This is a genomic window from Allomuricauda sp. ARW1Y1 (assembly GCF_013407935.1).
GTDB lineage: Bacteria > Bacteroidota > Bacteroidia > Flavobacteriales > Flavobacteriaceae > Flagellimonas.
In genome coordinates, this window is record NZ_JACBZU010000002.1 from 807,086 (window position 1) to 861,866 (window position 54,781).

A 54,781-nucleotide genomic window follows, 5' to 3' on the forward strand; every position below is an offset into this window, starting at 1 on the left:
ACCACGGTCGTGCAATACTTTTTTGAGGTTATGGAAGATTTCGGTCCCCATTTGCATGGCATGGCTAAAATCTTTTGCCTTTACCGGCATCACCATAAATTCTTGGAACGCGATGGGTGCATCCGAGTGGGAGCCTCCGTTGATAATGTTCATCATGGGAACGGGAAGTGTATTGGCACTTACGCCACCTACGTATCGGTACAAAGGCATACCCAACTCATTGGCGGCGGCTTTGGCCACGGCTAAGGAAACGCCCAAAATGGCATTGGCCCCCAATTTTGATTTGTTAGACGTACCATCCAACTCGATCATGGTCTGATCGATATAGTTTTGCTCAAATACCGATGTTCCGATCAATTCTTCGGCTATGATTGTATTGACGTTATTGACTGCTTTGCCAACACCTTTACCCATAAAGGAAGCGCCACCATCACGTAACTCAACGGCTTCATGCTCTCCGGTAGAGGCTCCAGAAGGTACCGCAGCCCTTCCCACTATTCCATTTTCGGTTGTTACATCTACTTCTACGGTTGGATTTCCCCTGGAATCCAATATCTGTCTTGCATGAATGTTGATAATGATGCTCATTTTAAATCAATGTTTTAGTTGTGATTATTGGGCTAAGATACAAAAGGTCGCGTTTTTTACTTCAAGATATGGCTCACAAAACGCACTTAATTGCTTAAAAACAAAACTATAACGTTTTAGAGCTACATTTTTGAACCGTAACCACGGCTATGCTTAAAAATTGTGCCTCAAACTGCATCAAAAAATGGCCTGTAACAATTCCAATCACAAATTACTGAACAAACTCTTAGTTTTTCCTAGCCTTGATCAAATCAAAGAACTGGTCGAACAAATAGTCTGCATCGTGTGGACCCGGACTTGCTTCTGGGTGATATTGCACTGAAAACACATCCTTGTTCTTCATTTTGATTCCCGCCACGGTTTGATCGTTCAAATGGGTGTGGGTGATTTCCAGTTCGGCATGTGCCTCGGTCTCTTCCCTATTTACGGCAAATCCGTGGTTTTGGGAGGTGATTTCTCCTTTTCCCGTAATCAAATTGAGGATGGGGTGATTGATTCCCCTGTGCCCGTTGTGCATTTTGTAGGTGGAAACTCCGTTGGCCAAGGCCAAAACTTGGTGTCCCAAACAAATTCCGAACAACGGTTTGTCCGATGCTATCATTTCCTTGGTTGCAGCAACTGCATCGGTTAACGGTTCCGGGTCACCGGGTCCGTTGGATATAAAGTAACCGTCTGGGTCAAACTCCTTCATTTCACTATAGGAAGTATTGTATGGGAACACTTTAATATATGCTCCGCGTTTGGCCAGATTTCTCAGGATATTTTTTTTGATTCCGATATCCAATGCGGATATCTTGATATCCGCGTTTTCGTCACCATAGAAATAGGGCTCTTTGGTGGATACTTTGGATGAGAGCTCCAAACCTTCCATACTGGGCACCTGCTTCAACTCTTCCTTCAAGGCATCGATTTCATCCACTCTGGTGGAGATCAAGGCGTTCATGGCCCCATTATCCCTGATGTAGCTTACCAAAGCACGGGTATCCACATCGGAGATGGCCAATAGGTTGTTTTTGTCCAAAAATTCGAGCAGACTCATATCGGCACTGGGCCTTGAGTATTCATAGCTGAAATTTTTACAGATAAGGCCGGCAATCTTAACGGAATCGGATTCCACTTCATCCAAATGGGCGCCATAATTACCGATATGCGCATTGGTGGTCACCATCAACTGACCATAATAGGATGGGTCAGTAAAAATCTCTTGGTAACCTGTCATTCCGGTATTGAAACATACTTCCCCTACTGCGGTTCCTTCTCTTCCTCCTACGGCTTTCCCATAAAATATGGTTCCGTCCGCCAACAAAATCAACGCTTTTTTCTTTGTGTGATACTTCATGTCGTGCTCTAGTTTCTGTTATGGCAAAAAAACATAAAAAAAGGATAAGTTCTCACTTATCCTTTTTCCTAAAATACAATAGTTAATAACATTCTTCTTATTCTTCAGAATCGTCAGTTTTGGTTTCAGCCGCTGGTGCCGGAGTTTCCGCTTTTTTGGCTCCTCCGCCTCTTCTGCTTCTTCTGGTGGATTTTTTCTTGGGCTTACCTGCGTTGTATAGCTCGTTGAAATCTACCAACTCGATCATGGCCATATCAGCGTTATCTCCCAAACGGTTACCCAATTTAATGATTCTTGTGTAACCTCCTGGTCTGTCACCTACTTTTTCGGCAACAGTGCTGAACAATTCCGTTACGGCTTCTTTGCTCCTCAAGTTACTAAAAACAACCCTTCTGTTGTGCGTACCTTTTTCGGTAGTCTGGTTGTTCTCGGTCTTTGCCTTGGTGATCAAGGGCTCGATGAACTGTTTTAACGCCTTGGCTTTTGCAACCGTGGTGTTGATTCTTTTATGCTCAATTAGGGAACATCCCATATTGGCCAACATTGCCTTTCTGTGGGCAGCTGTTCTTCCTAAGTGATTAAACTTCTTTCCGTGTCTCATCTTTCTAAGTTATCATCTTGCTACCAAATCCTGTTGTGCAGGAGAGCAAAATATGATTATTAATCTTTATCTAATTTGTATTTGGAAAGGTCCATACCAAATTGTAGGCCTTTGTTGATGACCAATTCTTCCAATTCGGTCAATGATTTTTTACCGAAGTTCCTGAACTTCATCAAATCGTTTTTGTTGAAGGAAACCAAATCTCCCAAAGTATCCACTTCAGCGGCTTTCAAACAGTTCAGTGCCCTTACGGACAAGTCCATATCCACCAATTTGGTCTTCAACAACTGACGCATGTGCAAGGATTCCTCATCGTAGGTCTCTGTTTGTGCGATTTCATCAGCCTCAAGGGTGATACGCTCATCGGAGAACAACATAAAGTGGTGAATCAAAACTTTGGCGGCCTCTGTCAAGGCATCCTTTGGATGAATGGAACCATCGGTGATGATTTCGAAAACCAACTTTTCATAGTCGGTCTTTTGCTCCACCCTGTAGTTTTCGATGCTGTACTTTACGTTCTTTACGGGAGTGTAAACAGAATCTACCGCAATGCTGCCCAAAGGTGCATTGGATTTTTTGTTTTCCTCAGCAGGAACATAACCACGACCTTTCTCGATAACGATTTCCATGTTGATGTTCACCTTGGGGTCCATGTTGCAGATTACCAAATCTGGGTTCAACACTTGGTATCCCGAAATGAACTTCTGGAAATCACCAGCGGTCATTTGTTCTTTTCCGCTAACGGAAATTGATACAGTCTCGCTTTCAACATCATCAATTTGTCTTTTGAACCTTACTTGTTTCAGGTTCAAAATGATTTCTGTAACGTCTTCTACAACGCCAGATATCACTGAAAATTCATGTTCAACTCCATCTATGCGCACAGAAGTGATGGCAAAACCTTCCAAGGAGGAAAGCAAAACCCTTCTCAGCGCATTCCCAACTGTTAATCCATAACCAGGTTCCAAAGGGCGGAATTCAAATTTCCCTTCGAAATCTGTTGAATCGATCATTATAACTTTATCGGGCTTCTGAAAATTAAGTAATGCCATAATTGGATTAATGTTGAATTCTTATTTAGAGTATAATTCGACGATCAGCTGCTCCTTGATATTCTCAGGGATCTGAAGTCTTTCTGGAACGGCAACAAAAGTACCTTCTTTCTTTTCAGAGTTCCATGTAATCCATTCGTAAACACTGCTGTTATTAGCTAAAGAATCTACAATGGCTTGTACGGATTTTGATTTTTCCCTAACGCCAACGACATCGCCGGCCCTAAGGGAGTAGGAAGGAATGTTCACTACCTCTCCGTTTACGGTAATGTGACGGTGCGATACCAATTGGCGCGCTCCTCTTCGGGATGGGGAAATTCCCATTCTAAATACCACGTTGTCCAAACGGGATTCGCACAATTGAAGCAGAACCTCACCGGTTACACCTTCTTTTCTCTTTGCTTCTGCGAAAAGGTTACGGAATTGCTTTTCCAAAATACCATAGGTATATTTTGCTTTTTGCTTCTCCATCAACTGGATAGCGTATTCCGATTTTTTACCACGGCGTCTGTTGTTACCGTGTTGTCCTGGAGGGTAATTTTTCTTTTCGAATGACTTGTCGTCTCCGAAAATCGCTTCTCCAAATTTTCTAGCGATTTTTGTTTTTGGTCCTGTGTATCTTGCCATCTTCTGTTAATTTGAAAGTGCGATTATGAATTAAGGCTTATCCTTCGATAATCTAACTGCACCTTCGGGTGAAGACCCTTTTGGGGCCATTAAAACTATTTGTGATAATTAAACTCTTCTTCGTTTAGGTGGTCTACAACCGTTGTGCGGAAGTGGGGTCACATCGATGATCTCTGTTACCTCGATTCCTGAGTTGTGGATGGAACGGATTGCGGATTCCCTACCGTTACCTGGTCCTTTAACGTACACCTTTACTTTTCTCAATCCAGCTTCGTGAGCAACTTTGGCACAATCCTCTGCGGCTACCTGGGCAGCGTAGGGAGTGTTCTTTTTAGAGCCTCGGAATCCCATCTTCCCAGCGGAAGACCATGAAATTACATCACCCTTTTTATTGGTAAGGGAGATAATGATGTTGTTGAAAGATGCAACTACATGCGCCTCTCCGGTAGCATCTACTACTACTTTGCGCTTCTTGGTTGTAGTTTTACTTGCTTTTGCCATATTTTTTAGTTTCTAGTGTTAGCTCTTAGTTATTGGAATCCTAGACTTTTACATTTCAAACAGATTCTTCTAACGTCTAAATACTAATGACTATGTTCTTATTATTTAGTTGCTTTTTTCTTGTTGGCAACTGTTTTTCTTTTTCCTTTTCTGGTCCTAGAGTTATTCTTGGTACGCTGACCTCTTAACGGCAATCCAGATCTGTGGCGAATTCCACGGTAACAACCGATGTCCATCAAACGTTTGATGTTCATTGAGGTTTCTGAGCGAAGCTCCCCTTCAATTGTGTAAGATCCAACGGCTTCCCTGATCTTTCCAATTTCATCATCGGTCCAGTCAGAAACCTTGGTATCTTCGCTTACTTGGGCTGCTGCCAAAATTTCTTGCGCCCTGCTTTTTCCTATTCCGAAGATGTAGGTCAGCGCAATAACGCCACGCTTTTGTTTAGGTATATCTACCCCTGCAATTCTTGCCATAATTACCCTTGTCTTTGTTTAAATCTAGGATTCTTTTTGTTGATTACATACAATCTGCCCTTTCTGCGAACAATCTTGCAGTCGGCACTTCTCTTCTTTATTGATGCTCTTACTTTCATGTAACTAGTATCTATACGTAATTCTTGCTTTTGTTAAATCGTATGGACTCATTTCCAACTTCACTTTGTCTCCTGGAAGCAACTTGATATAGTGCATTCTCATTTTTCCGGAGATGTGTGCCGTTACCACGTGTCCGTTTTCCAATTCTACCCTGAACATTGCATTGGACAATGCTTCAATAATAGTCCCGTCTTGTTCTATTGCTGGCTGCTTTGCCATAAATTATGCTACTTTTCTGTTCTTTCCGGTTTTCATCAATCCGTCATAATGCCTGTTCAACAAATACGAATTAACTTGCTGTACTGTATCTATAGCTACACCGACCATAATCAACAGTGATGTACCTCCATAAAACAATGCCCATCCGGCTTGTACGTCCATCAGTTTTACCACAACGGCCGGCAATACGGCCAACAGTGCCAAAAAGATGGAACCGGGCAAGGTGATGAGCGACATGATTTTGTCCAAGTAGTTGCCTGTTTCCTTTCCTGGGCGGATACCTGGAATAAATCCTCCACTTCTTTTCAAATCATCGGCCATTTTATTGGTAGGCACAGTGATCGCTGTGTAGAAGTAGGTGAATATGATGATCAATACCGCGAAAAGGATATTGTACGCCAGTCCGAAGATATCGGCAAACTGTACTTCCATCCATTGTCCTGCAGCGGTATCGTTAAATGTTCTACCAATTAAACTTGGCGCAAACATAATCGCTTGTGCAAAGATAATGGGCATTACTCCAGATGCATTCAGTTTTAGCGGAATGTACTGTCTTGCTCCCATTACGTTCTTTTCGTATCCGCCAGAGGCTGTTCTTCTAGCGTACTGCACTGGAATCTGTCTCACGGCCATTGTCAAATACACACTGGCCAAGATGACCAAGAACCAAATGATGACCTCGATCAACATGAACATGATTCCACCCGTATTATTGGTCGTTCTGGAAACAAATTCCTGAGCAAATGCCTGTGGCAATGTTGCGATGATACCCACCATAATCAAAAGGGAGATACCGTTACCGATTCCCTTATCGGTGATTTTTTCACCCAACCACATGGCAAACACACATCCTGTTACCAATATGATAACTGCTGGAACAATAAAATCCAAACCTTTGCCCAAAACAAATGCGCTATCCGGCACACCTAGGGCACCAAGACCGTACAAATAAGCGGGAGCTTGAACAATACAGATACCGATGGTCAACCAACGGGTAATCTGATTGATGGTTTTTCTTCCGCTTTCCCCTTCCTTTTGTAGTTTTTGAAGATAAGGAATCGCAATTCCCATCAACTGCACCACAATGGAGGCGGAGATGTAGGGCATAATACCCAAAGCGAATACCGAAGCATTTGCAAAGGCTCCCCCTGTAAAAGCATTCAGAATACCCAAGATACCATTTTCAGTGTTCGAGGATAATTCCGCCAACTGGGCGGTATCAATACCGGGAAGGACTACTTGGGCACCAAATCGGTATACCAACAACAGCCCCAAGGTTACGATGATACGTTGTCTCAGTTCATCAATCTTCCAGATATTTGATATGGTCTCAATAAATTTCTTCATGCTGCAATGTCTTATAAACTTATCGCCTCACCTCCTGCTGACTCGATGGCAGCTTTGGCGGAAGCGGTAAATTTATGTACGGATACTTTTAGGGAGGCCTTCAATTCGCCATCGCCCAATATCTTTACCAAATCGTTTTTGTGGGCCAAACCGTTGTCCATTAGTGTTTGCAAGGTAACCTCGTTTTTCACGGCTCCTTTGTCCACCAATTCCTGTAGTTTGCCCAAATTGACTCCTGTGTACTCTTTTCTGTTCCTGTTGTTGAAACCGAATTTGGGTACACGTCTTTGCAATGGCATCTGACCACCTTCGAAACCAATCTTTTTGGAATATCCAGATCTAGACTTGGCTCCTTTGTGCCCACGGGTAGCAGTTCCTCCTTTACCGGAACCTTCTCCTCGTCCTACACGTTTTCCTTCTTTGTGCACAGCGCCATCCGCTGGTTTAAGATTATTCAAATCCATGTGCCTTTATATTTTAAGCTTCCTCTGTGGAAACCAAGTGTTTTACCTTATTTACCATTCCAAGGATACTGGGAGTCGCTTCGTGCTCAACTACCTGTCCGATTTTTTTCAATCCAAGAGCTTCCAAGGTCCTTTTTTGGTCCTGTGGTTTTTTGATACCGCTCTTTACTTGCTTTACTTTTATCTTTGACATAATATCCTCTATTTATCCTTTAAAGACTTTTTCCAAAGAAACTCCTCTTTGTTTTGCCACAGTATCTGCACTTCTCAATTGCAACAAAGCGTCAAAAGTAGCTTTTACCACGTTGTGCGGGTTGGAAGAACCCTGAGACTTGGACAATACATCCTGAACACCCACTGCTTCCAATACGGCCCTTACGGCACCACCGGCGATAACCCCGGTACCATGGGATGCAGGCTTAATGTATACCCGTGCACCACCGAACTTTCCTTTTTGCTCGTGAGGTAATGTAGCCTTGTTCAATGGAATGCGAACCAAGTTCTTTTTGGCATCCTCGATAGCCTTGGCGATAGCCGTAGCAACTTCTTTGGATTTACCCAAACCATGTCCAACTACTCCGTTCTCGTCACCTACCACAACTATTGCTGAAAAACCAAAGGCTCTACCTCCTTTTGTTACCTTGGTAACCCTTTGCACTCCAACCAAACGGTCTTTCAACTCCAGTCCACCTGGCTTAACTATCTCTACGTTCTTGTAATTCTGGTACATAGTTTCTTAAAATTTTAGTCCGGCTTCCCTAGCTCCTTCAGCCAATGATTTTACTCTTCCGTGATATAGGTTCCCCCCCCTATCAAAAGCAACGGCGTCAACACCAAGCTTAAGGGCCTTTTCGGCTATGGCCTTTCCCACGTTTGTCGCGATTTCGGACTTGGTTCCTTTGGAATCGACATCTTTGTCCCTGGACGAAGCCGCCGCCAAAGTTACACCTTTATTGTCGTCAATCAACTGGGCGTATATTTCTTTATTGCTCCTGAAAACAGACAGCCTTGGTCTTGCTTCAGTTCCGAAGGATACTTTGCGTATTCTTCTTCGGATGCGTAATTTCCTTTCAGTCTTAGATAATCCCATAGTCTTAATTATTAAGCTGATTTACCTGCTTTTCTTCTTAATTGCTCGCCAACAAACTTCACACCTTTTCCTTTGTAAGGCTCTGGCTTACGGAAGGATCTGATCTTGGCAGCCACTTGGCCCACCAATTGTTTGTCGTGAGACGTTAGTTTTACGATAGGGTTTTTCCCTTTTTCGGAGATGGTCTCAATTTTCACTTCTGGAGCGATGTCCAAAATGATGTTATGAGAAAATCCTAGGGCCAAATCCAATTTCTGTCCTTGGTTGCTGGCTCTGTAACCAACTCCAACCAATTCCAATTCCTTGGTCCAACCATTGGTCACACCTTCTACCATATTATTGATAAGAGCGCGGTATAACCCATGCTTTGCTTTGTGATTGTTATCATCGGAAGGTCTTTCCAAAACAACACTTCCGTCCTCGACTTTTACGTCAATTCCTGAAAACTCTTGTGTAAGCTCTCCCAATTTACCTTTTACAGTAACCAAGGAATCCTTCACTTCTACAGTGACTCCCTCAGGAATTTTAACTGGACTGTTACCTATTCTAGACATTTTTCTTCTCTTTTCTCAATTAATATACGTAGCACAATACCTCGCCACCTACGTTCTCTTGCTGGGCTTGCTTGCTCGTCATAACTCCGTGGGAAGTGGAAACGATGGCGATGCCCAATCCGTTCAATACCCTAGGCAAATCGTTAGAGCTTGAATACTTTCGCAGACCGGGCTTACTTACCCGCTGCAATTTTTTAATGATAGGCTCCTTGGTAAATTTATCGTACTTCAAGGCGATTTTGATATTGCCCTGTACTTCGTTTTCCTCGAACTTGTAGCTCAAAATATAGCCTTGATCGAACAATATTTTGGTAATCTGTCTCTTAAGATTGGAACCTGGGATATTTACAACCCTATGACCTGCCTTGTTGGCATTTCTCAATCTGGTCAAATAATCTGAAATTGGATCTGTAAGCATTTCTTTTCTTTATCTAAATTACCAACTTGCCTTCTTAACACCGGGAATCAAGCCTTTGTTGGCCATTTCCCTGAACATTACCCTGGATATACCAAAAGTTCTCATGTATCCACGAGGTCTACCGGTCAATTTGCAACGGTTCCTCATGCGCACAGGAGAAGCATTCTTTGGCAACTTTTGCAAAGCCTCATAATCTCCCGCTTCCTTTAGCGCCTTTCTTTTCTCGGCGTATTTTTCTACCATTTTAGCCCTTTTTCTTTCGCGGGCTTTCATTGATTCCTTGGCCATACTAGTTCTTTTTAAAGGGTATTCCCAGTTCGGTTAACAATGATTTTGCTTCTTTATCAGTCTCAGCTGTGGTAACGAACGTAATGTCCATTCCGTTGATTCTGTTGATTCTGTCGATATTGATCTCAGGGAAGATGATTTGTTCGGTAACACCCAAATTGTAGTTACCTCTACCATCAAAACCAGTGGCTTTCACTCCGGAGAAATCACGTACCCTTGGAAGGGCAGTTGTGATCAATCTATCCAAAAACTCGTACATACGCTCTCCCCTAAGGGTCACTTTTGCACCAATTGGCATTCCTTTTCTCAATTTGAACGTGGCAACGTCTTTTTTGGAAAGGGTAGCTACCGCTTTCTGACCTGTAATGTTGGTCAACTCGTCCACCGCATGGTCGATAAGTTTTTTATCGGACACAGCAGCACCGACACCTCGGCTTACCACAATCTTTTGCAACTTAGGAACCTGCATTACGTTCTTGTAACCAAATTCTTCGGTCAGCGCCTTGATCACACGCTCTTTATATTCTTGCTTTAATCTTGGAATGTAACTCATGACTAAATTACTTCATTGGATTTTTTGGAAACACGCACTTTCTTTCCGTCCCTTACTTCGTACCCTACGCGAGTTGCCTCACCAGATTTTGGGTCGATCAAGGAAAGATTGGAAATGTGCATCGGAGCTTCCTTTTTTGTTATGCCTCCTTGAGGATTGTTCGCACTTGGCTTTTCGTGTTTGGACACCTCGTTGACGCCTTCCACGATAGCTTTGTTCTTTTCACGGTCTACACGAAGTACTTTACCTTCGCTGCCTTTGTGGTCTCCCGCAATGACTCTTACCGTATCCCCTGTTTTTATTTTCAACTTCATCTTTCTGATATTTCTGTTATAGCACTTCAGGCGCCAATGAAACAATCTTCATGAATTGTCTGTCCCTCAACTCTCTCGCAACAGGGCCAAACACACGGGTTCCCCTCATCTCCCCGGTTGGGTTCAACAACACGCATGCGTTGTCGTCGAAACGGATGTAAGAACCATCAGGTCTTCTTACTTCTTTCTTGGTCCTTACAACAACCGCCGTAGAAACAGAACCTTTTTTTACAGTACCGTTTGGAGTAGCCTCTTTTACGGTAACAACAATTTTGTCACCTACGGAAGCGTATCTTCTTTTCGTTCCTCCTAGTACGCGGATGGTCAAAACTTCTTTTGCACCGGTATTGTCCGCAACCCTTAATCTTGATTCTTGCTGTACCATAATTATTTAGCTCTTTCTAGGATTTCTACCAACCTCCAGCATTTTGTTTTGCTCAATGGTCGTGTTTCCATTATTTTGACGGTATCACCTTCGTTGCAATCGTTCTTTTCGTCGTGCGCAACATATTTTTTGGTCTTCAAAACGAACTTCCCGTACATAGGGTGCTTCATTCGTTTTACCTCAGAAACCACTATCGATTTCTCCATTTTGTTGCTGGTAACAACGCCTATTCTTTCTTTTCTTAAATTTCTGTTTTCCATAAGGCAGAACCGATTATTGTAATTCCCTTTTAGTTAATTCAGTTGCAAGTCTTGCTACCGTCCTTCTAGTCTTTCTGATCTGTAAAGGATTTTCCAAAGGTGTAACAGCGTGCGCCATTTTAAGATCGGCATGTTGTTTTTTGAACTCTGCCAATCGCTCCTTTAGCTCTTCAATTGAAAGTTCTTTTATTTCTGATTGTCTCATCTTTCTTCTCAATTAAAAATTAGGCGGAATAATCCCTTGCTACGACAAACTTGGTCTTTACCGGCAACTTTTGCGCTGCAAGCCTCAAGGCTTCTTGTGCAACGTCCATAGGCACACCGGCAATTTCGAACATGATACGACCAGGTTTAACCACGGCCACCCAATATTCCGGAGCTCCTTTACCCTTACCCATACGTACCTCTAGAGGCTTTTTAGTGATGGGCTTGTCCGGGAATATTTTGATCCACAACTGACCTTGTCTCTTCATGTATCTTGTCGCAGCGATACGTGCAGCCTCGATTTGACGGGAAGTAATGAAGTGAGAATCCAAGGACTTGATACCGAACATTCCATTGGAAAGTTGGTGGCCTCTTTGGGAAATTCCCTTCATACGCCCTTTCTGGGCCTTACGAAATTTTGTTCTTTTTGGCTGTAACATCTTACCTTACTTTATCTTAATTACTTTCTACGACGAGGTTTCTTATTCTCCTTGCCGCCTTTTCCTTGACTCTTGCTCAATCCTACCAATGGGGAAAGTTCTCTTTTTCCATAAACCTCTCCTTTCATGATCCACACCTTAACACCCAATCTTCCGTAGGTAGTGTGAGCCTCGTGCAATGCATAATCTACATCGGCACGGAAAGTGGACAATGGAATCCTTCCTTCCTTGTAAGATTCGGAACGTGCCATTTCAGCACCGTTCAAACGTCCGGAAATCTGAATCTTGATACCTTCGGCATTCATACGCATTGCAGCTGCAATGGCCATTTTAATGGCTCTTCTGTATGAAATCCTGCTCTCAATCTGTCTTGCTACACTCGCAGCAACCAAATTGGCATCAAGCTCAGGTCTCTTGATCTCGTGAATATTGATTTGGACCTCTTTGTTGGTGATTTTCTTAAGCTCTTCCTTAAGTTTATCAACCTCTTGTCCTCCCTTACCAATAATGATACCTGGCCTTGCGGTGGTAATGGTAATGGTAATCAATTTCAAGGTTCTTTCTATGATGACCCTAGATACACTGGCTTTGGCCAAACGTGCATAAAGGTACTTTCTGATTTTATCGTCTTCAGCCAGTTTATCGCCATAATCATTTCCTCCATACCAGTTGGATTCCCATCCTCTGATAATTCCTAAGCGATTTCCTATTGGATTGGTCTTCTGTCCCATATTATTCTTCTAGCTTTGAACGTTGTTATTGGCCTCCAAGATCATAGTAACATGATTGGAACGCTTTCTGATTCTATGTGCCCTACCTTGTGGAGCTGGTCTTAGTCTTTTCAACATGGTTCCTCCATCAACACGGATTTCCTTGATGTAAAGATCGGCAGCTTCGATATCAGCACCCTCATTTTTGGCTTCCCAATTGGCAATTGCAGAAAGCAAAAGTTTTTCCAATTTTCTAGAAGCTTCCTTTGGGTTAAATCTTAGGGTAGCCAAAGCCAACTCAACCTGCTTTCCTCTTACCAAGTCAGCGACCAAACGCATCTTTCTTGGAGAGGTTGGGCAATTGTTAAGCTTTGCAATAGCAAGTTGCTTTTTCTCTTCTTTTAACCTTTCGGCCATTTCTCTTTTACGAACTCCCATAGCTTACTTACTTTTTACCTTTGTTTTTAGCTCCTGCATGACCCCTGAAAGATCTTGTAGGTGAAAATTCCCCAAGTTTGTGACCTACCATATTTTCAGTAACAAAAACAGGGACAAATTGTCTACCGTTATGCACCGCGATGGTCTGCCCAACAAAGTCTGGCGTTATCATAGAGGCTCTAGACCACGTTTTGATAACTGATTTCTTACCTGATTCTATATTGGCCTGGACTTTTTTCTCCAAGCTATAATGAACGTATGGTCCTTTTTTTAACGAACGTGCCATTTACTTTTCTTTTATTTCTTTCTACGTTCTACGATATACTTATTGGTGTCCTTAGTTCTAGAACGGGTTCTGAATCCTTTTGCAGGAATACCGTTTCTAGATCTTGGGTGACCTCCGGAAGCTCTACCTTCACCACCTCCCATTGGGTGATCGACAGGGTTCATTGCTACTGGTCTGGTTCTTGGTCTTCTACCCAACCATCTGCTTCTACCGGCCTTACCGCTAACAAGCAACTGATGGTCTGAGTTGGATACCGCACCAATGGTCGCCAAGCATGTAGCCAACACCATTCTGGATTCACCAGAAGGCAATTTCATGGTCACAAACTTTCCGTCTTTCGCCATCAACTGGGCAAAAGTACCGGCACTACGAGCCATGATAGCTCCTTGACCCGGTCTCAATTCGATACAGGACACAATGGTACCCAAAGGAATTTCGCTCAACGGAAGCGCATTTCCAATTTCAGGAGCAGACCCAGTTCCAGACTGAATGGTCTGACCTACCTGCAATCCGTTTTGGGCAACCACATATCTTTTTTCACCATCCTTGTACTCTACCAAGGCGATAAATGCAGTTCTGTTGGGATCATACTGAATGGAAACCACAGTGGCCTCTACACCTTGCTTGTCCCTTTTGAAATCGATGATTCGATATCTTCTTTTGTGACCACCACCTTTATGGCGCATGGTCATTTTTCCTTGACTGTTCCTACCACCCGTCTTTTTTATCGGAGCAAGCAAGCTTTTCTCCGGCTTATCAGTAGTAATCGCGTCAAATCCGTTTACTACTCTAAAACGCTGACCAGGGGTTATCGGTTTTAATTTTCTAACTGACATTTCTCGTCTTTATAGATTACTGTAAAAATCAATAATATCACCTTCAGCTACATCAACAATCGCTTTTTTCAAAGCATTCGTTTTACCATGCTGAATACCGGTTTTTGTATAACGACTCTTACGGTTTGGCCCATAGTTCATGGTTCTTACCTTTTCCACAGAAACACCATAAGTAGCCTCTACCGCTTCTTTGATCTCAAGCTTGTTGGCACTAGGGTTTACATAGAAACCATAGCGATTGAAAAGCTCGCTGTCAGCGGTCATTTTTTCCGTAATTATCGGTTTTATCAACACACTCATGATTGTTCTATTTCTTTAGGTTCGATTCAATTCCTTCCAAAGCGCTTTCGGTCAACACCAAACTTGTTGCATTAACAATTTTGTAAGTGTTTAATTCTGAACCAGTTACGACTTCGGAGCGGTCCAAATTGCGCGACGACAAATATACGTTATTATTTGTACCGCCCAACACAATAAGAGACTTTTTATTTTCTATTCCCAAGGAAGACAAGAATTTAACGAAGTCCTTGGTTTTTGGCGCTTCAAAATTGAAGTCTTCCACAACCATCAAAGATTGCTCTTTGGACTTCAAGCTCAAGGCCGATTTTCTCGCCAATCGCTTCATGTTCTTGTTCAACTTTTGGGTGTAGTCTTTTGGTCTTGGACCAAAAATTCTACCTCCCCCTCTAAATACAGGGGATTTGATACTACCGGCCCTTGCGGTACCTGTACCTTTTTGTTTTTTAATCTTTCTGGTACTACCAGCGATCTCCGCTCTTTCTTTGGCCTTGTGCGTTCCTTGCCTTTGGTGGGCCAAGTATTGCTTCACATCCAAATAGATAGCGTGCTCATTAGGCTCTATCGCAAAAACATCGTCAGAAAGCTCTACTTTCCTACCTGTTTCTTTTCCTGTGATATCTAAAACTGCTACCTTCATTATTGCCACCTTTGAATTGTTACGTAAGCATTCTTGTGACCTGGAACACATCCTTTTACTACCAAAAGATTTTTCTCAGGAACCACTTTCAATACTTTCAAGTTTTGAACTGTCACTCTTTCACCACCCATTCTTCCGGCCATACGAAGACCTTTAACTACTTTGGATGGATAAGAAGCCGCACCGATGGAACCAGGGGCCCTCAATCTGTTGTGCTGACCGTGGGTTGCTTGTCCAACTCCACCGAAACCATGACGTTTTACAACACCTTGGAATCCTTTACCTTTTGATGTACCAACTACATCAACAAACTCTCCTTCTACAAACAGATCAACACCAACGGTATCTCCTAATTTGTATTCACCTTCAAACCCTTGGAACTCAACGACTTTCTTTTTAGGAGAAGTACCTGCTTTTTTGTAGTGACCTGTTTCGGCCTTGTTAGCACGTTTTTCTGCCTTGTCATCGAAACCTAGTTGAAGGGCTTTGTACCCGTCTACCTCTTCGGTTCTGACTTGGGTAACCACGCATGGTCCAGCTTCCAAAACGGTACATGGAACGTTCTTTCCATTCTCGTCGAAAATGCTGGTCATACCGATTTTCTTACCTATTAACCCAGACATATTTAATTAATTAACAATTATTTACTTTTTATAACTCTAGCCAATTTCTTGGCAAAAAAATTGGGTCAAGAAAACAATTCTGCTCTGACCCAGATTCTTTTCTTTCTCCGTTTTTCCCGAACCATCGTTCGGGACATGTGATTCCCACCTATAGTGGAAAAGGTATTATCAGACTTTTATCTCAACCTCCACACCACTGGGAAGCTCAAGCTTCATAAGGGCGTCGATGGTTTTTGATGAAGAGCTGTAAATGTCCAACAACCTCTTGTAAGAGCTCAATTGGAACTGCTCCCTAGCCTTTTTGTTCACGTGGGGTGAACGCAAAACCGTAAATATCTTCTTGCGGGTTGGCAACGGAATCGGTCCAGTTACCACAGCACCCGTAGTCTTTACTGTTTTTACGATCTTTTCAGCAGATTTGTCCACCAAATTGTGATCGTAAGATTTCAATTTTATTCTAATTTTTTGACTCATCTTGCTGAAAAATTAAGCGGTTACTCCTTTAGCTGATTTGATTACTTCCTCTGCAATGTTGGTAGGTGTTTCTGCATAGTGCGAAAACTCCATGGTTGATGTAGCCCTACCGGAAGACAATGTCCTCAAGGAAGTCACATATCCGAACATTTCGGAAAGTGGCACTTCAGCTTTAACAACTTTTGCTCCTGCTCTGTCGGACATGCTGTTAACCTGACCTCTTCTTCGGTTCAAGTCACCAACAATGTCACCCATGTTTTCTTCAGGGGTAAGCACTTCCAACTTCATGATAGGCTCCAAAATTACCGCTTTTGCTTTCTTGGCAGCTGCTTTGTAACCAAGCTTGGCTGCAAGCTCAAACGAAAGTTGATCGGAATCCACCGCGTGGAAGGAACCATCTTTAAGGGTAACTTTCATGGCGTCCATTTCGAATCCGGCCAAAGGACCATTTTTCATAGCCTCCTTGAATCCTTTTTCTACAGACGGAACAAATTCCTTAGGAATGTTACCACCTTTTATCTCGTTAACAAATTCAAGACCTGTCTTACCTTCCTCTGCAGGCTCCAAGGTAAATACGATGTCCGCAAATTTACCTCTACCACCTGTTTGTTTCTTGTAAGTCTCCCTGTGGTCAGCAGAAGCCGTAATAGCCTCTTTGTACTCTACCTGAGGTTGACCTTGGTTTACTTCTACCTTGAACTCACGTTTCAAACGATCACAGATAATATCCAAGTGCAACTCACCCATACCGGAAATGATTGTCTGTCCGGAAGCTTCATCTGTTTTTACTTGGAAAGTTGGATCTTCTTCGGCCAATTTAGCCAAAGCCATACCTAACTTATCAACATCAGCCTTTGTTTTTGGCTCAACCGCAATACCGATTACTGGATCGGGGAATTGCATACTTTCCAAAACAATTGGATGCTTTTCGTCCGATAGGGTATCTCCAGTCTTGATATCTTTAAATCCAACAGCAGCACCAATATCTCCAGCTTCGATAAAATCGATGGCATTTTGCTTATTGGAGTGCATTTGATAGATACGTGAAATACGCTCTTTGTTACCTGAACGGTTGTTCAAAATATAGGAACCAGCGTCCAAACGACCCGAGTAAGCTCTAAAGAATGCCAAACGCCCTACGAAAGGATCCGTAGCAATCTTAAATGCCAAAGCGGCAAATGGTTCTTTAGGATCTGGTTTTCTTCTTTCTTCTTTTTCAGTATCAGGGTTCACACCGATGATATCATCCTTATCCAATGGAGAAGGAAGGTATCTACATACAGCGTCCAACAAGAACTGAACACCTTTATTTTTAAAGGAAGAACCACAAACCATAGGAATGATGGCCCTATCCATTACAGCAGCACGTAGTGCGGCATGTACTTCTTCTTCAGTGATGGAATCTTCGTCCTCGAAGAATTTCTCCATCAATTGCTCGTCATATTCCGCAACAGCTTCGATCAAGGCAGCTCTATGCTCCCTAACCTCGTCCTGCATTTCTGCTGGAATATCCACAACATCAAATGTAGAACCGAAGTTATCTTCGTGCCAAACAACAGCTCTGTTCTTGGCCAAATCCACAATACCTTTAAAATCTGCTTCGTCACCAATTGGCAATACGATTGGCACCGCATTGGAGCCCAACATTTCACGAACCTGCTTACAAACAGCCAAGAAGTTGGCTCCTTGACGGTCCATTTTGTTCACGAAACCGATACGTGGCACTTTATAATTATCGGCCAATCTCCAGTTGGTTTCAGATTGTGGCTCAACACCGTCAACGGCACTGAACAAGAACACCAATCCATCCAACACACGAAGGGAACGGTTTACCTCAACCGTGAAATCCACGTGTCCGGGAGTATCGATAATATTAAAGTGGTAATCTTTTGTATCTGGCAATGTCTGCGCATTCTCCATGGGGAACTTCCAAGTACAGGTGGTAGCCGCAGAGGTAATGGTAATACCACGCTCTTGCTCTTGCTCCATCCAGTCCATGGTCGCTGCACCATCGTGCACCTCCCCAATCTTATGACTCACACCTGTATAGAAAAGAATACGTTCTGTAGTAGTTGTCTTTCCAGCATCAATGTGAGCTGCAATACCTATATTCCTTGTATATTTTAAATCTCTTCCCATTGTATTGTTTAGAATCTAAAGTGTGAGAATGCTTTATTGGCCTCGGCCATTTTGTGTGTATCCACTCTTTTCTTCACAGCAGCACCTTCTTCTTTGGCGGCCGCCAAAATTTCAGCTGCCAATTTCTGCGCCATAGATTTTTCGTTACGCTTTCTGGAGTAACTGATCAACCACTTCATGGCAGTAGAAATTTTTCTATCTGGACGAATCTGCATCGGGATTTGGAAGGTAGCACCACCCACTCTTCTACTTCGCACCTCTACGTGTGGCATTACATTGGAAAGTGCATCTTTCCAAAGCTCCAATCCGGTTTTTTCTTCGTCAGTATTTTTTTCATCTACGATATCGATCGCATCGTAGAAAATCTTGAACGCAATAGATTTTTTACCGTCCCACATCATCATGTTCACAAAACGTGTCACAAGTTGATCGTTAAATTTTGGGTCTGGTAATAAAGGTCTCTTTTTTGCCTGCTTTTTTCTCATCGCTTCTTCTTAAAAATGATTAATTTTTAGGACGCTTTGCACCATACTTAGATCGTCGTTGCGTTCTTCCCGCAACACCTGCGGTATCCAATGCACCGCGAACGATATGATATCGCACACCAGGCAAATCCTTTACTCTTCCGCCTCTAACCAATACTATCGAGTGCTCTTGGAGGTTGTGACCTTCACCAGGGATGTATGCGTTCACCTCTTTACCATTGGTCAACCTTACCCTTGCAACTTTTCGCATTGCAGAGTTCGGTTTCTTAGGCGTAGTAGTGTAAACACGCGTACAAACCCCTCTTCGTTGAGGACACGAATCCAAAGCAGCCGATTTACTCTTCTTGGTAATTGTGGCCCTTCCTTTTCGTACTAATTGTGAAATTGTTGGCATTAAATTTCTTTTAAAAAACTAAATAACCCTCATTTTGAGGGCTGCAAATGTAGTGATATTTCCCAATAATTCAAATCCGTAGCCATTAAATTTCAACATACCGTAAAAAAAGTTGGCAACCTACCGAACCAAGGTCAATTGTACCGAACAATTAGAAGCAAAAAACTGCCACGCACATCGGTTGTCCTTACGACCAATTCCTCATCTAAGCTCAAATTTTCAAGTATATATATTAAGGTATAATCTCAACAGGGTTTCATCGAACAAATAAAACACCTTAACATTACTCTAACAGCTAAGCCCTTAAACACGCATTATAATCCAAAACCGCCCAAATTCATGTAAGAAAAATCATCACCCCTAGCAAATGACCGGCTTATACGTTTAAATTTCATTTAAAACAATTCTACCCCCTTTAAATTATATAGTTGTTAATGAATATTACAGTTTTTGCGGTTATTTCATTTAAGGGCGGCTTCTTAAAGATTTTATAAAATTAGTTTGGATTATTAACATGAAATTATGATTTTAGCAACTAGCTAATTCAAATAATTTAACAATGAGAACAAAACTTAATGGATTGTTAACGCTATTATTGGCGTTTGTTGTGCATATATCCTATGCACAAGACAAGACGATTACAGGTACGGTTACGGACGCCGATGGGCTGCCGCTTCCTGGGGTCAACATTGTCGTTGAAGGGACCAGCACTGGTACCCAAACTGATTTTGATGGTAACTATGCCATCAGCGCAAGGGAAGGACAGACGTTACTCTTTACCTATATCGGGCAGAGACCTGCCTCGAGACCTGTAGGTTCCGGGAACGTAATCAATGTCCAAATGGTGGAAGACACCCAAGCCCTAGAAGAGGTGGTTGTTACTGCCCAAGGTATCAAACGGGAGAAAAAGGCACTGGGTTATTCGGTGACCTCCGTAGGTGCCGACCAGATAGAGAACCGCTCCGAGGGTGATGTTGCCAGGGTTCTTAACGGTAAGGCCGCAGGTGTACAGATTACCTCTGGAGGTGGTACATCCGGTTCCGGTACCAACGTTACCATTAGGGGTTTTAGTTCCTTTAGTGGAAGTAACCAAGCGCTCTTCATTGTTGACGGTGTACCTTTTAGTAACGACACCAACTCTCCTGGAAACTTTTTGGACGGTAACCCCGCTCCTTCCCGTTTCTTGGATCTCGACCCTAACAACATTGCCAATGTGGAAGTGTTGAAAGGTCTTGCTGCTACCACATTGTATGGTACGTTGGGACGAAACGGTGTGATCTTGATCACTACCAAGGCAGGTGCCGGTCAAGTAGGTCCAAAGAAGACCGAAATTACGGTTAGCCAATCGTTCTTTGCTAACGAGTTTGCATCATTGCCCGATTACCAACAGAAATTTGGTAACGGTTTTGACCAATCCTTCGGATGGTTCTTCAGTAACTGGGGACCTAGTTTCGATCGTGATGGTGTTTCCGGTTGGGGCAACCAACCCGCTATTGATGATCAGGGTACATTGTTGCACCCTTACGCATCTTCAGCTTTCCTAAACCCTGGAGGACCCAATACAGGTACAGGTGCCTTGGCACAGCAGTTTGCCAACCAAAGGTACGACTGGAGACCTTACAACTCCGTGGAAGAGTTTATGCGTCCCGGTAGAACGTTGAACACTTCGGTGAACATAGCCGGAGCTTCAGAGGACGGGAACACTACCTTCAATGCCAACATCGGTTATTTGGACGAGGAAGGGTTTACTCCGGGTAACTCCCTTAACCGTTTCAACTTCTCCGTTGGTGGACAGTCCAAGCTTTCCAACAAGTTTACGGTTCAGGCCACTGCCAACTATGCAAGAAGTGACGTAAAAACGCCACCGATCGCTGCGAGTAGGGGTAACGGTTCCTTGGGACTTTCCGTATTCGGTAACGTATTGTTCACCCCTTTGAGTGTGGACCTCATGGGATTGCCCTTTGAGCAGCCCGAAGATGGTTCCAGTATCTACTACCGTAACGGTAACGATATCATCAACCCAAGATGGACCGCCAAGAATGTAACCTATAACAACTTGACCAACAGGTTCAACTTCAATGCTTCCTTGAACTACGAGATCAATGAGAACCTTGGATTGACCTGGAGAACCGGTCTTGATTACTATAATGAAAGAAACGTAAACTCCTCTAACAGAGGTGGGGTTGCATTTACCCAAGCAATCTTCGGATTCTTGAACACTTACGATAACAACAACACCATTTGGGACCACTACGTGGCACTTAACGGTAACTATGACCTTTCCGAAAAGATCGGTATGACCTTTATCGCAGGTGCCAACGCACGTTCCGACTTCTTCGATCAGCAAGGGGTTGCGAGTACTGGACAGATCGTATACGGTATCAAGAGACACTTCAACTACGAAAACCAGTTGCCCATCCAGTTCTCTCAAAAGAGAAACATTGTGGGACTTTTGGGACAGGTATCCTTTGATTACGATAACATGCTGTTCTTGAACTTGAACACTAGGACAGACTGGGTATCCAACTTGGCAACCGAAAACAGAAGCTTGACCTATCCAGGTGTGAGTGTATCTTTCTTGCCTACAGCAGCTTTCAGCGGTCTGCAGTCCGAAAATGGGCTTAACTACTTGAAGTTGAGAGCCGGTTACGCAACTTCTGCTAACTTCCCAACGGGCTACCCAACAGTGAGTGTGGTAGAGCAGAATACCCAAGTGTACGGTGAAGGTGGTGAGATCACCAATAACCAAGTGGACAACTTTAGGGCGAACCCAGATTTGAAACCAGAGCTTTTGAAAGAGTTCGAAGTCGGTATCGAGTCACGCTTCTGGCAAAATAGGGTTTCTTTTGATTTCACTTACTACGACAGAAGGACCGACGACTTGATCGTGAGCCAGCCACTACCTCCTTCCACAGGATTTACATTGACCCAATCCAACATTGGACAGATCAGCAACAAAGGTATCGAGGCCGATTTGGGCATAGATATCTTTAGAGGTGGTCAGGATGGTTTCAACTGGAATACAAGAGTGAACTTCTTTGCCAACGAGGAAGTCGTTGAGGAGCAGGAAGAGGATATCATCTTCTACGCTGGTAGTACCGCACTGTTTGTAGGTGCAAACGCTGCCATTGAAGGAGAGTCCTTGGGTACCATTGTAGGTACAGCCGTTGCTCGTGACGAAAACGGCAACTTCTTGGTAAACAATGGTGGTAACTATGTGATCACAGAGCAAGACAATGACGGTAACGTTCCAATCATTGGGGATGCGATTCCGGATTACACCATGAACTTCTTCAACAACCTTTCCTACAAGAACTGGAGCCTTGGTTTCCAGATCCAGCATGTGAAAGGTGGGGACATCATGTCGAGCACCATCGCAACCCTATTGGGTCGTGGTTTGATCACAGAGACCCAGAACAGGGAAAACACCTATATATTACCTGGTGTAAACCAGTCATCTGGAGCACCTAACAACTTGCAGATCAACAACTCTACCTATTACTTCAGCAACCTGTTGTTCGGGCCAGCAGAGTTGAAGATCTATGATGCATCCGTGATTCGTTTACAGGAAGTTTCATTGTCCTACTCCTTCCCTAAGAAGTTCTTGGACAAAACTCCATTTGGAGCACTAACATTGACTGCTCAGGGTTTCAACTTGTGGTATGATGCCTACAATACTCCTGACGGAGCGAACTTTGACCCTAACGTGGCCGGTATCGGTATCGGAAACGGTCGTGGTTTCGACTTTATGAACGGACCATCGCAGCGTAGATATGGATTCAGTGTAAGGGCATCGTTCTAATAAAAATTGTTAATGATATAACATTATGAAAAATTATTTAAAACATATTTCAATGGTTTTGTTTGCAGGCTTGACTTTCACCGCCTGTGAAACGACCGATCTGGACTTAAGGGTAAGTCCAAACGATCTCGCTGCCGATCAGGCAGACCCCAACCTCTTGTTGAACTCCATACAGTTGGCCTACGCCTCCAATATGGACGTGATCAGCGACTTGGGAGCAGAGCTCACCCGTATCGACTACATGTTCGGTAGGGATTATTTCAACAACTATCCCGGAGACACCTTCAACGCGGTGTGGTCCAGAACCTACAGTAGTGGGACCAATGGCCCTGGTACCGGTGTACAAGTGGGTATGTTTACCAATATCAATACCCTAGAGACCATCGATGCGGAAAGCGACACGGATTACTCCTTTCACCTAGGGGTATCAAAAACGCTTCAGGCGCACATGTTGATGTTGTTGGTGGATTATTTGGGCGAAGCGGCACTTAGCCAAGCTTCAAACCCAGATGAATTCCCTGCACCGACCTTGGATGATGGTGCTACTGTGTATGCAGAAGCGCTTTCATTATTGAACGAGGCACAAAGTCTATTGTCAGGAGGTCCATTGACCTTGGGCGCGACCGATTTCTTTTACGGAGGTGATACTTCCAAGTGGTTGAAATTGGTAAATACCCTAAGGTTAAAAGCCTATGTGACCACTGGCGATACGGCCAATTTCAACGCTGTTATTGCTGGAGGTAATTTCATCTCTTCCGCAGCTGATGACTTTGAGTTCCAGTATGGGACCAGTGAATTGCAGCCCGATACCCGTCATCCCGATTACGCCGATGACTATACACCTTCAGGAGCGAATATCTATCAGTCCAACTGGTTGATGGAATTGATGTTGGATAACAACGACCCACGTATACGTTACTATTTCTACAGACAGACCGATGCCACTCCAGGAGCCGATGCGGATCCGAACGAAGAAACATTGGCATGTTCCTTGGCCGTTCCGCCACAGCACTACCAGGACGGTGGCTTCACCTATTGCAGCTTACCTAATGGCTACTGGGGAAGGTCTCACGGCAATGATGAGGGTACCCCTCCTGACAACTTCACAAGAACAGCCGTTGGCGTGTATCCAGCTGCCGGTTTATTTGACGACAGCAGCTTCGGAAACGTTGGTTTAGGATTAGGTGGCGGTGGAGCCGGTATCGAGCCCATCATCCTATCCTCCTATGTGGATTTCTGGAGAGCGGATATGGCCGCCAACGATGCCGATCGTGCAACTTTCTTTAGGAGCGGCTTGGAAAAATCCATTGCCAAGGTACAATCCTTTGGCGCTTTGGATCCAGACGCAGACCTTTCTGTTGCCCCTACCGAAGCGGAAGTGACCGCCTACATAGACGGTATCATTGCAGATTTCAATGCAGCCACCGGGGATGACAAGGAGAACATCTTCGCAGAGCAGTACTTTACCACATTGTTCGGTGGAGCTACGGAAGCGTACAACTATTACAGGAAAACGGGTTACCCAACAACGGTATTGCCTAACTGGGAACTAGATCCGGGACCTTTCCCAAGAAGTTTCCTATATCCGCAGAACGAGGTGGTGACCAACCCTTCGCTGACGCAGAAACAAACGCTGACACAGCAGGTATTCTGGGATACCAATCCGGCAAGTCCAACTTTCCCACCTGCTAACTAAAAAATAAAAACAGACGATATGAAAAATTGGTTTAAATATATAACTATAATGTTCGCAGGAGCTGGGCTATTGACCACATCCTGTGAAGACAGCAACACGGTTGTTGACCAAGTGGTCGAAGGAACCGAAAGAGGCGCTGTTCTGAGGACCGTCAATCTCATTTCAAATGAGATTCCGATCGGTAACGACGATTCCAATTTTGCCGTTGAAGTTGAGATTCAAGACTCGGAAAACGGTGATTTGGTAAGTTCTGTGGAAGTCTACCTAGGCTTTCGTGACAACACGGTAGAAGAAGGAGAAACAGATTTGGATACCGATGAAGTGTTGGTAGAAACCATAGATCCATCATCCTTTGAAATAGGACCTTTTGGCCTACCTCGTTTTGGTTACCAGATTACGTTGCCAGAAATGCTTGCTGCCCTACCTATTACCGGTGCAGATGTAAATGGTTCCGATCAATTTACCATTCGTTTTGAGTTGGTATTGACAGATGGAAGAAGGTATTCCTTCGCAGACAATACAGGTACCTTGACCGGTTCCTTCTTCAGCTCACCTTTCTTGTACACTGCTACAGTAGTTTGTCCTCCTAAGGCTCCTACTGCAGGTACTTGGACTGTTGAGATGCAAGATGCCTTCGGTGATGGTTGGCAGCCAACCACTGCTGATGGTGGTGGCCCTGGTCTAATTGTTACCTTGAGCGATGGTACCGTTTATGAAATCGGACTTTGTACTCCGTACGAAGACCCAGGGTATAGCTGTACCGATGGTGCAAGCGCAGGTACTGCAACCTTTGATGTTCCTGCAGGATTGACAGAACCAGCTGAATTTGATTTCCAAGGGGATTTCTGGGGAGAGATATCTTTCCAAATTATCACTCCTAATGGAAATATCGTAGCCGATGTTCCAGCTGGAACCGATGCAGGTTTGATTACCATCGACTTCTGCCAAGATTAATCCAAGAATAACATCTTGAAATAAAAAGGGCCACCTAGTTTAGGTGGCCTTTTTACTTTAATAATCTTGTCCTAAATAACCATAAGACATGTAGCCAATACTCAAAATAAGGCCAACCAAAATTACCCTAATCTGGAGTTGTAGAAATAATTTGTCCATACCTATCAAAAATTAGGATTCATAAAGTGAAAATGAATCCTGCATTTTTTTCCTTAGGCCCTCATTTTTAACATTTAACCATAGTATTTTGTTGGATAAGATGTCCAAAATTATGATATTGGGCATCATATTACATATAGCTAAAAATTTATAATCTACTTAACATAGTTTCACCTCATTTTCACTATTTTAAATCACCTAACAAAAAATATACGCATGAAATCACTTAAAGCACTAACACTTTCAATATCATTGATAACCAGCTCTTTGGCCGTAGCACAATTTGCCGGTCAATCCCCGGTCATTGCCGGAAAAGGAGGTCCTGGAGGAGCCAGTACCGCCGCTATAGGATACATCACTGGTTCCATGATGGACGAAAAGAATACCAAATTGAACGTGGATGATTTCCAGGGTTCTCCATATACCTCGGATACATTTCAACCCACCACCCTATTTGACAAGGGCAAGGAAGTTGGCCAATTCTACTATCGCTACAATGCTTACAACGGTGAAATTGAGATAAAGTCTTCCATTACCGATACCGGAGTGGGCAGTTTGAGCAGGGACAAGTCCTTGGCCGTCTTGGAAGATGGTAAAAAACTCAGCTTCAAAACATTCATCGACAAGAACAAAAACACGATGAACGGCTATTTGTTGGAACTCATCGATGGTGAAAAGTACAACTTGTACGAAAGAACCAAGGTGAAATATACCGAAGGAGCTCCAGCGGCGAATTCCTTTGTAATGGCAACGCCAAATAAATTTTCACAGTTCACCGAATATTATATCGAGAAAGAAGGTGGCAACAGGATCGATGAGATAGAAACTTCCAACAGAAAGATTTTAAAGGTCCTTGATGGTGAAGACAAGGAAAAAATCAAGGCTTATTTGAAAGAAAACAAAATCAAAGTCCGATCCATTGAGGATTTGAAAAAGATAATCGAAGTTTTAAATTCGTAACAAACACCCAAATAACGAAAAACCCACTACCTTTGGTCAGTGGGTTTTTTATTTTAATGCAATTGGAAAGAACAGAAACAATTTATGGTATTCGTGCCGTGTTGGAAGCGATAGAGGCCAACCAATCCATCAATAAAATCTTTGTACAAAAAGGTTTGAAGGGCGAACTCTTCAAGGAGCTCGAATCCACAGTGCGAAAAAGTGGCTTGAGCCTATCTTATGTACCTGTAGAAAAGTTGAACCGTCTTACCCGAAATCATAATCACCAAGGAGTGGTGGCGCAAATATCTCCAGTACAGTTTTACAATTTCGAGGCGTTGGTGGAACAAGTGCTTTCCAAAGAAAAATTACCTTTCTTTCTGCTGTTAGATCAAGTTTCTGATGTGCGTAATTTTGGGGCCATTATCCGAACCGCCGAGTGTTGTGGCGTGCATGGCATCATTATCCCTAAAAACGGTGCCGCGCCGATAACGGACGATACCGTCAAAACTTCGGCTGGAGCTGCCTTTAACGTACCCATTGCCAAAGTAGACCATTTAAAGGATGCTGTTTTCTATTTACAGTCCTCGGGCATTGTGGTAACCGGCGCCACAGAAAAGGCAGCGGACCATATTTACGGTGTGGACTTTAACCACCCTACGGCGATTATCATGGGCTCTGAAGACAAAGGTATCTCCCCTTCTACCCTTCAGATTATCGACCATCAGGCGAAACTACCCCTTATGGGCAAAATAGGCTCCTTGAACGTGTCTGTGGCCTGTGGTGTATTCCTGTATGAGGTAGTTCGGCAACGAAGCTCCTAAAATCAATCCTCTTTGGATTTTTTATAGTGATACCTTATTTCGACTGTTTCTTCAGTCTCTTCAGGTTGGGTTTCAATAAAATTACCGTGCTCGTCAAAATGTTGTAGAAAGGGGTCGTCGGCTTCATTGTAATCATCGTGTTCCCAAGCATATTTGCGCACCTCAGGAACCCTGACCTTGGTCACCAAGGCAAACACGAGCCCCGTCACAAATCCCGATAAATGTCCTTCCCACGAAATGCCATCTTTTACCGGAAAAATATACCAGATCATACTCCCATAAATAAAGACAACAACCAAGGACAATGCCACGAGCCTGTAATTTTTGGCCAAAATGCCCTTAAAAAAAATAAAACTGGCCAAAAGATAGATAACTCCACTGGCACCGATATGGTAAGATGGACGGGCAATGGCCCAAGTGAACAAACCTGAGAGCAAGGTTCCGAACAATAGCACCCTTAAGGCCGCGCTCTGATAAAAATAAAACAGAAAAGCGGTCAATACCGCTAACGGGATGGTATTGTTGTACAGATGCTCGATAGAGCTGTGGATAAACGGACTAAAAAATACCCCTCTAAGACCAGACAGTCTCCGGGGATAGATTCCATAATCGTTTAGGTTGATGCCCAATTGAACCTCGGCCCAGAACAAGACCCAAATAGAGAGAATGGCCACCAGTGGCGCCAGCACTACCGCATTGGAAAATTTAAATGAATCTGAATCCATAACCACCCTAAATCAAACATCCGGCCATACCCTTACACTGTTACAATTTGTCAGGTAACGACGTAAAATCCTTTGTAAAACAAGCACATGATACCATCAAATTTATACTATTTTTGAGGTATGAACGAACCTTTGGCAGAACGCATACGTCCCAAAACCTTGGAGGACTACATAAGTCAACAACATCTAGTGGGCAAGGAAGGTGCGCTTACCAACCAAATCAAGAACGGTATTATCCCATCTCTTATTTTTTGGGGGCCACCGGGAACGGGCAAAACCACCTTGGCCAACATTATTGCCTCCGAGAGCCAACGTCCCTTTTATACTTTGAGCGCCATTAGCAGCGGGGTAAAGGATGTACGCGAGGTCATCGAGAAAGCAAAGCAGAGTGGCGGTCTGTTCACCTCAAAAAATCCCATTCTTTTTATTGATGAGATCCATCGGTTCAGCAAATCCCAACAAGATTCCTTGCTCGGCGCCGTGGAAAAGGGATGGGTAACCCTTATTGGTGCCACTACGGAGAACCCAAGTTTTGAAGTCATCCCGGCACTTTTGTCGAGATGTCAGGTGTACACCCTAAATCCGTTTGGGAAAGAGGATCTGGTAGCCCTTTTGGAGCGGGCTATCCAAACAGATGTCCAACTTTCCAAAAAACAGATTGAACTTAAGGAAACAGAGGCCCTATTGCGACTTTCGGGCGGAGATGGCCGAAAATTGCTCAATATTTTTGAGCTTTTGATCAATTCAGAAAGTGGAGCCAAAATCAGCATCACCAATGATCTGGTGTTGAGCAAAGTTCAAAAGAACACGGTGCTCTACGATAAAACCGGCGAACAGCATTATGATATCATCTCTGCCTTTATCAAAAGTATCCGGGGCAGTGACCCCAATGCGGCGGTATATTGGTTGGCCAGAATGATAGAGGGTGGCGAGGATGTGAAATTCATTGCCAGAAGGATGATCATTTTGGCTTCGGAAGACATCGGGAACGCCAACCCTACGGCCTTGGTATTGGCCAACACCACCTTCCAGTCCGTTACCACCATCGGTTTTCCCGAAGCGCGGATTATCCTGAGCCAGTGTGCGACCTATTTGGCGAGTTCCCCAAAGAGCAATGCCAGTTACATGGCCATCAACGAGGCACAACAGACCGTTCGACAGACCGGCGATCTTTCCGTGCCCATGGCCATCCGAAATGCCCCGACCAAATTAATGAAGGACTTGGGTTATGGCAAAGGCTACGATTATGCGCACAACCATGAAAATAATTTTGTGGACTTTGAGTTTCTCCCCGATGAGATTTCGGGCACTACGTTTTACAGGCCCGGTAATAATCCAAGGGAAAATGCCATGCGGGATTTCCTAAAAAAGAGATGGAAGGACAAGTACGATCTTTAAAATTTGATCTGCAGTTCTTTCTGGACCTTTTGCCCATTATCGGAATACTCCATCAACCACTTCCCGTCCTTTTCAAAAACTACGGCATTGTTACCCTGATAGGTTGTGATGAACACCTTATCCATTGAAGTGGATTCCAGTCGGAGCACCACTTTGGGCGTACTGTCCACCAGCTGATAGCCATTTGCTATGGGCTGTGCATATAGTGTGCCTTCAGGAAGATCAACATGTTCTTCGGCTATACTGGGGCTTGTTTCCCTGACGATGTCCGTAGGTTTTGGTTCAATGCTTTTGTACACCTGCTCTTCAGTAGTTGCCTTTTGCTCCAAAACGTGTTCCGTGGATTCCTCCTTCACCGATTTTACATCATCCCGAAAACTTACCACTATGGTTGCGGGCTCTTCAACTTCTTCTTTGGGCTCATAGGCATAGTTCAATCCTGTAAATGAGACGAAGGTATTTTGGATGGCATCCCGGTACGCCTCCTTGTACTCCTTTATACGGTTTTTTGCTTCCAGCGATCGGAACACTTCTTGATTTTTACAATCTATAAGTGCTATGGACAGTTTTGTGGAAAACATGGTGGATTCATCAATCAAATCCGCTGTTAGGCCCAAGCACTTATCCGCAGCCAGATCCACGGGCATTTCATCATCATAGATGGCGTTAAAACCATTTTCCTCAAAATAATACTTGATCAGGGTGCTGGTCTGATATTGATTTTCGGACCTGAACTCCTCAAATTTTTTGGGAACAATAATGTATTTGTAATCATTCAGCTGTGCATTTACTGCACCTCCGAACATCAAGGCTAACCATAAAATGTATGTGACTTTCGATTTCATACAGAACTATACTCAATTATTGTTCCAAGATATAATATTAAATCCGAACTGTAAAGAAGCATAGTGGCTATCGGCAATATTGGAGTAGCTCAATAGATTGTCCGCCAAGACATAAAAGTTGACCGGGCCTAGCTGTAGATTGGCACCCAAACCAAGGTTGGTAAAGGTATATTTATCGATAGTGTAGGTAGTTTTCAAAGAAAGTACCCTGCCAAATCGCCGTTGATAAAACCCGGTTAGTGCGGCTTGTATCCCCTTGGGCCGTTTGATCATAAACAACTGGCCGCCTACGCTATTCCTGTAATAGTCTCTATTGCTTCCGCCCCCAACATTAACGCCGCATCCGCAATTGTCGAATACCGAACTACGTCCGCCCTCGCCAAAATCGTAGCGGACTGACCCATATACCTTTACGGGTCTCCACGAGATATAGCCTGAATCATTCTCTCCATAGGGCAAGGCCTCTTCAATGTCGTCCAGAAGTTCTTGCCAAAGATCATTGTTCACATCGTCGATATCGTCTGGGAGAAAGACAGTGATTCCCTCGGTAGTCGTATTGCCGCTCAGGGTATAGTTCCAAACATCCTTGGTGTTGCTAATAAATCCGACATCCAAGATACTTCCGGTAATGGTGGTCTGTGGATTCAGATTGTAACTGAAGCCAAAATCGAGTCCCAGCCCCAAATTGCCACCAAAAAGTACCCTTTCGGTAAACAGACTGGTTACATCCCGTTGTGTGGTTCCGGTATCTTCTTCAGCAATATCATAAAAACCTCTTATACCGGCTGTTTGCAACTGCATGTCGGCACTGATGGCACTTTCGTAAACATTGTTTTGTCCAGGTCTGGTAACAAAGGAACCGGAGTTACGAATGGATTGAAATTGGAAGATACTGGAGTAGATTTTGGCCCTTCCTCCTATCGTAAGGCTGTTGTCTATTTTTTTATTGATACCAAAATGGAAGACATTAACCATTTCTCCCCTAAGATTCAAATCTCCAAGATCAAAACTTCGTCCAATATTGTTCCCTCCATTACCTTCAAAAGCCAAGATGGCCAAATCCTTGGGCCAATAGGAAATAATGTCCATTTCCCCGTACATTCCAAAGGAATAGTAGGTATCCGGTCTGTTGCGCCCCCTAAAACCAACGGTAATGCCTTCTATTTGACTGGTGGAACTAAAATCGTCCCTGTCGCTCATCACATCCAAGAGGCGTTCCCTCACCTTGGTGGTAAAGTCTACCCCATCGTTGGCGAACAAATCGTTGACGGTAACACCGCTAGTGGCTGCTTGAAAAGCTAGACCCGACAACACAGGCAGGCCCGCATGCCATTTTTGGGATGTCTTCACCCCGGGATTTACCATCAAGGACTGCGGAATTTCGTTAAAATCGTAAAGTAATTGTTTGTTCTGAGCTGTAGCCATAAGGTTGCACAGCAGCACAAAAAAAAGTATTCGGGACACTATTCTCATTTTAACTCAAATAAAAATTCTGCTCCCGATCTTAATATGATTTTGGGATCATCCACTGGGGAAGTACTGGAGGTGTCACCCAAATTAAGCGCAGAAATTCGTAGGCGCTCCGTGTTTACGAGAATATCCAAACTTTCCCCCCCTGGTCCATAGAACACATCCCTTGTAACCAACCCTGAAGGTTCTGCCGATATATCGAGTACTTCCATATCCAAAACAGTTCCGCCTGCATTCAAAAACTCAATCAATACCCGAACGGGCTTGCTGGTGGTATTCTCCATCTCATAAGTGATGGTTCCCTCCAGTAAACGCTCTGCCACGTAGTCTTGGCTGAAGGCTTCAAAAATGACTTCCCGCGTATAAAAAGGGCCTCCGGAACTTCCCGAATTTATGGTGGCCTCATCGGATTCCAGATAAAAGAGTCCTGATGCCAAAACAGGGGTAATGGACAAATCATCGATTTGACTGAAGTCTTGTTCCTCGGTACAAGAAGTTGGTACGCAAAGGAAACCCACGAGCAGAACTACGCCATAGAGCAATCTTTTCATAGCTGAAAGCATTTTCTAGTGTCACATAATGCGGTTAACCACTTAAATATAACTCTATAAAATGCTTTTTATTTCAATCAAATCATGAATGATGATGGATTCACCGTGATCGGGCTCTTTGTGGAAATTATAGTGCAATACCTGCATCCCCATGGCCTTTGCTCCCAAAATATCCGCTTCCAGGTTGTCCCCGATCATCAAAGAGTTTTTGGGATTGACATCTGCTATTTCCAAGGCCAGTTCAAAAATATAGGGGTCTGGTTTTTTGACGCCCGCCATCTCGGAGTCGACAATTTTTTGAAAATAATGATGGATTTGACTTCCCTTTAACTTTTTTTCCTGAACTTCTTGAAAACCATTGGTAATGATGTGCAACTTGTATTTGGGAAAAAGATAATCCAAGGTTTGAACCGTGTTGGGCAGCAAATGGGTATAGGAGGACAAATGCGCAATATAATCGTGCGCCAACACATGGATGACCTCGTCCGAAACTTGAACACGTAGGGTATCAAAAGTCTGCTTCAACCGCTGGTACCTCAGCTCGGACTTGCTGATCCCATTATTGCGGTAGAGTGCCCACATTTGTAGGTTGATGGGAGCATACACTTCCAAAAATCCATCCAAATCAATATCTACCTTGTTGTCCACCAAAATCTTGGCAAAGGTAAGTGCAGAGTTTTTCTCAAAATCCCAAAGGGTATGGTCCAAGTCAAAAAAGATATCGGTGATGGGGTGCTCAAACATAGTAACGCTTTAACATGGATTGATACAGTTGCATCCAATCCAAAGGTTGTTTTCCTCCCAACAGTTCGTTGGAAAAAACCAAAACAAAATCTCCCTTCACCTGTTTTACCAAACGATACACCCGGTCCATTTTCTCAAAAACCTCTTCCTTGGTCTTGTACTTGACCAGTGCATAATCGTGCATGGCAAAGGGATGGATTTTTATAGGTTGCCTCACCTCGGTATTGATGTCATAAAAATAAAATGGGGTACAGGTACCTGCCCTAAACCCGATTTCGTGGGTATATCCCATGGAAAAATCATCGGTAAACTCGGTTTCAACCAAATTGCGGTAGGTCGCAGGAACATTTACCTTGTTATAACGAAGCCGTGCGTAGCTTATGGGCCTATTGATCAAGTTGCCCAATTGCTTTTTCTCTTCCCGAAGTACATTCTTGTCGGATGTGGACACAAAGGAAGTGCTCAGCGATACGATACTGTAGTCGGCAATGGATTTGATCAGGTAGCGAAACCTGTTATTGGTAGTGGCAACGTTCTTGTCATGCGCCGAATGCTTGGCAAACTGAAAGAAGAACATGGTTTTGATGGGGAATTTCTTATGGATTTCCACCAGATCAAAGAAATTATCGTAAGGGTCTTTTTTGATCCGCAGCAACACGGAAAAGCGTTCCCAAATCTCCCGAAACCGAAAATTGCCCAAATCCAACAAAAAGCCGCCCAATGTTCGTGATATGCCCCGCATGGCATAGGCATGCGATGTGGTCACATTGATAATGGAGGTAAAACTGTACGACTTCTCCTTGGTCTCCAGATCGGGAAAACGCTCTTGAAGCGCTTCCAAAAGCTTATACGCCCAAAGGTCGACCACGGGAAGTTCCAAAAAATCGTGCTGGTAGGCGATGCTCTCCTTTACGGGAAAACGGCCCACACTATCCTTCACATGGGGCAAATATTCCTCATACCGGCTCAAAAGGAAAAAACTTGCGGAGAAAATATCAAATGGGATGGTGCTTTTCTCTCCCGAGGCGAAAAAACAGGGAATTCCATCCCAGTCGGATACCTTGATTTCCAAATCGTTGATGCCCTGCTCAAACAATAGATCATTGCTTCGGATAAAAAATTCGTTCTGCAGCGGTTGTTTGGAATAGGTCATTTTTGGACCATTGTGCTTGATGAAGTCCTCCACCTTTGTGGTAAATCCCATTTCCACACCCAAGATCCGCTCGAAGAGGTGCTTGGCCGTATAGGTCAAACGATTGGTTACCTTATGGGTGAATATCAACAACATTGGCTACAAAATTCCTTTATCCGCAAAACTGAGGTATTCATTTTGGGCCAAGATGAGATGGTCCAACACTTGAATATCCAAAGCTTCGGAAGCTGTTTTTAGTTTTTGTGTGATTTTTTTGTCGGCCGCACTGGGCTTTAAGGTTCCCGAAGGATGGTTGTGCGCCAAAATGATTCCCACTGCGCCAAGCTCCAAGGCTTGTTTCAGCACCAATCGCACATCGACCAAAGTTCCTGTTATGCCCCCTTTGCTCAATTGTGATTTATGGATGACCTTATTGGAGTTGTTGAGATATACAATCCAGAACTCTTCGTGCGGAAGCTCGCCGATCAATGGATATAGCAGTTCAAAAACATCATGGCTGCTCTGTATCTTGACAATTTTTGAGGTATCCTCCAGTCGTCTGCGCCTCCCGACTTCCAGGGCGGCCGCTATACTTACGGCCTTGGCTTCACCAATGCCCTTAAAGCGCATCAATTGGTTGACGGAAAGTTTACCCAGCTCGTTCAAATTATTGTCCACCGAGGCCAAAATACGTTTGGAAAGTTCCACTGCACTCTCATCCCTACTACCGGAACCGATCAAGATGGCGATCAGTTCGGCATCGGAAAGCACAAAACTCCCTTTCTGAACCAATTTCTCCCGTGGCCTGTCGTCGTCGGCCCAGTTTTTTATGGAAAAGGAAGCTAGTTTTTCTTGCATGGTCTAAAGATAGGAGAATAATTTTATGTAAATTTCAATATAAATCCTTGGATATGAAATCGATTTTCAACACGGAAGCCTACCAAGAAATTTTATCGCGAATCGACCAACTATCGGAATCTTCGGAACGGCAGTGGGGAAAAATGCAAGTGGGTCAAATGCTGCACCATTGCCAGTATCCCTTAAAAATAGGATTGGGAAGGCACAATCCGAAGAACAAACCCAGCCTGATGCTGAAGGTAATGGGCAAATTTTTTAAGAAAAGCCTGTACAACGATAAGCCGTGGAAACAAAACCTGCCGACCGCCAAAAGCTTTAAGGTGGAAGATGATAAGGATTTCACTGCCGAAAAGGAGATTTTGCTTGGTCTTATCCGTGATTTTCACCAAGAAAAGGATAAAAAAGAATGGGATCCACACCCAGCGTTCGGTTCCTTTACGCCAGAACAGTGGGGACAAATGCAATACAAACACCTAGATCACCATTTACGGCAATTTGGAGTTTGATTTTTTAATGGAACGTAGACATCGCTTCGTAAAACTCGGCCTCGTCCACGCCCATTTGTTGGCAAATCCATTTGGCACCTGCCATGCTTCTAAGATTATCAGATCCAGAAATTTCCAAAGGCAACTCACCATCAGGCGTTTCCAGAAAGATTTCACCATCTTCCTCTTGATAGGCGGGAGTGGCGTAGGGAAATTTACGAATGGGATTCTCCGAGGTTTCGACCAGTTCCTTTACCATCACATCCTCATCGTTGTAAGTAATACTCCCCCCTTTGACCACACTATCCACAAAATGGGCAAATTGCTCTGAATCAACCGCTTCTGAAGTGGCGATATCGCTCAATAAGGCAATGTTCGGAATGTATTTCTGGAATTGGGGCGTACTATCCAATGATGATGAAACACCATTTCCTGCCTCTATCAAAATAAAGTCGTTCTCTGTAGTTAGGTGTATTCCATTTGATGTTTGGGTCACATAATCTGTTGCTACCTCATTATAATCGAGCGCATGTAGAATCATTTTGGCAACGGTCCCTTGGTTTTGGGAACCAGCGATTACCACCCTCGTTTTGTATTTGGCCTGTTCGTAAAGAAAGTCAGGGAAAGAGAACAAGGGCAAGCCCAGTTCTTGCGCCTTAACCAGTTCTGGGTTGTCCACCTGTACCTTGGAACCTATCACTACGGCATCCAAGTTGGTATGGATACTATCCGAAAACCAGCCATCTCCCTTGGACAATAATCCTTTTTCCTCCATCATGGTCTTTAGGGATTCGTCAAAAACCTCGTCGCTGCCCGTTACCATTGTTCCATTTTTATGCAGGGCCACGGCCAAATTAAACATATTGACCTCCCCCATTCCAATAAAATGTACCTGCATCTTTTGTGTTTTGAACCGCAAAAATAACCATTGCCGATGCCATTGCAAATAGGAAGGCTGCCTATTAATCTTTATATTGGTCCTAAAATCAGAAACCAATGAACCTATCAGAAATTGAACCAAGGGAAATCATGCCCGGATACCATGGAAAATTAGTGCATGGCGAACGGATGAGCTGGGTATTTTGGGATGTGGACCAAAACGCGGAAGTGCCCGAACACCAGCACGACCATGAACAGATCATGCACGTAGTAGAGGGCACTTTTGAGTTTACCTTGAATGGAAAAACAGGCACATACCACCCGGGTGATGTGGTCATTATCCCATCCAATGCACCCCATAGCGGAAAGGCGTTGACACCCTGTAAACTAATGGATATTTTTAGTCCCGTAAGAGAAGAGTACCGATGAATGTTTCACTCCAAGGAAAAAAGGCCCTTGTTGGCGGAAGCAGCAAAGGGATTGGCGCAGCCATAGCAAAACAATTGGCTGCCAGTGGCGCGAGTGTGACCCTAATGGCGCGTAACGAAGGACGGATGCAAGAATTGGTTCGGGAAATGGACAGCTCTCAAGGACAACAACACCAATTCCTGTCCGTGGATTTTACCGATTTTGAAGCCTACCAAAGCAAAATAGCAAGGTATTTCGAGACCAACACCGTGGATATCTTGATCAACAATACGCAAGGTCCCGAAGGCGGCGGTGCGCTCGAAAAGAAAGTGGATGATTATCAAAATGCCTTCGATTTACTGTTCAAGTCGGTGGTGTACACCACGGAACTGGCCTTAAAACACATGCAGGAGCAACACTGGGGGCGTATCATCAACATTGCTTCCATATCAGTTAAGGAACCGCTGAACTACTTGGCACTTTCCAATACCATTAGAGCTGCGGTGGTTACCTGGGCCAAGAGTTTGGCTTATGATGTGGCCAAAGACGGCATTACGGTAAACAGTACCCTAACAGGTTATTTTGACACCGACCGCATTGCACAATTAAACTCCAAAAAAGCGGAAAAAATGGGTGTTTCCCCAGATGAAGTCCGCTCCAACATGGAAGAGCAAGTACCAGTAAAACGGATTGGCGACCCAAAGGAATATGGCTATTTGGTGACTTTCTTGGCATCGGAACAGGCGGCCTTTATTACGGGAACCAATATCCCGATTGATGGCGGACTACTGAAATCGTTATAAATTAAGGATCCGTCGGGCTTTTCATAGGATACCTTGTTAGGTGTGGTATTTCTATTCAGTTATTCTGTTTTTCAAATCCATTTGTCCGTGTAAAATTCTCGTAATTTCAATCGGTTGGTTAATTCGTTTTCAATAAAAAATGATATGTCGGCTTGTTTTAAGCCCGAATAAGTCTTTGGTTATTCCATCGTAGTTTTTTCCCAACCCAGGGTCGTTTGCAATGTCTTGGCAACTGTCCAATAGCAGGTTATAATAGCTATCAGCTTGTTGTTCAGACCACTGTTCAATTGTGTATTCCCAAATTCCAGTTAAATCCTCAACTGCTTTATGGGCCAGTTCATATTTAGCCATTCCTTTTACGTCTGGCCTTTAATTCCTGAAGATGTTTTTCTGGGTTAAAATCGTGAGCTATTCCACTGTCAATTCCTTCCTGTATTGCATTTCTCAAAGCAGTAGCTTTACTTTCTTCATGCTCTAAAAGTCGAAGTCCAGCTCGGATTACTTCACTTACGTTCTTATATCTTCCAGCTGAAACTTGGTTACTCACAAATTGGTCAAAATAATTGCCAAGGGATATGGATGTGTTTTTACTCATAGCTCAGGTGTCTATTCAAGATTACTGAAAATTGGTAATTTTTCCAAGCTACACCCCATGGCGATCAGCAAAAGGGGAGCGCACTGCGTGCGTGGTTTTGCGTTCCCGAAGGGATATTGCCATCAACGGTTAGTATATGAGCCGTTTCAATGGCTTATATACATTGTTGGCAATAGTTTTTCATTCTGTCTATTTGAATTCTTTGCTGATCGAATAATCACCTTTATAAACGATCCCGAAAATGCCAATATCTTTAATCTTTAGAGGATCAATTTTAAATGGATTTTCATTTAGAATTGTAAAATTTGCAATCTTATCTACTTTTATAGAACCAATTTCATTTTCTAAGTTTAAGGTTCGTGCAGCATCAATAGTTATAGCTTTCATAGCATCAAAAACAGAAATTCTTTGATCTTGGGAGAATTTACTTCCCTGTGAGGTTTGTCGGTTCACCGCGGTCCAAACAAGTGTTAATGGTTCTACCGGAGCCATTGAAAAGTCTGAATGAAATGAAAGTGGAATGTTTTGATCTGTTAGAAGTTTAAGTGCTACAAGATTTTCAGCACGTTCAGTACCCAACCCAAACTCCGCATATTTATCGGCTAGTGCCCAAAGATAATATGGGTTTACAGAGGCTTCAATGCCCAGATCAGCCATTTCCCGAGTCATTGATTCATCGAAATAACCCATATGATGCAGGGTTAGACGATGGTCTTTCCTTGGATTAGTTTTCTGCGCCTTTTTTACCAGATCAATAACCATTTGTTGCCCTAGGTCTCCATTTGAATGGACATGAATTCTATAGTCATTATTCCAATACATCATAAGTTGCTCTTCGAATAAATCCAGCGATGTCATCCATTCTCCATGATGCCCATCTGTATATCCATCCTTCATTTGCATGAGTTGAGAATAAATAGCCCCGTCTGAAAATAGTTTTACTTGTTTAGGTAAAAACTTAACATTTGTCCGGTTATAAGAACTTACTGTGTCCAAGGTCTCCATAAATAACATGGCTGCTTCATTACCACCTTTCATTCCATATAACTGAGTACCACTTGGAATCAAATACACATCATAGGGAGGATTATTTCCCATTTCTTTCATGAGCAACTGTAGTTCTCCATCGAAATCAGAGCTCGGGAATCCTGGCTCTGCAATAGTTGTGATACCATTCTGACGTAACAATTCACTCATAGTGCTGAGACCTTTGAGGTAGCTGTTTGGCTCAAGTAAGATGGGGGCCATCTTAGGCACAAGTGCAAGCCAGCCTCCTTCAAAAAAATGACCTTTACTCCAATTTACTTGAGGGTTATCTTTAAAATCACTTTCCTTGATGCCTAATTTGGTAATGGCAGCGTCATTTAAATAAATTTCATGGAAAGAGCGGTGTATGATTCCAACAGGTTGATTTCCAGCAATTGTATTAAGAAGGTCTCTCGATAGTTCTCCATGCCAGAGTTGATGATACCCCCAGACAAAATAGAGTTTATCCGGGATGGCATTTGATTTTATGGATTCGCTAATTCTGTTGCGATAGGCTTGCTCCCCCTGGACACCTTTTTTAGTTCCGGAAGGTAATTTCCAATCGTAAGGAGCAATGATTTCGTTTTGAAGCATGATGGCAGCCAGAGATGGGTGCAAATGAGGTTCAATAAAACCTGGCATGAGCGTCTTGCCATCCAAATCAAATTTTGTTGCATTTTTATACCTGTTTTCAGCTGTTTTTAGGTCTCCTTCAAAAATAATTTTTCCATCTGCTTCTACTATGGCTTCCAAATATTGTGGACTTTCTCCTTCCATCGTGATGATGTCTCCATTAAAATAGATTTTGGTCGATTCAGCCGAAGCATTTGAGTTTTTACTTTTTTTCGAAGATTCGTTGCACGAAGAAAAAAGTAAGGCACTAAGCATTAAAAATAAAAAGGTTAATTGTTTCATATTGCTAAAGTGTTATAATTATTGCCAACGGGCCTTGTTTATGGCGGGTGAGGCGTGCCTCACGGGGAGCCATCGTTTCGCCTCATTCGGTATAAGTGGGGTTGATGGCTTTAGCTTTTGCCTGTCGCTCTAGTTAAAGATAGGAAAAACATTCGTTGGTCATGAGGTGGAATGTACAAGGCCCGTTGATGGCGATCAGCAAAAGGGGAGCGCACTGCGTGCGTGGTTTTGCGTTCCCGAAGGGATATTGCCATCAACGGTTCAGGCTATGATTTCGTTGCGGGCAGAAAATCAGTAGATTTTCAACCGCACTAAATCAGCCGTTTTTAAAAATACAATATTTAATTGAAGTTCAATCCTAGCAATGAATTATAGCCGTCTTAAGTTTGATTCTGGTTAAATTATAGTCATAAATCAGAAAGAATAAAAGAGAGGAACAAGGTCAATATAGCCATGGGAACTATCGATTCCGTCAACATTGATGACCCCCTCTCTTTTCCACTCAAGAATTCGTTCAGTTCTGTGAGACCTAGATCTCGATTTCAAGTTGTTGAAGCTTAAGTGGAGCGTCCTTTCCAAAACATTTTCCTATGAATAAAGATAAAGAAATCCACGGAGTGGACATCAGCAAGGATGTATTTGATGTATGCGACCACCAAGGTTCCCACCATCAGTACCCGAACACCTTGAAGGGGTTCAAGGATTATTGCAGCGCTTTGAACTCCAACAGTCTGGTGGTGATGGAGGCCACTGGCTATTACCATTATCTATTGGCCCAGTTCCTTTTTGACCAGGGCATGGCCGTATCGGTTGTGAACCCTTTGTCCGTAAAACGTTTTGTACAGATGAAGCTTTCCAAGGTAAAGACGGACAAGAGCGACGCCAAGGTCAATGCTGTTCCCCTGTACGACGGCAAGGGCGAGGACCAAGCTGAGAGCCTCCAATTATTGGCCTTGATGGACATCTATCTCAAACAGCGGACACAGATAAAGAACAAGCTGCACGGTGAAAAGGTCCTGGGCATCCCTTCAAGGGCTGTGCATTTGTCCTTGGTCCGTTCATTGAAAAGCCTGGACAGGGAGCTGGAAGCCCTTCAGTCGAGATTGCTCGCATTGGTCAAGAAAACGCAGCAACGGCAGCTAACGAACTTGAAGAGCATACCGGGACTTGGGGACAAAACGGTGGCCTTGCTGATCATATTGACGGATGGCTTTACCAAGTTCGAGAATGCTGGGCAGCTTTGCAATTACGCGGGAATAACTCCGACGATCAGGCGTTCGGGCTGTAGCGTAAGGGGTAAGAGCAGGATAAGTAAGGTCGGTAACAGAAAATTGAGAAATCTGTTGTTCCTATGCGCTTTTTCAGCCTGCAAGCACAACAAAGCGTGCCGGGAAATGTATGAACGCATAACGGCCAAGGGAAAAAGCAAGAAACTGGCATTGATAGCGGTATCGAACAAACTGTTGAAACAGGCATTTGCCATTGCAAAATCCGGAATACCTTACGATGAGAACTATGTGTCGAGATTGGCTTAAAAAGACTTGCTTTTTAACTCAGTTCTTTGTTACCTACCGTATTTTTCTTTTTATTTTTCTCCATTTCCGCTTGTCCATTTCTACAAATATCAGTCCGTTTCCTCCGCGTTTTCCATAAATCACAGATGTTTGTTCAGTCGGTTTGTGCAGAGTGATTTTCTTAATATCTGCTAATAAAACTGAATTCCAGATATTTTTTTCATCTGTTGGATATTCATTTATTACAACAAGTGGAATATCTGGAATTGATGCTCGGTCACGAATAATCACTTTTGTCGTTGCTGAACGATGCGAGATTTTTACTCCATTATCATTCAGAGTGTCATTTTCAGTCGGCTTGAAGTTTAGATAATCGTATGCTTGATTTTCGATATATTCTTTCAGTGTGGTTTTTCCGTCCAATTCTTTCCAATCCGTCATAATTTCCTGCGCATTGGAATTCAATCCGACTATGATTATTGCTATGGAAAGTAGTTTTTTCATATGGTAGGTAACTATTGGATATAAAGCTAATTCCTTATATCCCTACTTATTTGGAATAAACATACTACTTTTTTGCTTAAAAAGGATATATTCGTTTTAGTAGGTCTGTTCCCGATTTTGGGAACATATGGGAGGTTAAACGCACCTACGGCACAACCGAACTCCAAAAAACAGAAATAAGGGTGTCGCCCCAAAAGATGTCCGCAGCAACATCGAAGAGCAAGTACCCCTAAAACGGATTGGCAATTCAAAGGATTTTGGCTGTTTGGCCACCTTCTTGACATCGGAACAGGCCGCTATTCTTACAGGGAACCCATATCCCGATTAATGGCAAACTGCCAAAATCACTTCAAACCCACTCATTTTCAATAAAATAACTTGACCAAGAAAATCATAGCTATTTGTTTTTTAGGTACTTTTATGTAGTAACCAATAAATCATTAACCCTATGAACTCTAAAGTGTTTTTGGGAATCCGTATCCTCTTGGGGCTTTTTGTCCTCATATTCGGATTGAACAAATTTCTCAATTTTATTCCCGCCGGAGGTGAAATGTCCGAACCGGCGATGAACTATTTTGGGGGACTATCCTCCACCTACACCATCCAATTGGTAGCCATCGTGGAAAGTTTGGCGGGACTTGCGCTAATTTTCAATAAGTATGGCGCCTTAATGGCCTTGGTGCTGATGAGTGTATCCGTGAATGCCGTGCTTTTCCATGCCACCTTGGATATGGGCAACATTGGACCCGCTTTGGGACTGTTGATTCTCAATATCTTGGTATTGGTAGGATATAAGGATAGGTACAAAGACCTGTTGAGGGCTTAAACGCTTTCGAAGAGACTGTTTAAAAAGTAGTGAAACAGGTCATTCTGAATTTATTTCAGAATCTCATCGTGATGATAAACAAATTATTATGAGAACCTGAATCAAGTTCAGGTTGACAAAAATCAACTTTTAGACAGTCTCTTTTCTTTACAAACTCATTTTATCCTTAAAAATGTAGGATTGCCTGCGGGAGACCTCTACCTCTTCCCCATTCTTCATGGTAAGTTTTAACTTGCCATTGAACCATGGCACCACGTTTTCAATATAGTCCGTGTTGACAATCTGTTGCCGATTCGCCCTAAAAAAAGAATCCTCGGGCAGTTTTTCCTCCACCTGGTTGAGCGATTTATAGAGCATGGGCTTTTTGTCCTCAAAAAACACCCGCGTATAGTTCCCAACGATTTCGAACATCGAAATATCGCCAATCTTCACCAACAAGCACGACTCCCCATCTTTGATGAAAATCTGACTGTTTGCCGTGAGCCTTTTAGCCGTGGTCGATTCCGTGGTTTTGGAGGCCAATTTTTCACGCACCTTTTCCAAGGCCATATCAAAACGTTTGTTGCTCACGGGTTTCAGCAAGTAATCCAACGCATTGTACTCAAAGGATTTAATGGCATACTCATCATAGGCCGTGGTAAACACGGTAATGGGAACTTCAACCAAGAGCTCCAAGAGATCAAAGCCATTTTTTTCGGGCATATTGATATCCAAAAACAATAGGTCGGGAGTTTCCCTTTCTATCAGTTCCACCCCATCGTCCACATTGGCCGCCTCCCCAACGAGCTCCAAATCATCATGTAATTTGATGAGTTCCTTTAGCTCGTTACGGGCCAACCTAGAGTCTTCCACTATGACTGCCCTAATGTTCATTCCATGGGAATTTTGATTTCTGCCACAACCTCATCGGAGATTTCTTTCAAGGTAAAGGATGCCTGATCGGCATACAATAATTTTAATCGTTGTTCAATATTCTTCAAGCCCAATTGGGTGGAATCTTGGGTCATCTGAAGTTTTCCAGTGTTCCGCACCTCAATATGCAGCCGTTCATTCGTTCTAAAAATAGACAAAACTATCCGTCCACCATGCTTTAGATTGGAAATACCGTGTTTGGCGGCGTTTTCGATCAACAATTGAATGATCATTGGAGGAATCCGGAGGTCCAAGGTGTTCTCTTCAATCTGTTTTACAAACTCCAAACGGTCCTCAAACTGGATTTTGGACAGGTCGATATAGTTATCCACGACCTCCAGCTCTTCCCGCACAGGAATATCGTTAATGTTGTTCTTGGTCAACGAATAACGTAGAATTTCAGAAAGTTTGGTGAGCATTTCCCGAGAACGGTCCACATCTTCCAGCATCAACCCTCGAATATTGTTCAAACTGTTGAACATAAAATGTGGATTGATCTGCCCTTTTAAGGTATTCAATTGTGCCTGTTTCAGGGTGGTGTTCAACTCCAACCGTTCTATTCTGTTCTGATTCAGTTTCAAGAGCAATTTGATCACCAAATAGGTGATGGTCCAAGCACCCACCAAAAACAAAGAGTTCAGCACTTGAATCAAAATTTTGTCGTATCCTTCGAACATCTTCTGTTCCATCTCCGTCAGTTCTGGACCGAACTCCACATAAATATATCCAAAGAGGATGTTCAATAGACCGAAGAGTAAAGCCGCCAACAAGGTGGATACTATGATTTTGATGACTTCCTTCCCTCCAAAAGAATCAAAATGGACATTTTTTTTGAGATACCATCGTAGTATCGAGGTGCTGAATACTCCGATAAAAATACCCACAACGACCGAAAAAACGGTCAGTTCCCAACTAAGGTTGTGAGGAACCAAAATTGAAATGGCATTGATAAATCCCCATCCCAATAATTGTAGGGTCCAAAATGCAATATTGCGTTTACGCGAACTTAATTCCATCCTTTAGAGCACAAATGGCTCAAATATACATTAAACTTGATCTGCGAGCGAAGGTTAGGAGTTTTGTGCCTCCTTGCTTTTTAAAGCTTTGCAGCACGATTTTTTATTTGAGACGAATGAAATCCAAATCATACTCGTGCTTGCGTAAAAAACCGGGAAAAACTCCATGTATTCCCAACCATTCACCTTGCCGATAAAGGCAGTGAAAACGCCTACGATTCCAATGATCAAGACTACTTTCTGATGTGTTGTAAACTTTTTCATAGTGATGTTTTGATGCGAGGTCCTCGCGGATTATAGAATGATACTAACTAAAAGTGTTATAATCAATTTGGCCAGTGCTATCATGATTGTTCGGTTTTAAGATATTTTGATGATGCTAAAGTAATGGACCATTCTTGTCCATAGAAGTGATTTATGACAAGTGGTCATTTTGACCCACCGAACGGTAAAAACCTTGCAAATGGGTCTTAAAAAAATCGTAAATAGCTGATTTTGTTCTATTTTACTTTTGGAGGAAACTTGGAAAACACCTTCTTGACCACCGCACGGAGCTGTTCTTCCCGAACGCTTGGCGATGCATTGTCACGAAGCCCGCTTTCGGAAGTCGCTTGCCAAATAAGGGCATCACGCTGGGCATCCACCAGGTCAAACTGAATGCTGCGTTTCCAGTTGGACCCGCCCAGAGGCAATCCAACAGAAATACCGCCACCTACGTTTCGTCCCGTACCGCCAATGCCCACACCAACATTGTTGTTGGGAGCGCCCCTGTATTCATCGCTAATGATATTAACGAACAGCTCGGGCTCTTCGGCCAAACGGTAACCTCGCGATTTTAAAGTGGAATCCAAGGCTCGTAGCAATCGTCTTTCGTCCAACTGACTTAGGCCCGATTTCATATCCGGGTAGTAATTGTAGGTCGTGTATCCTGAAAAATCAATGGTTTTGTCGTAATCATAATTCACCCTCACGGAGCTACAGGATGCCAATAGAAGCACCAACATTATGGGTAGAACAGTTCGCATCTTAGGACTTTTGGATTCTCCTAAAATTAATCAATAAATTGATGAAGTACCCGAAGAAGGGATATTATTCGTTCAACAGCTTCCAAAGCCTATCCTTGAGCTGCTGAATCCCCAAACCGCTAACGGAAGAGATGAACATGTAGGGAACATCCTTAAAATCGTCCTTCATATCGGCGTCCATTTCCTCGATGAGTTCTTGGTCCAACATATCGCACTTGGATACGGCCACCAAACGTTCCTTGTCCAGCAATTCAGGATTGTACCGTCTAAGCTCGTCCAATAGGATGTTGTATTCTTGGCTGATGTCCTTGCTATCGGCCGGAATCAAGAACAACAAAGTGGCATTGCGCTCAATATGCCGCAGAAAATAGTGTCCAAGGCCTTTGCCTTCGGCCGCCCCTTCGATGATTCCGGGAATATCGGCCATTACAAAACTTTGGAAGTCCCGATATTCCACAATGCCCAAGTTGGGCTTTAGAGTAGTAAATTCGTAATTGGCAATTTTTGGCTTGGCAGAGGTCATTACCGAAAGTAACGTGGATTTTCCAGCGTTGGGAAAGCCCACCAGACCAACATCGGCCAAAACCTTCAATTCCAAAGTGAGGTGACCTTCCTGCCCTTTGATTCCGGGCTGTGCGTATCTCGGGGTTTGATTGGTGGCACTTTTAAAATGCCAGTTTCCCAATCCACCCATACCGCCTTCGAGCACCACTTTCTCCTCACCATCCTCGGTAATCTCAAAAAGGATTTCGTTGGTTTCGGTATCGCGTACCACAGTACCCAACGGCACTTCCAAGTACACATCCTCACCATCGGCCCCAGTACTTCGGCTTTTGCTGCCATGCTCTCCGTGACCGGCCTTAAAATGTTTTTGGAACTTAAAATGGACCAAGGTCCACAAGTTTTTGTTCCCTTTGATTATGACATGACCTCCTCGACCACCATCACCTCCATCCGGGCCGCCTTTGGCCACATATTTTTCGCGACGCAAGTGTGCAGAACCCTTCCCCCCGTTTCCGGAAGCAATGTGCACCTTTACATAATCGACAAAATTTCCTTCGGTCATATGCTAAACTAAAAAATCGTTGTGGAAATCAACTACAGGGAGTCGATTACCTTGCTCAAACGTTCGGTAATATCTTGAATATCCCCTATTCCATTTACGGAGTGGAATTTTCCCTGTGCTTCGTAGTAGGCTTTGAGCGGTGCCGTTTTTTCATTGTATTCATCAAAACGGTTGCGGATCTTGCTCTCGTCCTGATCATCGGAGCGTCCGCTGCTCTTGCCACGTTCCAATAAACGTTCCACCAAAATATCATCCTCTGCTTCCAGGGCAATGGTTGCGTTTACTTTCATGTCCTTGGACTCCAAGAAATTGTCCAACGCCTGTGCTTGGGCGGCAGTTCGCGGGAAGCCGTCAAAAATAAAACCTGCCGCATCCGGGTTTTTCTCCACCTCGTCCTTGAGCATATCGATGGTCACCTCATCTGGCACCAATTCTCCCTTATCGATATAGGATTTTGCCAAGGTACCGAGTTCGGTCCCGTTTTTAATATTGAAACGGAACACATCCCCCGTGGAAATGTGTTTTAGATTGTACTTTTCCTTTAGGAAACCTGCTTGGGTTCCTTTTCCTGCTCCTGGCTTTCCAAAAAGCACTAGGTTGATCATATCTGTTTGATTTAATTGGTAAACTTCTCTAAGGTTACGGCCCAGTTCATTGTAATCCAGTCCATATCCCACTATAAAGTGATCGGGAATTTCCAGACCCACGTAATCGATGGCGTATTCCCCGTTGTAAATATCCGATTTGTAAAAAAGGGTCCCGATTTTGAACTCCTTTACATTCTTGTTGGAAAAGAGATGAACCAATTGCTTCAAGGTTCGTCCCGTATCCACCACATCTTCCAAAATAATGACACTCTTTCCTTCCAGTTCATCGGGAACATCCAACAGCGTTTCCACAATGCCCGTTGAGGTCAGCCCCTGATAGGAACTCAACCGCACAAAGGACACCTCACAAGGGTGTTGATAGGCCTTCAAAAAATCGGACACAAACATAAAGGCACCATTGAGCACGCCCACAAACAAGGGTGTTTCATCCTTGTAATCGGCCGCGATCTCCTTGGCCATTTTATCAATGGCAGCAAGGATTTGTTCTTCCTTTAAATACGGCTTAAAATACTTGTCGTGGAGTTTGATCAATGTTCTCAAGTTATGGTCAGGTTGGCAAAGATACTATTTTTAGCACTCCTAAGCCCCTACATCTTTTATACCCTCGTGGATTTCATGTATTTTTGCCCACATTCAATATACAGATCGATGCAATTTTTCTCTTCTGACTTTAAACTGGGAATTTTAGGTGGCGGACAATTGGGCAAAATGATGCTCTACGAAACCCGGAAATGGGACGTACAGACCAAGGTTATGGATGCCTCTGCCGAAGCACCCTGCAAAATAGCCTGCAATGAATTTGTACAGGGCAGTTTGATGGATTTTGATGCCGTTTATGCCTTTGGGAAGGATGTAGACGTGCTGACCATCGAAATTGAAAACGTCAACGTAAACGCTCTTGAAAAATTGGAACACGAGGGAATCAAGGTCTACCCCCCCACAAAAACCTTGAGAACCATACAGAATAAGGCCGTACAAAAATTGTTTTATACGGACCATGGTATCCCAACGGCACCTTTCACCCGATTTGCCTACACCTCCGAAATTGAGGACAGCATCCTGAACGGCGGGCTTTCCTTGCCCTTTGTATGGAAAAGTGCCCAATTTGGCTATGATGGCCAAGGGGTTAAGGTTGTCCGAACCATGGAAGATCTAAAAGACCTCCCCAATGTGGAGTGCATTGCCGAGCAAATGATCGACTTTAAAAATGAATTGGCCGTTATCGTGGCACGAAACACCAAAGGTGAAGTCGTCACGTACCCTGTGGTGGAAATGGAGTTTCACCCAGAGGCCAATCAAGTGGAATACGTAATCTGTCCCGCTCGGATTGATGACGAAGTGGCCCAAAGAGCTAGGGAAATTGCATTAAAAGTTTCGGAGCACATGAAACACGTTGGCCTATTGGCCGTAGAAATGTTCCAGACCCAAGACGACCAAATTTTGGTGAACGAATCGGCTCCAAGACCGCACAACAGTGGCCATTATAGTATTGAAGCGGGCTACACCAACCAATTTGAACAGCACATCAGGGCCATTTTAGGCTTGCCACTAGGAAAAACGGACAGTAAAGTCGCCGGAATTATGGTTAATTTGGTGGGAGCTGAAGGCCATACCGGCGATGTGGTCTACGAAAACATCGAAAAAATATTGGAAATGGATGGAGTAACCCCGCACATTTACGGTAAAAAACAAACCCGCCCTTTCCGCAAAATGGGCCACGTGACCATCGTGGACGAAAATATGGCCAGGGCCAGGGAAGTGGCACAGCAAGTAAAGGAAACCATAAAAGTGATAAGCAAATAGGATATGAGCAAAGTAGCCGTAATCATGGGAAGCACAAGCGACCTTCCCGTTATGCAAGACGCCATCGATATATTGAAGGAATTGGGAGTACAAGTGGATGTAGACATCGTATCTGCCCACCGGACCCCCGAAAAACTGTTCAGTTTTAGCAAAAGCGCACACACCAATGGGTATTCGGCCATTATTGCCGGTGCCGGAGGGGCTGCTCACTTGCCCGGAATGGTGGCATCCCTATCGCCATTGCCAGTTATAGGCGTTCCCGTAAAAAGCAGTAATTCCATAGATGGCTGGGACTCTGTGCTATCCATTTTACAAATGCCCGGTGGAGTTCCCGTGGCCACAGTAGCCTTGAACGGTGCAAAAAACGCTGGAATCCTCGCCGCACAGATCATAGGAAGCTCCAACAGCCAGATTATGGAAAACATTATCGCCTACAAAGAGGGACTCAAGGAAAAAGTAATCAAAGGTGCCGAAGAGGTACAGAAAAAATACTAAGTAGCAACCCATAGCTCATGAACTTCAACCAAATTGGCATTTTGGTAGGGATTTGTGCCGTAGCCTTTTTTGGCTTCACGCTGAAAAAAGTAAGCAACCCCTATATCAAAGGACTTTGGAAAAGTGGTCTTTTGGTTTTCTTCCTATATGCGGCCATATTGATCTATGTGGAAATACGCTGGCAATTTATTTCCAGTTATGCCCAAAAATATGACCTGAACGGCAATGGTTTTGTGGATTTGAACGAGTATTCCGATGAAGCCATGGCCGCCATGAACAAAATGACAAGCGGTGCCAAAGCAAAAAGCTTCGCTGCCCTCACCGTTGCGGGATTATCCTCCATCATCGGATTTGGATTTTTGATAAGCGATTGGGCCGTAACCTATTTAAAGAACAAAGAGTAGAACAACAACTATGAACAATCCATTATTGGAGCCTTTTGATGAGGCACCATTTTCCAAAATAAAGAACGAACATTTTAAACCGGCCTTTCTTCAAGCCATCGAAGATGCCAAAAAAGAAATCGATGCCATTGTAGCCAATCCAGAAGCCCCCACTTTTGAAAATACTTTGGAAGCTTTGGATTTTGCCGGATATCAACTCGACCGTATTTCAAGTATCTTTTTTAACCTAAACTCGGCAGAGACCAACGAAGAAATCCAGAAAATAGCGCAAGAGGTATCGCCATGGTTATCCGAATTCAGCAATGACATTACCTTGAACGAAGGTCTTTTTGCACGCATCAAAACGGTTTATGAGCAAAGAGATTCGTTGGACCTGACCACAGAGCAACGGACCCTCCTCGAGAAGAAATACAAGAATTTTAGCCGGAACGGGGCCAATTTAACCGAAGAGAACAAAAAACGCCTTCGGGAAATCGATACGGAGCTTGCCAAACTGAAACTCACCTTTGGTGAAAATGTTTTGGCGGAGACCAACAAATACGAAATGTTGCTTACGGATGAAAAGGATGTGGACGGACTTCCGGATGGCACCAAGGAAGCTGCTGCCCAACTGGCAGAATCCAAGGGCAAAGAGGGTTGGCTGATCACTTTGGACTACCCAAGCTACATCCCTTTTATGAAATATGCCAAAAACAGGGAGTTGCGAAAGAAACTATCCATGGCCTTCGGAAGCAAAGGGTTTCACGGTGACGAGCTGGACAATCAGGAGAATGTAAAGCGAATCGTGAACCTACGCCACGAAAGAGCCAATTTATTGGGCTATACAACCCATGCCCACTTTGTGCTTGAAGAGCGTATGGCGGAAACCCCCGAAAAAGTACAGGAATTTCTCAACGAACTTTTGGAAAAAGCCAAACCTGCCGCAGAACGTGAGTTTGCCGAACTGGAAGCCTATGCCAAAGAGTTGGACCATATCGACCGTTTGGAAAAATGGGACAGTGCCTACTATTCGGAAAGATTGAAGCAAAAACTCTTCAATTTGGACGATGAAAAGCTAAAACCCTATTTCAAGCTCGAAAATGTAATCAACGGGGTGTTTAAGGTAGCGGAAAATCTCTTTGGACTCACCTTCAAGGAAGTAGACCATGTGGACAAGTATCACCAAGAAGTAAAAACCTTTGAAGTGTACGAAAATGGAAACTTTATCTCCCTGTTTTATGCCGATTTCCACCCAAGGCCAGGAAAACGAGGCGGCGCTTGGATGACCAGTTACAAACCACAATACATATTCCATGGTAAAAACAACAGGCCACATATTTCCAATGTCTGTAATTTTACCAAGCCTACCAGTTCAAAACCATCATTGCTTACCTTCAACGAGGTCACTACGCTATTCCATGAATTCGGACATGCGCTGCACGGCATGTTGGCCAACACCACCTACCCAAGCCTATCGGGAACGTCTGTGTACTGGGACTTTGTGGAATTACCAAGTCAGGTGATGGAAAATTGGTGCTACGAAAAAGAGGCCTTGGAACTCTTTGCCCATCACTACGAAACCGGTGAATTGATTCCTATGGAACTCGTGGAGAAAATAAAGGAATCCGCCACATTTCAAGAAGGGATGGCCACGGTTCGCCAATTGAGCTTTGGATTGCTGGACATGGCCTGGCATGGCGGCGACCCATCAAACATAACAGATGTAAAAGCCTTTGAAGATGCCGCGTTCGAAAGCACCGATCTGTTCCCAAAAACACCGGAAACGTGCATGAGCACGTCATTCGCCCATATTTTTCAAGGTGGGTATTCATCTGGCTACTATAGTTACAAGTGGGCAGAGGTATTGGATGCGGACGCTTTTGCCTACTTTAAGGAAAATGGAATTTTCAGTAAAACGGTTGCCAATAAGTTCAAGGAGTTCGTGCTTTCCAAAGGAGGCACCGAAAACCCGATGGAACTGTACATAAAATTTAGGGGAGCCGAACCAAGCATTGATGCCTTGTTGGAGCGGGCAGGATTGCTAGCCAAATAAAAAGGTAGGTGACCACAATTTGGAATTACCATTAGGAAAGTGAAGGAAATTTAGTATCTTTTTAAGAAAATTGCATTACCTGACCCATAAAGCTTGAAAGTTCCCATAAATAATCAAGGCTTGCTTTGTTATAACCAACCCCGAAGTATATGAAAAATTGGGACATTGAGGATTTTGGAACAGACAGTTTGTTTGCGGAAACCATCAAACTAGCCAAAATCGGTATCTATGAGCTGAACGTCGCCACCAATCAAATTTATTGGAGCGATGTTACCCGCGACATCACCGAAGTTCCCGACGACTTTGTCCCGTCCTTGGATAATCTTGCCTCCTTTTTTAATGAAGGGCACTACAGGGATATGGCCCGTGATGCCATGCAAAATGCCATCGCAAAGGGAGAGTCTTATGATCTTGACATGGAGGTGGTAACTGCCAAGGGCAACATTAGGTATGTTCGTAATGTTGGCAATCCAAAAATGGAAAATGGGGTTTGTGTAAAACTATTCGGTTTTCTTCAAGATATCACAGAAAGAAAACGGACCAAGATAGAGCTTACCAAAAAAATCCAACAACTCAATTTAGCGGAACAACTGGCTCAAATTGGTTATTGGGAATGGGATATCGTGGCCGACAATATCCTGTGGTCCGACAACCTTTATCGCATTTTTGGGTTGGAAATAGGGACTCCCATCCATTTTGAGCGCGTTATCGAAGCAATACACCCCGATGACCGGAAAGAGTTTCGGGAGAATGCCCAAGAGTTCATCGCCGAGAAGCGGTTTCGAAAATTCATGCACCGTATCGTACACAAAGATGGCAGTATACGGACTGTAGAGCTAATTGGTGAACTTATCATGAATCCGCAAGGCGAGGTCATTAAAATGATCGGAACCACCCAAGATATTACCGAACAGCGCATGTCGGAAATCAAGTTTAGGGGGTTATTGGACTCTGCCCCGGACACCATGGTCATTGTAGATCGAAACGGTATTATCCAATTGATCAACAAGCAGGCAGAGAAAATGTTCGGCTACAAATCATCGGAACTTATTGACAAGCATGTCACCGTTCTCGTTCCCAACCGACTTTGGGATACCATGGAATATTATGCCGTAAACTTCTTTAAAGCCCCCAAACATACCGGGCTTCCTGCCGATCTCGATTTTTTTGTGCACAACAAATCAGGTTTTCAAATTCCAGTCCAAGTTACCCTAAGCCCTCTGGAAACCTCCGAAGGACTTCTGGTATCCATTGCGCTCCGAGATATTACAGTTCAAAAACAGGCCGCTCACCGAATTTTGGAAACCAATAAGAGTTTAAAGGAGTCGGCCAAGCGACTTAAGGCACAAAATCGGCAGCTGGAAGAGTTCAATCAAATCACATCGCACAATTTGAGGTCGCCCGTCAGCAACCTTAGTGCGCTGCTCGACATTTACAAAACGGAAAGCGATTCCGAAACCAAGGAGATGATCATCGAAAAAATAGAATCGGTGACCAACCATCTCACATGGACCTTGGACACCCTTGTGGAGTCCTTGCTCATTAAAAAAAGTTCGCAACAAGCCCTTGAAAAATGTCATTTTGATAAAACCCTGGAACGGACAAAAGAAATGCTCGCGGCCGAGATTTTAAAGACCGAAGCGGTTATTACCTCTGATTTTTCCGAGGCACCTACCGTGATGTACAACAAGGTCTACCTCGAAAGTATTTTCATCAACCTGATCAGTAATTCCTTAAAATACAAGGCAAAAGACCGCGCTCCCGAAATAGTTGTTCAATCCAAGATGATCGATGGAACGGTGCAACTGGAATTTAGGGACAACGGTTCGGGAATCAATCTTAAAAAGAACGGGCACAAATTGTTTGGCTTCAGCAAGGTTTTCCACAGAAATGATGATGCCAAAGGTGTTGGGTTATTTATAACAAAGGCCCAAGTGGATGCCATGGGCGGTAAAATTTGGGCCAAGAGCGAAGAAGGCAAAGGCACTTCTTTTTTTATTAATCTATAACTGTTGATGATTATGAAACCAGTCAATGTCTTTGTGGTCGATGATGATGACATCTATCAATTTACGATCAAAGTAACGCTGAGAAGCATTCCGGCAGTCCAATCCACGAGCACATTTGCCGATGGTGCCGAAGCGTTGGAATACATTGTTGTCCATCAGAATGAAGAGGATAAGCTACCGGACATCATTTTTCTGGA

At 43.6% G+C, this 54,781-nt stretch carries 69 protein-coding genes (2 of these 69 cut by a window edge); 17 read left to right on the forward strand and 52 right to left on the reverse strand.

What is annotated here, in order from left to right; translation table 11 throughout:
- From eno to rpsL, 34 genes are all read right to left on the reverse strand, one after another.
- A protein-coding gene (eno, locus tag GGE08_RS08530) for a phosphopyruvate hydratase (RefSeq protein ID WP_179384466.1) crosses the window boundary here: on the reverse strand, positions 1-588 show its 5' portion. It extends 705 nt beyond the left edge of the window; the window shows 588 of its 1,293 coding nt (coding positions 1-588); its start codon is at positions 586-588; its stop codon lies off the left edge, out of view.
- Between the two features lie 226 nt (positions 589-814).
- The gene (gene carA / locus GGE08_RS08535; protein ID WP_179384467.1) at positions 815-1,927 is read right to left on the reverse strand and encodes a glutamine-hydrolyzing carbamoyl-phosphate synthase small subunit; all 1,113 of its coding nucleotides are present in this window, start codon (positions 1,925-1,927) and stop codon (positions 815-817) included.
- Between the two features lie 97 nt (positions 1,928-2,024).
- Entirely contained in the window at positions 2,025-2,528 is a 504-nt protein-coding gene (rplQ, locus tag GGE08_RS08540) for a 50S ribosomal protein L17 (protein ID WP_179384468.1), read from the reverse strand.
- Between the two features lie 59 nt (positions 2,529-2,587).
- Complete coding sequence (locus tag GGE08_RS08545) at positions 2,588-3,580, reverse strand: DNA-directed RNA polymerase subunit alpha (protein WP_179384469.1); 993 nt, start codon at positions 3,578-3,580, stop codon at positions 2,588-2,590.
- A gap of 21 nt (positions 3,581-3,601) precedes the next feature.
- Positions 3,602-4,207: a 30S ribosomal protein S4 gene (gene rpsD, locus GGE08_RS08550; RefSeq protein ID WP_179384470.1), complete on the reverse strand. Its 606-nt coding sequence runs from the start codon at positions 4,205-4,207 to the stop codon at positions 3,602-3,604.
- A gap of 108 nt (positions 4,208-4,315) precedes the next feature.
- The gene (gene rpsK, locus GGE08_RS08555) at positions 4,316-4,708 is read right to left on the reverse strand and encodes a 30S ribosomal protein S11 (protein ID WP_179384471.1); all 393 of its coding nucleotides are present in this window, start codon (positions 4,706-4,708) and stop codon (positions 4,316-4,318) included.
- A gap of 101 nt (positions 4,709-4,809) precedes the next feature.
- Positions 4,810-5,184 (reverse strand): 30S ribosomal protein S13, encoded by a 375-nt coding sequence (gene rpsM / locus GGE08_RS08560; RefSeq protein ID WP_179384472.1) that lies wholly within the window; start codon positions 5,182-5,184, stop codon positions 4,810-4,812.
- Between the two features lie 2 nt (positions 5,185-5,186).
- Positions 5,187-5,303 (reverse strand): type B 50S ribosomal protein L36, encoded by a 117-nt coding sequence (gene ykgO, locus GGE08_RS08565; RefSeq protein ID WP_010519235.1) that lies wholly within the window; start codon positions 5,301-5,303, stop codon positions 5,187-5,189.
- Between the two features lie 4 nt (positions 5,304-5,307).
- Positions 5,308-5,523: a translation initiation factor IF-1 gene (infA, locus tag GGE08_RS08570; RefSeq protein ID WP_014031991.1), complete on the reverse strand. Its 216-nt coding sequence runs from the start codon at positions 5,521-5,523 to the stop codon at positions 5,308-5,310.
- Positions 5,524-5,526: 3 nt separating this feature from the next.
- Positions 5,527-6,870 (reverse strand): preprotein translocase subunit SecY, encoded by a 1,344-nt coding sequence (gene secY / locus GGE08_RS08575; RefSeq protein ID WP_179384473.1) that lies wholly within the window; start codon positions 6,868-6,870, stop codon positions 5,527-5,529.
- 11 nt (positions 6,871-6,881) lie between these two features.
- Positions 6,882-7,334, reverse strand: coding sequence for a 50S ribosomal protein L15 (rplO, locus tag GGE08_RS08580; protein ID WP_127140075.1), 453 nt, complete (start codon positions 7,332-7,334; stop codon positions 6,882-6,884).
- 13 nt (positions 7,335-7,347) lie between these two features.
- Positions 7,348-7,527 carry a 50S ribosomal protein L30 gene (rpmD, locus tag GGE08_RS08585; protein WP_179384474.1) on the reverse strand — a complete coding sequence of 60 codons (180 nt, stop codon included), beginning with the start codon at positions 7,525-7,527 and terminating at the stop codon, positions 7,348-7,350.
- Positions 7,528-7,539: 12 nt separating this feature from the next.
- Entirely contained in the window at positions 7,540-8,064 is a 525-nt protein-coding gene (rpsE, locus tag GGE08_RS08590; protein ID WP_127140077.1) for a 30S ribosomal protein S5, read from the reverse strand.
- Positions 8,065-8,070: 6 nt separating this feature from the next.
- Positions 8,071-8,424, reverse strand: coding sequence for a 50S ribosomal protein L18 (rplR, locus tag GGE08_RS08595; protein ID WP_179384475.1), 354 nt, complete (start codon positions 8,422-8,424; stop codon positions 8,071-8,073).
- An 11-nt stretch (positions 8,425-8,435) separates the two neighbouring features.
- Complete coding sequence (gene rplF / locus GGE08_RS08600) at positions 8,436-8,978, reverse strand: 50S ribosomal protein L6 (protein ID WP_179384476.1); 543 nt, start codon at positions 8,976-8,978, stop codon at positions 8,436-8,438.
- 19 nt (positions 8,979-8,997) lie between these two features.
- The gene (gene rpsH, locus GGE08_RS08605; RefSeq protein ID WP_127140080.1) at positions 8,998-9,396 is read right to left on the reverse strand and encodes a 30S ribosomal protein S8; all 399 of its coding nucleotides are present in this window, start codon (positions 9,394-9,396) and stop codon (positions 8,998-9,000) included.
- An 18-nt stretch (positions 9,397-9,414) separates the two neighbouring features.
- On the reverse strand, positions 9,415-9,684 hold the full coding sequence (gene rpsN, locus GGE08_RS08610) for a 30S ribosomal protein S14 (protein ID WP_036379829.1): 270 nt from the start codon (positions 9,682-9,684) through the stop codon (positions 9,415-9,417).
- Position 9,685: 1 nt separating this feature from the next.
- Positions 9,686-10,237: a 50S ribosomal protein L5 gene (gene rplE, locus GGE08_RS08615; protein ID WP_179384477.1), complete on the reverse strand. Its 552-nt coding sequence runs from the start codon at positions 10,235-10,237 to the stop codon at positions 9,686-9,688.
- Between the two features lie 2 nt (positions 10,238-10,239).
- Positions 10,240-10,551, reverse strand: coding sequence for a 50S ribosomal protein L24 (gene rplX / locus GGE08_RS08620; RefSeq protein WP_218847515.1), 312 nt, complete (start codon positions 10,549-10,551; stop codon positions 10,240-10,242).
- A 16-nt stretch (positions 10,552-10,567) separates the two neighbouring features.
- A complete protein-coding gene (rplN, locus tag GGE08_RS08625) occupies positions 10,568-10,936 on the reverse strand; it encodes a 50S ribosomal protein L14 (protein ID WP_127140083.1) in 369 nt (122 codons plus the stop codon).
- A gap of 2 nt (positions 10,937-10,938) precedes the next feature.
- Positions 10,939-11,196: a 30S ribosomal protein S17 gene (gene rpsQ, locus GGE08_RS08630; RefSeq protein ID WP_100816200.1), complete on the reverse strand. Its 258-nt coding sequence runs from the start codon at positions 11,194-11,196 to the stop codon at positions 10,939-10,941.
- 13 nt (positions 11,197-11,209) lie between these two features.
- Complete coding sequence (gene rpmC / locus GGE08_RS08635; protein WP_014032004.1) at positions 11,210-11,401, reverse strand: 50S ribosomal protein L29; 192 nt, start codon at positions 11,399-11,401, stop codon at positions 11,210-11,212.
- 19 nt (positions 11,402-11,420) lie between these two features.
- Positions 11,421-11,840 (reverse strand): 50S ribosomal protein L16, encoded by a 420-nt coding sequence (gene rplP, locus GGE08_RS08640; RefSeq protein ID WP_127140084.1) that lies wholly within the window; start codon positions 11,838-11,840, stop codon positions 11,421-11,423.
- A 20-nt stretch (positions 11,841-11,860) separates the two neighbouring features.
- A complete protein-coding gene (rpsC, locus tag GGE08_RS08645) occupies positions 11,861-12,571 on the reverse strand; it encodes a 30S ribosomal protein S3 (protein WP_127140085.1) in 711 nt (236 codons plus the stop codon).
- Positions 12,572-12,580: 9 nt separating this feature from the next.
- A complete protein-coding gene (gene rplV, locus GGE08_RS08650) occupies positions 12,581-12,988 on the reverse strand; it encodes a 50S ribosomal protein L22 (RefSeq protein ID WP_127140086.1) in 408 nt (135 codons plus the stop codon).
- A gap of 7 nt (positions 12,989-12,995) precedes the next feature.
- Positions 12,996-13,274 carry a 30S ribosomal protein S19 gene (gene rpsS / locus GGE08_RS08655; protein WP_127140087.1) on the reverse strand — a complete coding sequence of 93 codons (279 nt, stop codon included), beginning with the start codon at positions 13,272-13,274 and terminating at the stop codon, positions 12,996-12,998.
- 11 nt (positions 13,275-13,285) lie between these two features.
- Positions 13,286-14,110 carry a 50S ribosomal protein L2 gene (gene rplB / locus GGE08_RS08660; protein ID WP_127140088.1) on the reverse strand — a complete coding sequence of 275 codons (825 nt, stop codon included), beginning with the start codon at positions 14,108-14,110 and terminating at the stop codon, positions 13,286-13,288.
- Between the two features lie 9 nt (positions 14,111-14,119).
- Positions 14,120-14,410: a 50S ribosomal protein L23 gene (gene rplW / locus GGE08_RS08665; protein ID WP_179384478.1), complete on the reverse strand. Its 291-nt coding sequence runs from the start codon at positions 14,408-14,410 to the stop codon at positions 14,120-14,122.
- Between the two features lie 7 nt (positions 14,411-14,417).
- A complete protein-coding gene (gene rplD, locus GGE08_RS08670) occupies positions 14,418-15,047 on the reverse strand; it encodes a 50S ribosomal protein L4 (protein ID WP_179384479.1) in 630 nt (209 codons plus the stop codon).
- Complete coding sequence (gene rplC / locus GGE08_RS08675; RefSeq protein WP_179384480.1) at positions 15,047-15,670, reverse strand: 50S ribosomal protein L3; 624 nt, start codon at positions 15,668-15,670, stop codon at positions 15,047-15,049. The genes rplD and rplC overlap by 1 nt, the downstream gene beginning before the upstream one ends.
- A 168-nt stretch (positions 15,671-15,838) precedes the next feature.
- Positions 15,839-16,144: a 30S ribosomal protein S10 gene (gene rpsJ / locus GGE08_RS08680; protein ID WP_108246808.1), complete on the reverse strand. Its 306-nt coding sequence runs from the start codon at positions 16,142-16,144 to the stop codon at positions 15,839-15,841.
- A gap of 12 nt (positions 16,145-16,156) precedes the next feature.
- On the reverse strand, positions 16,157-18,283 hold the full coding sequence (fusA, locus tag GGE08_RS08685; RefSeq protein WP_179384481.1) for an elongation factor G: 2,127 nt from the start codon (positions 18,281-18,283) through the stop codon (positions 16,157-16,159).
- An 8-nt stretch (positions 18,284-18,291) separates the two neighbouring features.
- A complete protein-coding gene (rpsG, locus tag GGE08_RS08690; RefSeq protein ID WP_179384482.1) occupies positions 18,292-18,768 on the reverse strand; it encodes a 30S ribosomal protein S7 in 477 nt (158 codons plus the stop codon).
- Between the two features lie 19 nt (positions 18,769-18,787).
- A complete protein-coding gene (gene rpsL / locus GGE08_RS08695) occupies positions 18,788-19,162 on the reverse strand; it encodes a 30S ribosomal protein S12 (protein WP_014032016.1) in 375 nt (124 codons plus the stop codon).
- Between the two features lie 559 nt (positions 19,163-19,721).
- On the opposite strand from rpsL, the gene GGE08_RS08700 reads away from it, so the two are divergent.
- From GGE08_RS08700 to rlmB, 5 genes are all read left to right on the forward strand, one after another.
- Positions 19,722-22,964 (forward strand): SusC/RagA family TonB-linked outer membrane protein, encoded by a 3,243-nt coding sequence (locus GGE08_RS08700; protein ID WP_179384483.1) that lies wholly within the window; start codon positions 19,722-19,724, stop codon positions 22,962-22,964.
- A gap of 52 nt (positions 22,965-23,016) precedes the next feature.
- On the forward strand, positions 23,017-24,660 hold the full coding sequence (locus GGE08_RS08705) for a SusD/RagB family nutrient-binding outer membrane lipoprotein (protein WP_257023976.1): 1,644 nt from the start codon (positions 23,017-23,019) through the stop codon (positions 24,658-24,660).
- Positions 24,661-24,678: 18 nt separating this feature from the next.
- On the forward strand, positions 24,679-25,614 hold the full coding sequence (locus tag GGE08_RS08710; RefSeq protein ID WP_179384485.1) for a hypothetical protein: 936 nt from the start codon (positions 24,679-24,681) through the stop codon (positions 25,612-25,614).
- A 375-nt stretch (positions 25,615-25,989) separates the two neighbouring features.
- Positions 25,990-26,733: a hypothetical protein gene (locus tag GGE08_RS08715; protein WP_179384486.1), complete on the forward strand. Its 744-nt coding sequence runs from the start codon at positions 25,990-25,992 to the stop codon at positions 26,731-26,733.
- A gap of 56 nt (positions 26,734-26,789) precedes the next feature.
- Positions 26,790-27,536, forward strand: a complete 747-nt coding sequence (gene rlmB / locus GGE08_RS08720) for a 23S rRNA (guanosine(2251)-2'-O)-methyltransferase RlmB (protein WP_179384487.1) — start codon at positions 26,790-26,792, stop codon at positions 27,534-27,536.
- Between the two features lie 2 nt (positions 27,537-27,538).
- Here the strand turns inward: rlmB and GGE08_RS08725 are convergent, their stop codons facing one another.
- A complete protein-coding gene (locus GGE08_RS08725) occupies positions 27,539-28,261 on the reverse strand; it encodes a rhomboid family intramembrane serine protease (RefSeq protein ID WP_179384488.1) in 723 nt (240 codons plus the stop codon).
- A gap of 120 nt (positions 28,262-28,381) precedes the next feature.
- Between GGE08_RS08725 and GGE08_RS08730 the strand changes: the two genes are divergently transcribed.
- Positions 28,382-29,659, forward strand: coding sequence for a replication-associated recombination protein A (locus GGE08_RS08730; RefSeq protein WP_179384489.1), 1,278 nt, complete (start codon positions 28,382-28,384; stop codon positions 29,657-29,659).
- On the opposite strand, the gene GGE08_RS08735 is transcribed toward GGE08_RS08730, so the two are convergent.
- The 6 genes from GGE08_RS08735 to radC are packed head-to-tail and all read right to left on the reverse strand — an operon-like array spanning position 29,656 to position 35,259.
- On the reverse strand, positions 29,656-30,504 hold the full coding sequence (locus GGE08_RS08735; RefSeq protein ID WP_179384490.1) for a hypothetical protein: 849 nt from the start codon (positions 30,502-30,504) through the stop codon (positions 29,656-29,658). The two genes, GGE08_RS08730 and GGE08_RS08735, sit on opposite strands and share 4 nt — an antisense overlap.
- Positions 30,505-30,516: 12 nt before the next feature.
- Complete coding sequence (locus tag GGE08_RS08740; RefSeq protein ID WP_179384491.1) at positions 30,517-31,977, reverse strand: DUF5723 family protein; 1,461 nt, start codon at positions 31,975-31,977, stop codon at positions 30,517-30,519.
- On the reverse strand, positions 31,974-32,525 hold the full coding sequence (locus GGE08_RS08745) for a hypothetical protein (RefSeq protein ID WP_179384492.1): 552 nt from the start codon (positions 32,523-32,525) through the stop codon (positions 31,974-31,976). Before GGE08_RS08745 ends, GGE08_RS08740 begins: the two co-directional genes overlap by 4 nt.
- Positions 32,526-32,579: 54 nt before the next feature.
- Positions 32,580-33,269, reverse strand: coding sequence for a YjjG family noncanonical pyrimidine nucleotidase (locus tag GGE08_RS08750; protein ID WP_179384493.1), 690 nt, complete (start codon positions 33,267-33,269; stop codon positions 32,580-32,582).
- Positions 33,262-34,557 carry a polysaccharide deacetylase family protein gene (locus GGE08_RS08755; protein ID WP_179384494.1) on the reverse strand — a complete coding sequence of 432 codons (1,296 nt, stop codon included), beginning with the start codon at positions 34,555-34,557 and terminating at the stop codon, positions 33,262-33,264. Before GGE08_RS08755 ends, GGE08_RS08750 begins: the two co-directional genes overlap by 8 nt.
- A 3-nt stretch (positions 34,558-34,560) precedes the next feature.
- Positions 34,561-35,259: a RadC family protein gene (radC, locus tag GGE08_RS08760; protein WP_179384495.1), complete on the reverse strand. Its 699-nt coding sequence runs from the start codon at positions 35,257-35,259 to the stop codon at positions 34,561-34,563.
- A gap of 53 nt (positions 35,260-35,312) precedes the next feature.
- Here radC and GGE08_RS08765 point away from each other — a divergent pair, with 53 nt between their 5' ends.
- Positions 35,313-35,765, forward strand: a complete 453-nt coding sequence (locus GGE08_RS08765; protein WP_179384496.1) for a DUF1569 domain-containing protein — start codon at positions 35,313-35,315, stop codon at positions 35,763-35,765.
- Between the two features lie 4 nt (positions 35,766-35,769).
- Here the strand turns inward: GGE08_RS08765 and GGE08_RS08770 are convergent, their stop codons facing one another.
- A complete protein-coding gene (locus GGE08_RS08770; protein WP_179384497.1) occupies positions 35,770-36,642 on the reverse strand; it encodes a Mur ligase domain-containing protein in 873 nt (290 codons plus the stop codon).
- Positions 36,643-36,740: 98 nt separating this feature from the next.
- Between GGE08_RS08770 and GGE08_RS08775 the strand changes: the two genes are divergently transcribed.
- Positions 36,741-37,052 (forward strand): cupin domain-containing protein, encoded by a 312-nt coding sequence (locus GGE08_RS08775; RefSeq protein WP_179384498.1) that lies wholly within the window; start codon positions 36,741-36,743, stop codon positions 37,050-37,052.
- Positions 37,049-37,834: an SDR family oxidoreductase gene (locus GGE08_RS08780; protein ID WP_179384499.1), complete on the forward strand. Its 786-nt coding sequence runs from the start codon at positions 37,049-37,051 to the stop codon at positions 37,832-37,834. The genes GGE08_RS08775 and GGE08_RS08780 overlap by 4 nt, the downstream gene beginning before the upstream one ends.
- Before the next feature lie 129 nt (positions 37,835-37,963).
- Here the strand turns inward: GGE08_RS08780 and GGE08_RS08785 are convergent, their stop codons facing one another.
- From GGE08_RS08785 to GGE08_RS08795, 3 genes are all read right to left on the reverse strand, one after another.
- Positions 37,964-38,185 (reverse strand): type II toxin-antitoxin system RelE/ParE family toxin, encoded by a 222-nt coding sequence (locus GGE08_RS08785; RefSeq protein ID WP_409553489.1) that lies wholly within the window; start codon positions 38,183-38,185, stop codon positions 37,964-37,966.
- Positions 38,178-38,429: a type II toxin-antitoxin system ParD family antitoxin gene (locus GGE08_RS08790; RefSeq protein ID WP_179384500.1), complete on the reverse strand. Its 252-nt coding sequence runs from the start codon at positions 38,427-38,429 to the stop codon at positions 38,178-38,180. The genes GGE08_RS08785 and GGE08_RS08790 overlap by 8 nt, the downstream gene beginning before the upstream one ends.
- Before the next feature lie 189 nt (positions 38,430-38,618).
- Positions 38,619-40,370, reverse strand: a complete 1,752-nt coding sequence (locus GGE08_RS08795; protein ID WP_179384501.1) for an amidohydrolase — start codon at positions 40,368-40,370, stop codon at positions 38,619-38,621.
- 590 nt (positions 40,371-40,960) lie between these two features.
- Here GGE08_RS08795 and GGE08_RS08800 point away from each other — a divergent pair.
- Positions 40,961-41,905, forward strand: a complete 945-nt coding sequence (locus GGE08_RS08800) for a transposase (RefSeq protein ID WP_179384502.1) — start codon at positions 40,961-40,963, stop codon at positions 41,903-41,905.
- Positions 41,906-41,938: 33 nt separating this feature from the next.
- Here the strand turns inward: GGE08_RS08800 and GGE08_RS08805 are convergent, their stop codons facing one another.
- On the reverse strand, positions 41,939-42,388 hold the full coding sequence (locus tag GGE08_RS08805) for a hypothetical protein (RefSeq protein WP_179384503.1): 450 nt from the start codon (positions 42,386-42,388) through the stop codon (positions 41,939-41,941).
- Between the two features lie 448 nt (positions 42,389-42,836).
- Between GGE08_RS08805 and GGE08_RS08810 the strand changes: the two genes are divergently transcribed.
- Positions 42,837-43,214, forward strand: a complete 378-nt coding sequence (locus tag GGE08_RS08810) for a DoxX family membrane protein (RefSeq protein ID WP_179384504.1) — start codon at positions 42,837-42,839, stop codon at positions 43,212-43,214.
- 147 nt (positions 43,215-43,361) lie between these two features.
- Here the strand turns inward: GGE08_RS08810 and GGE08_RS08815 are convergent, their stop codons facing one another.
- The 6 genes from GGE08_RS08815 to GGE08_RS08840 form a co-directional block, all read right to left on the reverse strand.
- A complete protein-coding gene (locus tag GGE08_RS08815; protein ID WP_179384505.1) occupies positions 43,362-44,087 on the reverse strand; it encodes a LytTR family DNA-binding domain-containing protein in 726 nt (241 codons plus the stop codon).
- Positions 44,084-45,142: a sensor histidine kinase gene (locus GGE08_RS08820; RefSeq protein WP_179384506.1), complete on the reverse strand. Its 1,059-nt coding sequence runs from the start codon at positions 45,140-45,142 to the stop codon at positions 44,084-44,086. The genes GGE08_RS08815 and GGE08_RS08820 overlap by 4 nt, the downstream gene beginning before the upstream one ends.
- Positions 45,143-45,196: 54 nt before the next feature.
- A complete protein-coding gene (locus tag GGE08_RS08825) occupies positions 45,197-45,406 on the reverse strand; it encodes a hypothetical protein (RefSeq protein ID WP_179384507.1) in 210 nt (69 codons plus the stop codon).
- A gap of 236 nt (positions 45,407-45,642) precedes the next feature.
- Positions 45,643-46,167, reverse strand: coding sequence for a DUF4136 domain-containing protein (locus tag GGE08_RS08830; RefSeq protein WP_179384508.1), 525 nt, complete (start codon positions 46,165-46,167; stop codon positions 45,643-45,645).
- 64 nt (positions 46,168-46,231) lie between these two features.
- A complete protein-coding gene (gene obgE / locus GGE08_RS08835) occupies positions 46,232-47,233 on the reverse strand; it encodes a GTPase ObgE (protein WP_179384509.1) in 1,002 nt (333 codons plus the stop codon).
- Positions 47,234-47,265: 32 nt separating this feature from the next.
- Complete coding sequence (locus GGE08_RS08840) at positions 47,266-48,372, reverse strand: adenylate kinase (RefSeq protein ID WP_179384584.1); 1,107 nt, start codon at positions 48,370-48,372, stop codon at positions 47,266-47,268.
- Between the two features lie 117 nt (positions 48,373-48,489).
- Between GGE08_RS08840 and GGE08_RS08845 the strand changes: the two genes are divergently transcribed.
- The 6 genes from GGE08_RS08845 to GGE08_RS08870 all read left to right on the forward strand — a co-directional run.
- Positions 48,490-49,644, forward strand: coding sequence for a 5-(carboxyamino)imidazole ribonucleotide synthase (locus GGE08_RS08845; RefSeq protein WP_179384510.1), 1,155 nt, complete (start codon positions 48,490-48,492; stop codon positions 49,642-49,644).
- A 3-nt stretch (positions 49,645-49,647) separates the two neighbouring features.
- Positions 49,648-50,139 (forward strand): 5-(carboxyamino)imidazole ribonucleotide mutase, encoded by a 492-nt coding sequence (gene purE, locus GGE08_RS08850; RefSeq protein WP_179384511.1) that lies wholly within the window; start codon positions 49,648-49,650, stop codon positions 50,137-50,139.
- A gap of 17 nt (positions 50,140-50,156) precedes the next feature.
- Entirely contained in the window at positions 50,157-50,543 is a 387-nt protein-coding gene (locus tag GGE08_RS08855; RefSeq protein WP_179384512.1) for a hypothetical protein, read from the forward strand.
- A 10-nt stretch (positions 50,544-50,553) separates the two neighbouring features.
- The gene (locus GGE08_RS08860; RefSeq protein ID WP_179384513.1) at positions 50,554-52,575 is read left to right on the forward strand and encodes a M3 family metallopeptidase; all 2,022 of its coding nucleotides are present in this window, start codon (positions 50,554-50,556) and stop codon (positions 52,573-52,575) included.
- 149 nt (positions 52,576-52,724) lie between these two features.
- Positions 52,725-54,584 carry a PAS domain S-box protein gene (locus GGE08_RS08865; protein WP_179384514.1) on the forward strand — a complete coding sequence of 620 codons (1,860 nt, stop codon included), beginning with the start codon at positions 52,725-52,727 and terminating at the stop codon, positions 54,582-54,584.
- Positions 54,585-54,596: 12 nt separating this feature from the next.
- On the forward strand, positions 54,597-54,781 hold the 5' portion of the coding sequence (locus tag GGE08_RS08870) for a response regulator (RefSeq protein WP_179384515.1). 211 nt of this gene lie beyond the right edge of the window; the window shows 185 of its 396 coding nt (coding positions 1-185); the start codon lies at positions 54,597-54,599; its stop codon lies beyond the right edge, outside the window.

Bases quoted from the DNA above. Each gene is read 5' to 3' on its own strand.
- carA (WP_179384467.1), bottom strand. From the start codon at position 1,927: ATGAAGTATCACACAAAGAAAAAAGCGTTGATTTTGTTGGCGGACGGA.
- rplQ (WP_179384468.1), bottom strand. From the start codon at position 2,528: ATGAGACACGGAAAGAAGTTTAATCACTTAGGAAGAACAGCTGCCCAC.
- GGE08_RS08545 (WP_179384469.1), bottom strand. From the start codon at position 3,580: ATGGCATTACTTAATTTTCAGAAGCCCGATAAAGTTATAATGATCGAT.
- rpsD (WP_179384470.1), bottom strand. From the start codon at position 4,207: ATGGCAAGATACACAGGACCAAAAACAAAAATCGCTAGAAAATTTGGA.
- rpsK (WP_179384471.1), bottom strand. From the start codon at position 4,708: ATGGCAAAAGCAAGTAAAACTACAACCAAGAAGCGCAAAGTAGTAGTA.
- rpsM (WP_179384472.1), bottom strand. From the start codon at position 5,184: ATGGCAAGAATTGCAGGGGTAGATATACCTAAACAAAAGCGTGGCGTT.
- ykgO (WP_010519235.1), bottom strand. From the start codon at position 5,303: ATGAAAGTAAGAGCATCAATAAAGAAGAGAAGTGCCGACTGCAAGATT.
- infA (WP_014031991.1), bottom strand. From the start codon at position 5,523: ATGGCAAAGCAGCCAGCAATAGAACAAGACGGGACTATTATTGAAGCA.
- secY (WP_179384473.1), bottom strand. From the start codon at position 6,870: ATGAAGAAATTTATTGAGACCATATCAAATATCTGGAAGATTGATGAA.
- rplO (WP_127140075.1), bottom strand. From the start codon at position 7,334: ATGGATTTGAATAATCTTAAACCAGCGGATGGCGCTGTGCACAAAGAA.
- rpmD (WP_179384474.1), bottom strand. From the start codon at position 7,527: ATGTCAAAGATAAAAGTAAAGCAAGTAAAGAGCGGTATCAAAAAACCA.
- rpsE (WP_127140077.1), bottom strand. From the start codon at position 8,064: ATGTACCAGAATTACAAGAACGTAGAGATAGTTAAGCCAGGTGGACTG.
- rplR (WP_179384475.1), bottom strand. From the start codon at position 8,424: ATGGGATTATCTAAGACTGAAAGGAAATTACGCATCCGAAGAAGAATA.
- rplF (WP_179384476.1), bottom strand. From the start codon at position 8,978: ATGTCTAGAATAGGTAACAGTCCAGTTAAAATTCCTGAGGGAGTCACT.
- rpsH (WP_127140080.1), bottom strand. From the start codon at position 9,396: ATGCTTACAGATCCAATTTCAGATTATTTGACCAGATTGAGAAATGCC.
- rpsN (WP_036379829.1), bottom strand. From the start codon at position 9,684: ATGGCCAAGGAATCAATGAAAGCCCGCGAAAGAAAAAGGGCTAAAATG.
- rplE (WP_179384477.1), bottom strand. From the start codon at position 10,237: ATGAGTTACATTCCAAGATTAAAGCAAGAATATAAAGAGCGTGTGATC.
- rplX (WP_218847515.1), bottom strand. From the start codon at position 10,551: ATGAAGTTGAAAATAAAAACAGGGGATACGGTAAGAGTCATTGCGGGA.
- rplN (WP_127140083.1), bottom strand. From the start codon at position 10,936: ATGGTACAGCAAGAATCAAGATTAAGGGTTGCGGACAATACCGGTGCA.
- rpsQ (WP_100816200.1), bottom strand. From the start codon at position 11,196: ATGGAAAACAGAAATTTAAGAAAAGAAAGAATAGGCGTTGTTACCAGC.
- rpmC (WP_014032004.1), bottom strand. From the start codon at position 11,401: ATGAGACAATCAGAAATAAAAGAACTTTCAATTGAAGAGCTAAAGGAG.
- rplP (WP_127140084.1), bottom strand. From the start codon at position 11,840: ATGTTACAGCCAAAAAGAACAAAATTTCGTAAGGCCCAGAAAGGGCGT.
- rpsC (WP_127140085.1), bottom strand. From the start codon at position 12,571: ATGGGACAGAAGACCAATCCAATAGGAAATCGCTTAGGAATTATCAGA.
- rplV (WP_127140086.1), bottom strand. From the start codon at position 12,988: ATGGGAGTTCGTAAAAGAGAAATGGCCGAAAGGTTAAAAGAAGAGAAA.
- rpsS (WP_127140087.1), bottom strand. From the start codon at position 13,274: ATGGCACGTTCGTTAAAAAAAGGACCATACGTTCATTATAGCTTGGAG.
- rplB (WP_127140088.1), bottom strand. From the start codon at position 14,110: ATGTCAGTTAGAAAATTAAAACCGATAACCCCTGGTCAGCGTTTTAGA.
- rplW (WP_179384478.1), bottom strand. From the start codon at position 14,410: ATGAGTGTGTTGATAAAACCGATAATTACGGAAAAAATGACCGCTGAC.
- rplD (WP_179384479.1), bottom strand. From the start codon at position 15,047: ATGAAGGTAGCAGTTTTAGATATCACAGGAAAAGAAACAGGTAGGAAA.
- rplC (WP_179384480.1), bottom strand. From the start codon at position 15,670: ATGTCTGGGTTAATAGGTAAGAAAATCGGTATGACCAGCATTTTCGAC.
- rpsJ (WP_108246808.1), bottom strand. From the start codon at position 16,144: ATGAGTCAAAAAATTAGAATAAAATTGAAATCTTACGATCACAATTTG.
- fusA (WP_179384481.1), bottom strand. From the start codon at position 18,283: ATGGGAAGAGATTTAAAATATACAAGGAATATAGGTATTGCAGCTCAC.
- rpsG (WP_179384482.1), bottom strand. From the start codon at position 18,768: ATGAGAAAAAAGCAGGCAAAAAAGAGACCTTTATTACCAGACCCAAAA.
- rpsL (WP_014032016.1), bottom strand. From the start codon at position 19,162: ATGCCAACAATTTCACAATTAGTACGAAAAGGAAGGGCCACAATTACC.
- GGE08_RS08700 (WP_179384483.1), top strand. From the start codon at position 19,722: ATGAGAACAAAACTTAATGGATTGTTAACGCTATTATTGGCGTTTGTT.
- GGE08_RS08705 (WP_257023976.1), top strand. From the start codon at position 23,017: ATGGTTTTGTTTGCAGGCTTGACTTTCACCGCCTGTGAAACGACCGAT.
- GGE08_RS08710 (WP_179384485.1), top strand. From the start codon at position 24,679: ATGAAAAATTGGTTTAAATATATAACTATAATGTTCGCAGGAGCTGGG.
- GGE08_RS08715 (WP_179384486.1), top strand. From the start codon at position 25,990: ATGAAATCACTTAAAGCACTAACACTTTCAATATCATTGATAACCAGC.
- rlmB (WP_179384487.1), top strand. From the start codon at position 26,790: ATGCAATTGGAAAGAACAGAAACAATTTATGGTATTCGTGCCGTGTTG.
- GGE08_RS08725 (WP_179384488.1), bottom strand. From the start codon at position 28,261: ATGGATTCAGATTCATTTAAATTTTCCAATGCGGTAGTGCTGGCGCCA.
- GGE08_RS08730 (WP_179384489.1), top strand. From the start codon at position 28,382: ATGAACGAACCTTTGGCAGAACGCATACGTCCCAAAACCTTGGAGGAC.
- GGE08_RS08735 (WP_179384490.1), bottom strand. From the start codon at position 30,504: ATGAAATCGAAAGTCACATACATTTTATGGTTAGCCTTGATGTTCGGA.
- GGE08_RS08740 (WP_179384491.1), bottom strand. From the start codon at position 31,977: ATGAGAATAGTGTCCCGAATACTTTTTTTTGTGCTGCTGTGCAACCTT.
- GGE08_RS08745 (WP_179384492.1), bottom strand. From the start codon at position 32,525: ATGAAAAGATTGCTCTATGGCGTAGTTCTGCTCGTGGGTTTCCTTTGC.
- GGE08_RS08750 (WP_179384493.1), bottom strand. From the start codon at position 33,269: ATGTTTGAGCACCCCATCACCGATATCTTTTTTGACTTGGACCATACC.
- GGE08_RS08755 (WP_179384494.1), bottom strand. From the start codon at position 34,557: ATGTTGTTGATATTCACCCATAAGGTAACCAATCGTTTGACCTATACG.
- radC (WP_179384495.1), bottom strand. From the start codon at position 35,259: ATGCAAGAAAAACTAGCTTCCTTTTCCATAAAAAACTGGGCCGACGAC.
- GGE08_RS08765 (WP_179384496.1), top strand. From the start codon at position 35,313: ATGAAATCGATTTTCAACACGGAAGCCTACCAAGAAATTTTATCGCGA.
- GGE08_RS08770 (WP_179384497.1), bottom strand. From the start codon at position 36,642: ATGCAGGTACATTTTATTGGAATGGGGGAGGTCAATATGTTTAATTTG.
- GGE08_RS08775 (WP_179384498.1), top strand. From the start codon at position 36,741: ATGAACCTATCAGAAATTGAACCAAGGGAAATCATGCCCGGATACCAT.
- GGE08_RS08780 (WP_179384499.1), top strand. From the start codon at position 37,049: ATGAATGTTTCACTCCAAGGAAAAAAGGCCCTTGTTGGCGGAAGCAGC.
- GGE08_RS08785 (WP_409553489.1), bottom strand. From the start codon at position 38,185: ATGGCTAAATATGAACTGGCCCATAAAGCAGTTGAGGATTTAACTGGA.
- GGE08_RS08790 (WP_179384500.1), bottom strand. From the start codon at position 38,429: ATGAGTAAAAACACATCCATATCCCTTGGCAATTATTTTGACCAATTT.
- GGE08_RS08795 (WP_179384501.1), bottom strand. From the start codon at position 40,370: ATGAAACAATTAACCTTTTTATTTTTAATGCTTAGTGCCTTACTTTTT.
- GGE08_RS08800 (WP_179384502.1), top strand. From the start codon at position 40,961: ATGAATAAAGATAAAGAAATCCACGGAGTGGACATCAGCAAGGATGTA.
- GGE08_RS08805 (WP_179384503.1), bottom strand. From the start codon at position 42,388: ATGAAAAAACTACTTTCCATAGCAATAATCATAGTCGGATTGAATTCC.
- GGE08_RS08810 (WP_179384504.1), top strand. From the start codon at position 42,837: ATGAACTCTAAAGTGTTTTTGGGAATCCGTATCCTCTTGGGGCTTTTT.
- GGE08_RS08815 (WP_179384505.1), bottom strand. From the start codon at position 44,087: ATGAACATTAGGGCAGTCATAGTGGAAGACTCTAGGTTGGCCCGTAAC.
- GGE08_RS08820 (WP_179384506.1), bottom strand. From the start codon at position 45,142: ATGGAATTAAGTTCGCGTAAACGCAATATTGCATTTTGGACCCTACAA.
- GGE08_RS08825 (WP_179384507.1), bottom strand. From the start codon at position 45,406: ATGAAAAAGTTTACAACACATCAGAAAGTAGTCTTGATCATTGGAATC.
- GGE08_RS08830 (WP_179384508.1), bottom strand. From the start codon at position 46,167: ATGCGAACTGTTCTACCCATAATGTTGGTGCTTCTATTGGCATCCTGT.
- obgE (WP_179384509.1), bottom strand. From the start codon at position 47,233: ATGACCGAAGGAAATTTTGTCGATTATGTAAAGGTGCACATTGCTTCC.
- GGE08_RS08845 (WP_179384510.1), top strand. From the start codon at position 48,490: ATGCAATTTTTCTCTTCTGACTTTAAACTGGGAATTTTAGGTGGCGGA.
- purE (WP_179384511.1), top strand. From the start codon at position 49,648: ATGAGCAAAGTAGCCGTAATCATGGGAAGCACAAGCGACCTTCCCGTT.
- GGE08_RS08855 (WP_179384512.1), top strand. From the start codon at position 50,157: ATGAACTTCAACCAAATTGGCATTTTGGTAGGGATTTGTGCCGTAGCC.
- GGE08_RS08860 (WP_179384513.1), top strand. From the start codon at position 50,554: ATGAACAATCCATTATTGGAGCCTTTTGATGAGGCACCATTTTCCAAA.
- GGE08_RS08865 (WP_179384514.1), top strand. From the start codon at position 52,725: ATGAAAAATTGGGACATTGAGGATTTTGGAACAGACAGTTTGTTTGCG.